Origin of the sequence: Pseudobutyrivibrio sp. JW11 (assembly GCF_900115355.1) — a bacterium.
GTDB lineage: Bacteria > Bacillota > Clostridia > Lachnospirales > Lachnospiraceae > Pseudobutyrivibrio > Pseudobutyrivibrio ruminis.
The window spans coordinates 1-57,671 of the sequence record NZ_FOWB01000001.1 but is presented as its reverse complement, the minus strand read 5'-3'; the positions used below and the strand labels follow the sequence as shown (position 1 = coordinate 57,671).

General features: G+C 40.3%; 50 protein-coding genes and 3 pseudogenes (1 of these 53 running past the window's edge). 6 read left to right on the top strand and 47 right to left on the bottom strand.

All coding sequences use genetic code 11. The features are described 5' to 3' along the window. Together BM102_RS00260 and BM102_RS00255 are read right to left on the bottom strand one after the other, a co-directional pair. Nucleotides 1–209: the start of a methyl-accepting chemotaxis protein gene (locus BM102_RS00260; RefSeq protein ID WP_090477762.1), read on the bottom strand. 1,807 nt of this gene lie to the left of the window's left edge; only the first 209 of its 2,016 coding nucleotides appear in the window; the start codon lies at nt 207–209; its stop codon lies beyond the left edge, outside the window. 116 nt (nt 210–325) lie between these two features. Further along, entirely contained in the window at nt 326–2,092 is a 1,767-nt protein-coding gene (locus BM102_RS00255) for an HAD-IIIC family phosphatase (protein ID WP_090477759.1), read from the bottom strand. A 66-nt stretch (nt 2,093–2,158) separates the two neighbouring features. Here BM102_RS00255 and BM102_RS00250 point away from each other — a divergent pair, with 66 nt between their 5' ends. Beyond that, nucleotides 2,159–4,408: a TraX family protein gene (locus tag BM102_RS00250; RefSeq protein ID WP_090477757.1), complete on the top strand. Its 2,250-nt coding sequence runs from the start codon at nt 2,159–2,161 to the stop codon at nt 4,406–4,408. 122 nt (nt 4,409–4,530) lie between these two features. On the opposite strand, the gene BM102_RS00245 is transcribed toward BM102_RS00250, so the two are convergent. From BM102_RS00245 to BM102_RS00125, 25 genes are all read right to left on the bottom strand, one after another. Further along, entirely contained in the window at nt 4,531–5,085 is a 555-nt protein-coding gene (locus tag BM102_RS00245) for a hypothetical protein (protein ID WP_090477754.1), read from the bottom strand. Continuing rightward, nucleotides 5,082–10,409: a DUF6531 domain-containing protein gene (locus BM102_RS00240; protein ID WP_090477751.1), complete on the bottom strand. Its 5,328-nt coding sequence runs from the start codon at nt 10,407–10,409 to the stop codon at nt 5,082–5,084. The genes BM102_RS00245 and BM102_RS00240 overlap by 4 nt, the downstream gene beginning before the upstream one ends. Nucleotides 10,410–10,583: 174 nt before the next feature. Further along, complete coding sequence (locus BM102_RS00235; RefSeq protein WP_090477748.1) at nt 10,584–10,823, bottom strand: acyl carrier protein; 240 nt, start codon at nt 10,821–10,823, stop codon at nt 10,584–10,586. Between the two features lie 11 nt (nt 10,824–10,834). Then, on the bottom strand, nt 10,835–11,686 hold the full coding sequence (locus tag BM102_RS00230) for an AAC(3) family N-acetyltransferase (protein ID WP_090477745.1): 852 nt from the start codon (nt 11,684–11,686) through the stop codon (nt 10,835–10,837). Nucleotides 11,687–11,695: 9 nt separating this feature from the next. Beyond that, the gene (locus tag BM102_RS00225) at nt 11,696–13,000 is read right to left on the bottom strand and encodes a DUF4910 domain-containing protein (protein WP_090477743.1); all 1,305 of its coding nucleotides are present in this window, start codon (nt 12,998–13,000) and stop codon (nt 11,696–11,698) included. Between the two features lie 3 nt (nt 13,001–13,003). Then, the gene (locus BM102_RS00220) at nt 13,004–14,590 is read right to left on the bottom strand and encodes a glucosyltransferase domain-containing protein (RefSeq protein ID WP_177194859.1); all 1,587 of its coding nucleotides are present in this window, start codon (nt 14,588–14,590) and stop codon (nt 13,004–13,006) included. Nucleotide 14,591: 1 nt separating this feature from the next. After that, on the bottom strand, nt 14,592–15,554 hold the full coding sequence (locus BM102_RS00215) for a glycosyltransferase family 2 protein (protein WP_090477737.1): 963 nt from the start codon (nt 15,552–15,554) through the stop codon (nt 14,592–14,594). 15 nt (nt 15,555–15,569) lie between these two features. Beyond that, a complete protein-coding gene (locus BM102_RS00210; RefSeq protein ID WP_044935342.1) occupies nt 15,570–17,522 on the bottom strand; it encodes a polysaccharide biosynthesis protein in 1,953 nt (650 codons plus the stop codon). 300 nt (nt 17,523–17,822) lie between these two features. After that, nucleotides 17,823–18,575, bottom strand: a complete 753-nt coding sequence (locus BM102_RS00205) for a hypothetical protein (protein WP_090477734.1) — start codon at nt 18,573–18,575, stop codon at nt 17,823–17,825. Nucleotides 18,576–18,682: 107 nt separating this feature from the next. Further along, nucleotides 18,683–19,183: a pyridoxamine 5'-phosphate oxidase family protein gene (locus BM102_RS00200; protein ID WP_090477731.1), complete on the bottom strand. Its 501-nt coding sequence runs from the start codon at nt 19,181–19,183 to the stop codon at nt 18,683–18,685. A gap of 556 nt (nt 19,184–19,739) precedes the next feature. Continuing rightward, a complete protein-coding gene (locus tag BM102_RS00195) occupies nt 19,740–20,555 on the bottom strand; it encodes a DUF2238 domain-containing protein (protein ID WP_090477726.1) in 816 nt (271 codons plus the stop codon). 60 nt (nt 20,556–20,615) lie between these two features. Further along, the gene (locus tag BM102_RS00190) at nt 20,616–21,842 is read right to left on the bottom strand and encodes a hypothetical protein (RefSeq protein ID WP_090477723.1); all 1,227 of its coding nucleotides are present in this window, start codon (nt 21,840–21,842) and stop codon (nt 20,616–20,618) included. A 1,002-nt stretch (nt 21,843–22,844) separates the two neighbouring features. Continuing rightward, complete coding sequence (locus tag BM102_RS00185; RefSeq protein WP_090477720.1) at nt 22,845–24,143, bottom strand: DegT/DnrJ/EryC1/StrS family aminotransferase; 1,299 nt, start codon at nt 24,141–24,143, stop codon at nt 22,845–22,847. A gap of 85 nt (nt 24,144–24,228) precedes the next feature. Beyond that, entirely contained in the window at nt 24,229–25,071 is an 843-nt protein-coding gene (locus tag BM102_RS00180) for a sugar ABC transporter permease (protein WP_033151948.1), read from the bottom strand. Next, a complete protein-coding gene (locus tag BM102_RS00175; protein WP_090477717.1) occupies nt 25,071–26,483 on the bottom strand; it encodes a carbohydrate ABC transporter permease in 1,413 nt (470 codons plus the stop codon). Before BM102_RS00175 ends, BM102_RS00180 begins: the two co-directional genes overlap by 1 nt. Nucleotides 26,484–26,547: 64 nt before the next feature. Then, nucleotides 26,548–27,840: an extracellular solute-binding protein gene (locus BM102_RS00170; RefSeq protein ID WP_044936141.1), complete on the bottom strand. Its 1,293-nt coding sequence runs from the start codon at nt 27,838–27,840 to the stop codon at nt 26,548–26,550. A 150-nt stretch (nt 27,841–27,990) separates the two neighbouring features. Continuing rightward, a complete protein-coding gene (locus BM102_RS00165) occupies nt 27,991–28,980 on the bottom strand; it encodes a LacI family DNA-binding transcriptional regulator (protein WP_090477715.1) in 990 nt (329 codons plus the stop codon). A gap of 103 nt (nt 28,981–29,083) precedes the next feature. Beyond that, the gene (locus BM102_RS00160) at nt 29,084–30,148 is read right to left on the bottom strand and encodes a hypothetical protein (protein ID WP_090477712.1); all 1,065 of its coding nucleotides are present in this window, start codon (nt 30,146–30,148) and stop codon (nt 29,084–29,086) included. A gap of 11 nt (nt 30,149–30,159) precedes the next feature. After that, nucleotides 30,160–31,608 carry an MBOAT family O-acyltransferase gene (locus tag BM102_RS00155; protein ID WP_090477710.1) on the bottom strand — a complete coding sequence of 483 codons (1,449 nt, stop codon included), beginning with the start codon at nt 31,606–31,608 and terminating at the stop codon, nt 30,160–30,162. Between the two features lie 21 nt (nt 31,609–31,629). After that, a complete protein-coding gene (locus BM102_RS00150; RefSeq protein WP_090477707.1) occupies nt 31,630–33,612 on the bottom strand; it encodes a hypothetical protein in 1,983 nt (660 codons plus the stop codon). Nucleotides 33,613–33,620: 8 nt separating this feature from the next. Then, on the bottom strand, nt 33,621–35,507 hold the full coding sequence (locus BM102_RS00145; RefSeq protein ID WP_090477704.1) for an AAA family ATPase: 1,887 nt from the start codon (nt 35,505–35,507) through the stop codon (nt 33,621–33,623). A gap of 125 nt (nt 35,508–35,632) precedes the next feature. After that, nucleotides 35,633–36,643 carry a type II toxin-antitoxin system antitoxin SocA domain-containing protein gene (locus BM102_RS00140; protein WP_090477701.1) on the bottom strand — a complete coding sequence of 337 codons (1,011 nt, stop codon included), beginning with the start codon at nt 36,641–36,643 and terminating at the stop codon, nt 35,633–35,635. Nucleotides 36,644–36,726: 83 nt separating this feature from the next. Then, the gene (locus tag BM102_RS00135; RefSeq protein WP_090477698.1) at nt 36,727–37,119 is read right to left on the bottom strand and encodes a hypothetical protein; all 393 of its coding nucleotides are present in this window, start codon (nt 37,117–37,119) and stop codon (nt 36,727–36,729) included. 81 nt (nt 37,120–37,200) lie between these two features. Then, nucleotides 37,201–38,184, bottom strand: coding sequence for a calcium/sodium antiporter (locus BM102_RS00130; RefSeq protein WP_090477695.1), 984 nt, complete (start codon nt 38,182–38,184; stop codon nt 37,201–37,203). Nucleotides 38,185–38,430: 246 nt separating this feature from the next. Then, entirely contained in the window at nt 38,431–39,594 is a 1,164-nt protein-coding gene (locus BM102_RS00125; protein ID WP_090477692.1) for an IS110 family RNA-guided transposase, read from the bottom strand. Nucleotides 39,595–39,860: 266 nt separating this feature from the next. Here BM102_RS00125 and BM102_RS00120 point away from each other — a divergent pair. Beyond that, a pseudogene (locus BM102_RS00120) lies at nt 39,861–40,334 on the top strand (TspO/MBR family protein); the annotation flags it as partial. On the opposite strand, the gene BM102_RS14645 reads toward BM102_RS00120, so the two are convergent. From BM102_RS14645 to BM102_RS00085, 7 genes are all read right to left on the bottom strand, one after another. Then, entirely contained in the window at nt 40,240–40,626 is a 387-nt protein-coding gene (locus BM102_RS14645) for a MobA/MobL family protein (protein ID WP_143085449.1), read from the bottom strand. The pseudogene BM102_RS00120 and the gene BM102_RS14645 sit on opposite strands and share 95 nt — an antisense overlap. Beyond that, nucleotides 40,586–40,801: a hypothetical protein gene (locus BM102_RS14605; protein WP_090477684.1), complete on the bottom strand. Its 216-nt coding sequence runs from the start codon at nt 40,799–40,801 to the stop codon at nt 40,586–40,588. The genes BM102_RS14645 and BM102_RS14605 overlap by 41 nt, the downstream gene beginning before the upstream one ends. Before the next feature lie 195 nt (nt 40,802–40,996). Beyond that, a complete protein-coding gene (locus tag BM102_RS00105) occupies nt 40,997–41,299 on the bottom strand; it encodes a hypothetical protein (protein WP_090477682.1) in 303 nt (100 codons plus the stop codon). Nucleotides 41,300–41,422: 123 nt separating this feature from the next. Continuing rightward, nucleotides 41,423–42,499 (bottom strand): acyltransferase family protein, encoded by a 1,077-nt coding sequence (locus BM102_RS00100; RefSeq protein WP_177194858.1) that lies wholly within the window; start codon nt 42,497–42,499, stop codon nt 41,423–41,425. Nucleotides 42,500–42,527: 28 nt separating this feature from the next. After that, nucleotides 42,528–42,710 carry a hypothetical protein gene (locus tag BM102_RS00095; RefSeq protein ID WP_090477677.1) on the bottom strand — a complete coding sequence of 61 codons (183 nt, stop codon included), beginning with the start codon at nt 42,708–42,710 and terminating at the stop codon, nt 42,528–42,530. 195 nt (nt 42,711–42,905) lie between these two features. Further along, nucleotides 42,906–43,523 carry a recombinase family protein gene (locus BM102_RS00090; protein WP_090477674.1) on the bottom strand — a complete coding sequence of 206 codons (618 nt, stop codon included), beginning with the start codon at nt 43,521–43,523 and terminating at the stop codon, nt 42,906–42,908. Between the two features lie 20 nt (nt 43,524–43,543). Then, entirely contained in the window at nt 43,544–43,828 is a 285-nt protein-coding gene (locus BM102_RS00085) for a hypothetical protein (protein WP_090477672.1), read from the bottom strand. A 438-nt stretch (nt 43,829–44,266) separates the two neighbouring features. Here BM102_RS00085 and BM102_RS14685 point away from each other — a divergent pair, with 438 nt between their 5' ends. Then, on the top strand, nt 44,267–44,473 hold the full coding sequence (locus tag BM102_RS14685) for a tryptophan-rich sensory protein (RefSeq protein ID WP_090477670.1): 207 nt from the start codon (nt 44,267–44,269) through the stop codon (nt 44,471–44,473). Between the two features lie 37 nt (nt 44,474–44,510). Here BM102_RS14685 and BM102_RS00075 read toward each other — a convergent pair whose 3' ends face one another. The 8 genes and pseudogenes from BM102_RS00075 to BM102_RS14455 form a co-directional block, all read right to left on the bottom strand. Next, nucleotides 44,511–45,518, bottom strand: a complete 1,008-nt coding sequence (locus BM102_RS00075; protein ID WP_090477668.1) for a type II TA system antitoxin MqsA family protein — start codon at nt 45,516–45,518, stop codon at nt 44,511–44,513. 119 nt (nt 45,519–45,637) lie between these two features. Beyond that, entirely contained in the window at nt 45,638–46,423 is a 786-nt protein-coding gene (locus BM102_RS00070) for a sensor histidine kinase (RefSeq protein ID WP_177194856.1), read from the bottom strand. A gap of 234 nt (nt 46,424–46,657) precedes the next feature. Continuing rightward, a complete protein-coding gene (locus tag BM102_RS00065; protein ID WP_090477660.1) occupies nt 46,658–46,963 on the bottom strand; it encodes a hypothetical protein in 306 nt (101 codons plus the stop codon). Between the two features lie 12 nt (nt 46,964–46,975). Next, nucleotides 46,976–47,644: a response regulator transcription factor gene (locus tag BM102_RS00060; protein ID WP_090477658.1), complete on the bottom strand. Its 669-nt coding sequence runs from the start codon at nt 47,642–47,644 to the stop codon at nt 46,976–46,978. Nucleotides 47,645–47,751: 107 nt separating this feature from the next. Beyond that, nucleotides 47,752–48,720 (bottom strand): annotated as a pseudogene (locus BM102_RS00055) (Na/Pi cotransporter family protein); the annotation flags it as partial. Between the two features lie 88 nt (nt 48,721–48,808). Further along, a complete protein-coding gene (locus tag BM102_RS00050) occupies nt 48,809–49,987 on the bottom strand; it encodes a YecA family protein (RefSeq protein WP_090477651.1) in 1,179 nt (392 codons plus the stop codon). Between the two features lie 160 nt (nt 49,988–50,147). Beyond that, nucleotides 50,148–50,411, bottom strand: a complete 264-nt coding sequence (locus BM102_RS00045; protein WP_090477649.1) for a type II toxin-antitoxin system HicB family antitoxin — start codon at nt 50,409–50,411, stop codon at nt 50,148–50,150. A 23-nt stretch (nt 50,412–50,434) separates the two neighbouring features. Continuing rightward, on the bottom strand, nt 50,435–51,202 hold the full coding sequence (locus BM102_RS14455; RefSeq protein WP_242942881.1) for a flavin reductase family protein: 768 nt from the start codon (nt 51,200–51,202) through the stop codon (nt 50,435–50,437). Between the two features lie 200 nt (nt 51,203–51,402). Here BM102_RS14455 and istA point away from each other — a divergent pair, with 200 nt between their 5' ends. Genes istA through BM102_RS00025 form a run of 3 tightly spaced genes read left to right on the top strand, consistent with a single transcriptional unit; the run spans nt 51,403 to nt 54,104 of the window. Continuing rightward, entirely contained in the window at nt 51,403–52,893 is a 1,491-nt protein-coding gene (gene istA / locus BM102_RS00035) for an IS21 family transposase (RefSeq protein ID WP_090477646.1), read from the top strand. Further along, on the top strand, nt 52,890–53,657 hold the full coding sequence (gene istB, locus BM102_RS00030) for an IS21-like element helper ATPase IstB (RefSeq protein WP_090477643.1): 768 nt from the start codon (nt 52,890–52,892) through the stop codon (nt 53,655–53,657). The genes istA and istB overlap by 4 nt, the downstream gene beginning before the upstream one ends. A gap of 12 nt (nt 53,658–53,669) precedes the next feature. Further along, a complete protein-coding gene (locus tag BM102_RS00025; RefSeq protein ID WP_090477640.1) occupies nt 53,670–54,104 on the top strand; it encodes a hypothetical protein in 435 nt (144 codons plus the stop codon). A gap of 123 nt (nt 54,105–54,227) precedes the next feature. Here BM102_RS00025 and BM102_RS00020 read toward each other — a convergent pair. The 5 genes and pseudogenes from BM102_RS00020 to tnpA all read right to left on the bottom strand — a co-directional run. After that, nucleotides 54,228–54,389: pseudogene (locus BM102_RS00020) on the bottom strand (flavin reductase); the annotation flags it as partial. Nucleotides 54,390–54,553: 164 nt separating this feature from the next. Then, nucleotides 54,554–54,682 (bottom strand): hypothetical protein, encoded by a 129-nt coding sequence (locus BM102_RS14575; protein WP_278335536.1) that lies wholly within the window; start codon nt 54,680–54,682, stop codon nt 54,554–54,556. Nucleotides 54,683–55,043: 361 nt separating this feature from the next. Next, nucleotides 55,044–56,681, bottom strand: a complete 1,638-nt coding sequence (gene tnpC, locus BM102_RS00015) for an IS66 family transposase (protein ID WP_090477637.1) — start codon at nt 56,679–56,681, stop codon at nt 55,044–55,046. A 77-nt stretch (nt 56,682–56,758) separates the two neighbouring features. After that, the gene (tnpB, locus tag BM102_RS00010; protein WP_015550389.1) at nt 56,759–57,106 is read right to left on the bottom strand and encodes an IS66 family insertion sequence element accessory protein TnpB; all 348 of its coding nucleotides are present in this window, start codon (nt 57,104–57,106) and stop codon (nt 56,759–56,761) included. Next, nucleotides 57,103–57,486 (bottom strand): IS66 family insertion sequence element accessory protein TnpA, encoded by a 384-nt coding sequence (gene tnpA, locus BM102_RS00005; RefSeq protein ID WP_242942880.1) that lies wholly within the window; start codon nt 57,484–57,486, stop codon nt 57,103–57,105. Before tnpA ends, tnpB begins: the two co-directional genes overlap by 4 nt. Nucleotides 57,487–57,671 lie beyond the last annotated feature (185 nt).

The window sequence follows — 57,671 nt, the reverse complement described above, 5'->3', positions numbered from 1 at the left end:
GTAGATTTTAACTCACTATTAATTTCCACCGCATCTGATTTAACAGATTTCTCAAATGATGTGTAAAGAAGCTCATGAATGAGTTTCGTGTCAAATATACCTACAAGCAATACTAATAACGCTATTCCAACTGCAACAACAGGTAGAAATATCGAAATCAGCTTACTGCTAAGTCTTTTAATTTTTCTGTCTTTTCCTATACCATTCATTTTCAAGTTCTTTCCTCCAGTCAGTAAATCTTGATGCCTCACGAACTCCCCGGTATAAAAAACTAGTTGATTATTATACAGTTTTCACACAGAAAATTAAGTTACCACTTTAGTTTTCAAATTTCAATATGTACTGGCTTTTGTTCATAATCAGCCACGTTGATTGCGTAAGTTCTGTTGCCCTCAGCATCCTCACTTTCAAGAGTGAAGCCGTAATCTCCATAGAAATCCTTCACCATGGAGTTTTTAGCAGTTGGATAATAGTGGGCCACGATTTTATCAACGCCTCTTTCCTTGCAACGGGTGACAAATTCGTTCATCATCAAATCTTCCATGCCACGCTTGAGAACTCTACAGCTCATTAGCCACAATTTGATATCTACAGTGCTGCCATCAATCTCTCCTGCAACAACTGTGACGATGCCGTTGTCGGCGAACTTATCAACAAGCTTGCCTGCCATGCAGATGTGTTTTCCACCTTCCTGCATCTGACGGATGTCGTCCTCGCTGCAGCGAAGTGTAGTGAGGTTGAACTGGTTGGATTTATTTGTAAGCTGTGCCACGCGCTGAATCATGATTGGCTCGAAGCCTGTGATATAGGCTGTCATATCAAGGCTGTCAAGATACTGGCCATAGTCGGCGAAAGCTGCCTGAGCCTTCTTTGCCTCAGCCTTGGCGTGATACATCTGAGTCTTTTTCATATCCTCGCCGGAGAAGTTGGTAACCTCGAAATATCCGCCGTGGTCAAGAACCTTGATGTAGTTTTCTGCACCATCCATAGCAGGAGTCTCTACACCAAGCTGGCTGTGAACGATCTCTCGCTCCGCCGGATTGTCATCCGCAAATACGAAGCTGTCCACTCCAAGTGTGAGCTCATCGGCCATCTGAGAAAGATTCAAATCCTTTGAATCCCAGTTAGCCTTGATTGAAACGAAATCATCTGGGCGAAGAATGCCGTCTGGATGATTGAGGCCGGCGATTGCGTTTGCCTCGTCGTTTTTAGAATCAACAGCAAGGACGACGCCGATGTCCTTGAGATTCTTGCAGTAGCTTTGGAACTCGGCATACACCTGTCCTGCTGGAACCTCTGGGCCGATGGCGATGCCTTCCACTCCGTCGTCTCCCACAATGCCGCCCCAAAGGGTGTTGTCCAAATCAAGGGCAAGAACCTTTTTGTTACGTCCGTAGATGGACTTTATAATAGAAGCAACGGACTGAGCCACGTATGGGATGGCGTCCATATTCATGGCGCACTTATACATGTGCCAATATTTGGCGTCATTCCACTGAGAAAGGCCGTAATCCTGTGCCAGATAATCGATATCGTTGATATAAAAGCCAGTGTGATTATTTGCATAATCATAGAAACGCTGATTCAATCTTGAGATGAAATTGCTGCGACCTCGGTAGTCCCAGATGTCACGGTTGCCCATCAATCTGTAGTTTGGTCGGTCGAAATTGTTCTGGATGATTGGGCAGTGGAACTTCTCCTCAAGGGCTGTCCACATAGCCTCGAAATGATGGTACTGATTTTCAAGCAAATCATCAACTGTGGATTTGTCCATATCCATCTGTGGAAAATCAGTGATATTTCTCCAGCTGGTGTGGATATATATGATGTCCGGATTCATGGCATCTAGCTCAGAGCTGCCAAACATGGCATCCTGCCAGTACTGACCGTACTCAGACTGATAGAAGCTGGCCTTGATTCCATGATTCAACAAAAAAATAGAAAGCATATCTACCACATCGTTTGTAGTGGAACCGCCCAGCACTGCAATCTTCTTTTCGATGAGTCCTGGCTTTTCAGATAGCTCTCTGTAAATCTTGGCGCGCTTTCTGCGCAATGTTTTTGTATCTAAAGGATAATTAAAACAATCCATTTTTACTCCTTTTTATAATCTACTTTTGTTTACTTATTTTAAGGGATTTTATGGTATTATTCTAGTATGAAAAAATACGGACTAGATAGAACACAATTAAAAATTCTGGCAATCATTGCCATGGTGGTTGATCACACCGCTTGGGGATTTGTAGATTTCATGTCTCCTTTAGGACAGTTAATGCACATTTTCGGAAGGCTTACACTTCCTATCATGTGCTTTTTTATCGCCGAGGGATACAGGCACACCAAGAGTCTACAGGAATATATCTATAGGATGTTGGCCTTTTCTGCCATCTCCATAATTCCATTTTATATTTTCTTTCATGAGGAATATGGCTATCGCCAAAATATCATTTTCGATTTGACGCTGGCGCTGCTTTGCCTTTGCATTTCCGAGGGAAAGATTTTCAAAAAATGGATGAAGATATGCTTGATTGCATTGCTTGTGCTGATATCTTTTGTCATAGGCGGATGGGTTGTGATGCCAATCATCTACGTTTTCATCTTTTATTATGGAAAGGATTTCAAGGATAAGGCTATCAAATTTACTGGTGCCACTGTGCTTATGAGTGCAGTTCTTTCAGTGATGATAGTGCTCAATCAACAGTATCATTTCTCCCAGTATGATTGGACCGTTCAGGAAAGACTTTATTTGCTTGGATTCGTATTTGCGTTAATTCCTTTGTATTTTTACAACGGCGAAAGGGGCAAGGATTTGCTTGGCGGTTCCGGTGTAGGTCGATATTTCTTCTACATCTTTTATCCTAGCCACTTTTTGCTGCTTGCTTACATAAGACACATCGTTCACGGATATACCTTGCAAAATGCTTACATCGATATCCATGTGCTAGCACTTTTGATTGCGCTGATTATCCTTTCATACGTGCTCACTTTGCACACCACTCGCGCTCAGATGGCAGTTACATTTTTCATGACTAGCGCGACCATGTATTTGTTCGGATTTGTAATGGAGATTACCACTTACGACATCGAGGGTGTTTACACTGCCACCAAGCTTCAGTACTTTGCTGAATGTTTTGTGTTTATTGCAATCACTCTTTGCATTCAGGAGCTGACTCACACCAGATTGCCATATCCGGTTTATGTTTTTGAGTTTGTTTTCTCCACATTTGTAATGTATTGCATGTTCACATGGCGTGAGAATCACCTGATGTACAAGGATGTGATTATGGACTATGATGGTCCATTCCCACGAATGTACGTGGTGGAATATGGAATTGTCTTCTATGCTTTCGTGTTATACTGCTTGGCCATTTGCTTGATGGCTGTGGTCGTGGGATTTTACTCACTTCGTAATCACGATAATTTACAGAGAAAGCGTCTAAGACTTTTGCTTCTTGGAATGATTACCATGTGGATTCCATACATCAGCAAGATGGTTGGTCTTTTTGACAAGTATGAAATCCCTGCTTTAACCATTCCATTTACAGCATATTTCGTTGTTCGTTCTTTGAAGAAATACAGCTACCTGGATTCTGTTGCCTTGGATTTTTCAAATGCAATTAATCGCGGTAATGAAGGAATCCTGGTGGTAGATAGAAACTTCAGCATCATGTATCACAACGAAGTGGTGCACCAGGTATTTGGCCAATTTATGAGATTTGATTCTGCAAGAAACGTGCCTGGGCTTTATGAAGCTTTGACAAGTGGAGAATCTACAATCACAAGGAACGGTCTCACTTACGAGACTAGGGTTGAGCCTCTTACAGAGCAGGGCCACAACATCGGTTCCATCCTTTGGATTTTTGATTTAACTGAACATTTTGAGTATCTTAGCTCTATAGAAAAATCCGCAAATACGGATTCACTTACAGGACTACTTATTAGAAAAGCTTTCGAGAAGAAAGTGGGCGAGGCCCTTGAAAGAAAGGAAGGCGGTGCCTTCTTTATGGTGGACTTGGACAACTTTAAGCACGTTAACGACAACCATGGTCACGACGCTGGAGATATTATTCTGACTACCCTTTCAAATGTAATCAAGCAAGAGCAGACTCGTGATATGAATCACAACCTGATTGCCGGCCGTGTGGGTGGCGATGAATTCACTCTTTACTATGAAGGCATCACCGATAAGCGAGCCCTCAGCAATTTCGCTCACTTGCTTATCGACAACTTTGACAACAAGCTACTGGCCACTGATTATCCTGGTGTTACATCCATTTCACTGGGAATTTCCATGACAGGTGGCAGCGAGCTTGCACCAGCCAAGGCGTACAATCAGCTTTACAAAGAGGCTGACGAAGCACTGTATATCGCCAAGGGGGCTGGCAAGAAAACATTTGCGTTTAGGTAAGAATTTTTAATCTAATTTCGTCTTTATAAAAAGGACACGATTCTCGCAAATCGTGTCCTCTTTATTGACTGTATTGCACTATTCCTAATAGCCCCTTTTCCCTTAAAAATTGCTACATTCATTTAATATATTCCTAGTCCTTCATACATATTCTCAATCTCTGAGTCATTAAACGTCCCTTCGCTACATTTTATAATTTGAACTACACTATTTTCCTTCGTTTCATAAACAAATATAATGACTTCCTCATTCGATTCTTTGTATCTTAACAAATAAGTACTAAAGTTTGGTTTGTTGAACTCATCAGTATCTATTAATTCACTTTGGTTAACCATATATAAATTCTGTAATTGCTCTTTACTTTTAACATTACCCGTTTCATTAATGAGTTCATCGGAAATCCCCATCTGTTCCACAACGTCCTGATTTATGTTTTTACAAGGTGTTTCCACTCCTAATACTTTTATCTCATCCTTAGCCATATAAACAAATGAATCACCCTTTTCTATTAATTCAAGGTTCTTATTTTTCGCTAATTTCATATACGCTACATCACTTATATATATCGACTCATAATCTTTTGAAGTATTCATGCTTATGCCGTACCTTATAATAAATAGAATTAATACAGCAATTAATATAAGCAATTGTTTTTTGCTAGTTTTCTTTTTTTTCATTCTACACATGAACCTCCTGCACCAATCATTGAAAAAATAATGCTTGTAAAATAATCATTCTCAAAAGGGTATAGCGTATCACTTGTATTAGACATGGAAATATGTCCTTCCGCAGCGGTTCCTTCAATTCCCACTCCTAGAGATAAAAAACCTCCAAATATATTATGCCTATCCAAATCACCAGATATCCACGCTCCGCCTCCAACTAAAACACCTTCTCCCGTACTTCCTCCAATCTCAACTCCATATCCTTCTGTCCTTCTTATATTATCAGCATCATAATCGCCTACATATATAGATAAATTTGCACTTGATCCAACCTCTAAACCCGTCGCATACGTTCCTTGTATTCCAACCGCCTGCTTAGGATTTTTAAACATTTTCACTGGATCAAACACCATTTGAACCCCCACAGATAGATATTCCGCTGTACCAACAGATGCAGAACCTCCCAATACTAATATTGGTCTATTTTTTGTCATTTTATCATCAACCCATGTATTAAATTCTTCTAACTTATTATTAACTGCAGTATCAATATCGCTAATAGTTTCTTTTGTTGCGTTTGAAGTGATATCATTTACTTGCTTTGCAGTTTCATAAAATGTATTTTCTGCCTGTTTTATCCATTCCGGTAAATTACCATCATTATCCACTAATCCCACTGGATTTTCCCAACAGTATCCGTAGTGATTTAGTGTAAATGGAGCAGTAATAAATCCCTTTACATTATCTTCACTCTGGAATCTACCTGTACTTGCATTATAAAATCTCGCCTGCGCGAACTTAAGGCCTGATACTTCATCCTCCTGATAGCCAGTGAATGCAAATGGTTGGATGATATTTCCGTTTGTTGTGTAATCATGCTTTCTTTGCTTGCCTGTTCTTGGGTCGATGTTTCGTCCAAAGTCATCGAATGCATATGATGATACAGCTACTCCATCTGTGCCTGTCATGTACATAGGACTTCCCAGTTCATCCTGGAGATAATAGTAGTTGCTTCCTGACTTTGACATGCTAATTACGTTGTTGTCATAGATGAAGCTTTCTTTTTCTCCATTTACAGTTCTTTCAAGAAGATTGTAGTAGTCTCTTGATAGATCACATAAATATTCTATTTTTTCTTCTGGTCTTGTAGATGCCACCCTAAAACCAAGGCCGTTGTACTGATTCTCTAACTCGCCCTTTGTAGCATCTGCTACTTTTGAAAGCATGTTTGTTGCATCAAAAGTAAAGGTCTTTTGTAAGAGACCATCTACAAACTCTTTTGTCTGGTTACCACGCTTATCGTAATCGTATGTTTTTACGATTGACTGACTGTTATTAAGCTCTTTTGCTTCTACTAGTCTATCAAGTACGTCATACTTATAAGCTGTAGTTGTATCTTTTTCTGTAAGTACAGTTCTATTTCCGAAAGCATCATACTCATAAGCAGATTTAACCTGGCCATTTAAACTTGATTCTGTAAGTCGACCTATCGCATCATACTTGTAATCATACTGACCTGATACTGCATCAAGTCCTCTTCTCTTTCTATTTATGCCACTAATAAGTCCTGTGTTGTCATAGGTATAGAAGTACTTATCAAGAGCCCCTTCCTTATCAGAACTTTCCATGCTTCTTAGGTTACCACCTGGAAGGTATGAGTACTCCTGCATTACTCCATTGGCAAAGCTTTTGTTTACAAGTCTTCCAAACTCATCATAGCTATAAGAAGTCTCTTCTCCATTTCCTACAACAGCTGCAAGCTTTCCTTCTTCATCGTATGAATAGCTTGCCACTCTTCCATCTGGATATGTAAGCTTTGTCTTTTCTCCTATTGAGTTATACTCATAGCCTACTGTTCTGTTTTGATAATCAGTTACTTTAATTAGACGACCTAAGATATCATTCTCAAGTGTTGTTTTTCCAAGCCAGTCATTTATCTCATTAAGCTGGTTTAATTCATTGTAAGAAAAGGCCACACTTCTGCCGTCTGCATAACCTACCTTAGTTACTGCACCAATGTCATTGTATGCGTATGTTGTAGCGTAGTTATCTCTATCGGTCTTGATCTTAAGACGGCCATACTGGTCATACTCGTAGGTTTCTTCCTGACCAAGGGCATCTGTTACCTTTGTTAGCTGACCTGATAAGTTATACGAGTAGAGTGTGACATGACCATCTTTACCTACTACAGGCATTCTCTCGTCTTTGTTTTCGATAGTGCCTTCTGCTCTATGAACTGACTGAAGGTTATCAAGGGCATCATAGGTGTAGGCTGTTTCATTTCCTAGTGCATCTACTACACTTTTTAGTCTTCCTGTTTGTGTGTATGTGTAAAGTGTTGTGCTTCTTCCATCCACTACCTTTGTAGCTCTTCCCATTGCATCATACTCGTATGATACTGTTCTTCCATCTGAGCCTTCTACTTTTGAAACTCTGCTTAAAACATCATAGCTATAGCTAATCTTATAGCCATCTGCAAATACTCTTGCTTCAACACGTCCTACATTGTCATACTTTAAAAGCTGCTCTATTTTTCCACAGAAATAGATTACATTTAGTTTTCCTGCATTGGTGTATTCAAATCTTCTTACTCTTCCTGCAGCATCTGTGATTGTTTCTATTTCTCCAAGCCTGCTATAGGTGTAGCTTGTTTCATTTCCAAGTGGATCTGTCTCTTTTGTTACTCGACCAAGAAGATCATACTCTCTTGTGTATTTGTTTCCGAGAGTGTCTGTCATTTCTATAAGGTTGCCTGTCTCGTCATAAGTGTAAGTTTTCTCATGCCCTAAAGCATCAACCTCCTTTATGACTCTATTTAAAGCATCATAATCAAGGCTACGTACCTTTACGTCGCCTAAGTATTCTTCTATTACATTTCCATTTCTATCATAAGCATAACCTGTTGTTCTTCCCTCTGGGTCTGTTACTTTCATAAGTCTCATTAGAGGGTCATAGTCATACTTTATGACACCACCATTTGGCAGAAGTACTTTCTCCTGCTTTCCCATGGCATTATAAGTTATCTCTGTTACTCGTCCTGCTTCATCAACTACCTTTGAGACACGGCCCATGATGTTTATGTCATAGTTTTTAGTTGTTCCATCAGCCTCTTTTACTGATGTAACCTTTCCCATCTCATCATAGGTGTACTCCCTAGTGTTACCCAAAGCGTCAATGGTTTTTACGATACGGTCTGCATTATCGTATTCGTATTTAGTGATTGCTCCATCCGCTGTTTTAGTTTCGATTACACGGTTTAGATCGTCATAGCTATACTCTGTTACAACACCATCCGGATCCTTTATGGTATTTACGTTACTTCTATCATCGTATGAAAACCACGTTAGAGCTCCGGCAGCATTTCTTGTCTTTTCTAGATTTCCATCTCGATAGTAGAATCTATTTGTCTCATTAAGTGGATTTCTTATTTCAAAAAGCTTTCCATCGAGGTCGTAAGAATACCTATACTCTTCTCCCTTAACGCCCTTTACAGCCATAGGCTTTCCATCTGCTCTATAGGTAATGCTTGTTTTATTTCCTAGGGCATCTACTATCTTTGTAAGATGGCCCTTATTGTCATATGAAAACCTGGTAGTATTTCCTCTTTTATCTGTAAAGCTTGTCTTTTGATTTCTCTTGTTATAAGTGTATCTTTCTTCACCATCATAGTACTTTGTTTTTGTATGACGTCCCATGTCATCATGGGTATACACTACCTGATTACCGTTTTGTTCTGTGGCAATAGTAGTCATCTTTTCATCGTCATACTCATAAGTCATAGTAGTTTCGTCTGGAAAGCTTTGCTTTGTAGTTCTTTCTTTGCTGTCATACTCATTTGTGATTGCTACTATTCCCTTAGGATTTATTACTTCCTTAATCCTGTTTTTACTATCGTATGTAAACTTTCTTGTAGCACCATCTACTTCTGTAATGCTTACAAGTCTTTTATCTTCATAGGCATAGGAAACAGACCTACCTGTCTGGTCGGTCACTTTTTCTATAAGTCCTTTATTTTCATCTTTTAAATATGTGAATGTGAGGCTGTTTTTATTCTTTGCCTCTACTTTTGAAAGAAGCCATTTCCCGCTATCTGACTTCTCATAAGATAGAGATACGTTATCTCCATCATTATCTCCCATGGCAACAAGCTTGCCTAAAACATCAAATCTTTCATAGTCCCCATTATCCTGTGTGATTACATAGCCATCTGTCAGTTTTTCTAGTATTCCTGGTTCGCCATGCTCTTCCATGTATAAGTGCTTCTTTTCATTTATACAAAAGAATGAACCTTTACTTCCATCAGGATAATCTATTCTTATCTTCTTTGTTGTTTCATCTTCGTATATGCGTTTTTCAAAGCTATGAGTCCAGCCTAATCCTAGTGCTCCCTCTTTAGTACTTTGTGCATTATAAAATCTTTTAAAAGTTAATGTATATCTACCACCAAGACTTACATCCTCATGTTCATTGATGTAATTACCATTACACATGTTTACAGGGTCATATCTATACACTGCACATCTTGGTTTCTTTCCCTGCAAATAATCTTCCATGTCATCACAGTACTGGTTATACTCTTCTAGTGCTTCACCTGTAAGCACATCTCTTGGTGTTACCCATGGAAGCTTTCCTCCTGTAGCATCATAAGTGCTGATATCGTAATACTTTCCATTCCCAAACCCAGCCATAAATGTATCTAGGTTTGTTTTGATGGTATCGAAAATGGTTTTATAGTCACTGCCACTTATGTCATTCTTATGAGCTTCATCAAAATCATGAAGTGCCTTCTTTAGCTCTGGAACGATTCCTGATAGACCATCATTACTTGTTATCTTTTCCAGCTCTTTATAGAAGTTTCTATAGTCTGGGACTGTAAATGTTCCTACAGCAGAGCATTTCTCATTTAGCATCTCAGCCATAGCTTCTATGGCCTTGCCATTTGTTTCTAGGCAATCTTCATAGGAGATAAAATCTAGCATTATCTGACGAAGATGGGCTGTACTTATTTTTGCAGTGGAGGATGAATCTACAGTCTCACTAAAATCATCCATAAGGCCGTTCTGCAAATCCATAAGCTTTTGAATATCATTTGTGATATCTACTAGAAGTGGCTTTTGTCTTTCTTCTATGAAATGCTTTGCACTATCAGCCTCTGGGCCTTTATGAGTTTCATCATTTGCAAATGCTTCAAATGATTTGATTAAATCATCTGACATTTCAAGAAACTCATTATAAACCTTTTGGCAGTCATCAAAATAACTTCTTAGTGCTGCAACATCCCACTCTATATCTACTTCGCCTACTTCTATGTTCCCCTTCTCGTCTGCGTATGGCATAATAAATCTCCCTTGTTGTCTTATTTAATACACATATAGTTGATATTATCCTTTATTATTCAATTTTTCAATAATAAAGTCTAATTTTCCCCTTTATTTCTCATCTTTTAGAATAAAAAACCCCTAGTACTATTTTTAGCACTAAGGGGTAAATCATTTACAAAATAATAATTATTATACTCGTGTTGCCACTACATCCACGATGCTGCCTACATTTTTGAGACCAGCAACTTCGTCCATTGTGAACTGGAATTCAAATTCATCCTCAATCATTTCGATGAGGTTCATCTGCATAAGTGAGTCCCAGCCTTCGATGTCGTTTGCTGTAGTAGATTCGCTGATTTCAAGGCTTTCATCGTCGAAAGCATCCTGAAAGATTTCGTTTATTTTAGATAAGATTTCTTCTCTGTTCATGGTAATCTCCTTTATTCTAATCCTTTTACTTCGTAAGGAACGGTCTTTGGCTTTGACCAGTCCAAGGTGTAATTTTCGAATTTTAGTGTGTTGGCACCATCGGCGCGCATATCTGCAGTGATGACTGGATAAGCTGCTCCTAGGTCGCATACGCAAAGGCCAAGGCTGTGGCTTTCGCCTGCTTTTGCAACGCCATTTGATACAAGCCATTCATTGGTGATGCTGATTTCCTGAATGACGTCCAAATCACGGACGTACATTGAGTAGCAACGCTTTTCTGTGACGCCATTTTTATCTGTGTAGTCTCCAAAGAAATACTTTGGATGACGATAAGGAACATCAACGCACTGCTCTACATAGTGACCAAAGGTGATACCTTGGTGGGCTTCAATATCGAAGAACAGCTGCTTGCCGCCGTTATCACGAAGATAAGTGAATGGGCCTGCATCTCCCCAAGCGTCCTGATTGCTCATGGCTGCAAGTCGATGTGCATTCTTGCCCCAAACCATGAAGGAATACATTGGATGCTTGGTACGGATGAAATCGGTTCTGTTTTTAAGAATCCAATTGTTGAGGGCGCCAACCTCGCCTGGTGTGTTTAAATAGTCGAAGCCATTGCCTCTGCAAAAGTCCCAGGAGAAAACTGGAAACAGAAGTGTGCCTTCCTCTCCAACTAAATCCTGTAACGTATTTACGAATTCATTTAAGAAATCGTTTCTCTGCTTAACCTTAACCTGGCACTCGTTTTTGGCAACGAATAAAAGGTTTGTGATATCGCTGGCAACATAAACCATGTCGCCACGGGCAATGCCAAGAGATGCAATTTCAATTTTTATATCATTTAATAATTCTTGTGATGTCATTTTATCCTCTTATTTTACTTCTACCAAGCCATTTTCATGAAGCTTGTGAGCGATGTCGATGAGCTCTTTTACTGGAACTCCTGTGATTTCGGAAATGCCAATCAAATCGTTGCGACCATCGGCGTAAGTCATGAAATACATCATGGCCATGACTGCATCGTAGCTTCCCTTTTTGCTGACTGTTGGGAAAAGACCACGCTTTCCAAGCTGTGGCTCGCAAGGTACTGTCATGACAAAAGTCTTGTTGTTTTCAAGGGCGTCTACCACCTGAGTGACAACATCGTATGCTCCCTGGAATCCCTCTGGGCTTACGAGAGTCATATCATCGGCACTGGTGTGGTATTCTGGGTACTCGCCAAACTTGCTGCGGCAGAAGCAAACCACTGGAAGGTCCACGCCTGCGGAATTGTACTGGCGCTCGTCTGAGCCTCGCTTCAAAAAGCTGTAGTCGCTATATTTTCCTTCTGTGTGAGTTTTTAGAACATTCGTAAGAACTCTGTCAGCAAGGGTATCTGCGTATTTACTATGTACAATTGAATAATCTCTGTCGTCGCCTACGCAAGAAAGATTAAATCCTGCAACGATATGCTGCTTCATGTGCTGCAAATGGTTGTCTGTGGCGATGTATGTGATGGAACCGATTGTCTCTGGAATGATGATGAATCGGTATGTGTAATGACGATTCTGTATCGTTTTTACGTATTTGATAAGCTCACACATCAGCACAGGGCCAGAGACCTCGTTGTTGGCCATAGATGGGTGGCAGTCGTATGTGGAGAAGAAAATCTCCTCATCAGATTCACCTGGAAGAACAAGCTCTGCGTATGTAAGGTTGCCTTCGAAAAGCTCTGAATCGATGTACATGTGATACTTGCCAGGCTTAAGGCTATCCAACTGATTCTGGCTCATGCAAAATCCGTAGCGTTCCTTGTAATAGCTGGTTACGTATGGAACGATGTCCGGCTGATCTGGCAATGTAAAAATGTGCTGCTTTAATTCTTCCAAATCAACCCACTCATCGATAGGGGTAGAATAGCCCATCACGTGGAGGTTGCTAACTGCCATATCTACGATATGATTGCCTGCCTCATCCTCGATGTAGGCTGCGTTTATCTTCCATTCCTTTGGCACATTCCAGTCAAAAACCTGGGTGCCGCTGGCAACATTTTTTATTTCAAAGGTGATGCCATCATCCCCTGCAATCCTATCGGAACACATCTTTAAAGTCTGGCGAACGCCCTCGCCTGTGATGCTTCGGTTGATAGGAAACAGCTCTGTGGCAAAATCATACATGCTCTGTCCGATTGAACTCATGAATTACTCTCCTAGCTTAACAATTACTTTTCCGTCAATCACTGCGATTGAACCGTCGTTTGGATATGTTGGCATAGCCTGAACCTCAGCGCTATCAGCGTATGTACCGTCGTCCTCAATGAGGAGGTCGTTGCCAAATCCAAGGTGCTCCTGCATGAAATATCTTGAGCCGCCATAAGTGATGATGTCGGTGAAGCGAGGATATTTTTCAAGCTGAACTGCCTCCAGCTGGTCTACTGGATCCACCTTGGCATTAGTGCCATCGGAAAGATTTTCCCAGCCAACGAAGACGATTTCCATATCATCGGAAAAGCCCTCTGTAGCTTTGATGTTTGCTACAAGCTCGGTGTAGTAGGCAGTGGCCTGCTCCTCTGCGATTTCTGCCTTCATGTAGGCAGCGTTATCAAGATATATGTAACCCACAGTGAGAACTGCAAGTGAAAGAATCTGAATCCATGTGGCGATTGATGTAAGACTGCGGATGACGCCTGCTTTAAACTCCTGTGCATCCAGCATCTCAATCAAAAATACTGGAAGAATGAATACGAAAATGTTGCCGTAAACCATAAGTGAATCTACGTGATACTCCTCACTAGTAGAAAGAAGGTAAACCACGTTCATTCCAATTGGAAGGAAAACAAGGCCAACCAATGAGACGATTTTTACGGCTACTTTGTTGGAGCTACGAACAAGCATCACTGCAAGTTGGATGATGGTAACGACAACAACAAGTGCTGTGAAAGCTCTGAGATAAAGGAGCGCGTTGATGCCAGCCTGACGGAATCCAAAGAAGGCTGAAAGGCTTTTTATAATCTGGTTTGGAAGAAGGGCAAGGCTGTAGCCATCGTCCATTCCCTTGTAATCAACGGCTTCGATGCCCTTGATGTGCTGAGTGATGAAGCGCATAACACCCCAGATACCAAGGCCTGCTACGAGCTCTGCTAAATATGTGAAACCGCGTTTTGCATACTCACCTATAGAAGTGATTTCATTTTTCAAAACGCCAAGTGTAAGTGACACAAGAAATGCTGCGATTGTAACAGCAAAAAATGCCTGGTAGATACCAAGGCTAAGTGATAAAACAACAGCGGAAAGGATGAAGTTTTTCACTGATAAAGACTTGAGCAAAATCTTTGCTGCAAGGACCGCAAGAAGGAGCGCCAGGAAGTATTCCCATGCTGTAAACATGAATGAGAAGATGCTGGTGACTACCGGATATACGGACATGATTGCGCCGATAAAAGCAGCTGCAACCTTTGACTTAATCTGGAACATATCCACAATAAGCATTGCTGCAAAGCCGATGAAAATCAAAGACAAAATTCCATTGAAAACAGGCACCGAGAAGAGCTTTGTGGTCATCATCTGAATGTCGTAGATGAATCCAAGAACCCATCTGCCGGATTCGTATGTGCCGCCAAGTGAAAACAGGCAGGCTGCATTGTCATGATATGAAATGCGGTTGAACAAAACATATCCATGGGCCACAAGACCAGCCACCAAAACTGAGATTAGGGCTGTGATTTGTGTGCCTGTGAAATGATTTTTGATTTTCGAAAATGCTGTCTCTATCTGAGATGTGAAATTCATATTATTGCAATTCCTCTCCATCTTTTGTGATTATGCTATCAACGATGTAAATTGGGCGATTCTTCACCTCGGCAAAAATGATTGCGAGGTACTCTGAAACAAATCCAAGAATGATGAACAATACACCAAACATAAAGCAAAGTAAAACGATGATTGTTGAGTATCCATCAGGTGCAGTACCAAGGAAGTACTGAACGATGGAATAAATCATGAGAATGAAAGCCGCCACAAGTGACACAAGGCCTGCGTAAATTCCCATCTTAAGTGGCGCATCTGAAAAGTTGCAGATGGCATTAAGAGAAAGGGCGATGAGCGACTTGATGTTGTAGTTGCTTTCGCCGGCGATACGTGATGACGCCTCAAACTCAAGTGTTGTCTTTCTGAAGCCAACATTTTGAACATATCCGCGAAGGAAGCGAACGCGCTCGCGGTAATCTTTCTTTAATACAAGGGCAACTCTGCGGGAGATGCCGAAGAAATCCGATGAGTTATTTTCGAACTTTGTCTTGCCGGAAAGCATATTCATGACTTTGTAGAAGCCCCAAGATGTGACGCGCTTAATAAGACCGGCGTCCTGGCGGGCTGTACGAATCATAGAAATAACATCATATCCCTCATCAAACTTGCGAGCCATATCTGCAAGAGATTCTGGTGGATGCTGCAAATCTGCATCCATGCAAACAACTGCATCGCCGGTAGAATAATCGATGCCGGCAATCATAGCGGCTTCGTGGCCACGGTTGGCTGCAAAATTTACAACCTTCACGTGATCATCCTGGGCAGCAAAATCACGAAGGATATTGATGCTGTCATCGCGACTGCCATCGTTTACAAAAATGAGCTCGTAGTCCCAGCCAGTCTGAGCAAAATCAGTGGCAAGGACCTGATTGGTATGCTCGTAAAACTGATGCAAACCAAGGGCCTCATTATATACTGAAACAACAATTGATAATTTCTTAGCCATTTTGGATTAATCCTTTCAGCCTTTGAATGTAGGCACTGTTTCTCTGATCTTCTGTACAACCTCTGGAGCCTCGTTGCTGTATGCAAGGGTCATGAGGCACTGAAGATTCTTTATGAATTCCTCTGAATCAAACTTGATTGGCTCAGCCACGTGAATCAGATGGTTTTCTGTCTCTTTAAGACCTTCTTCGCTCATAAGCTTTTCTTCGTAAAGCTTCTCGCCTGGGCGAAGACCGATTTCTTCGATTTCAATATCAACATCTGGACGAAGACCTGCAAGCTCGATCATGTTGCGGGCAAGGTCCAAAATCTTTACAGGCTCACCCATATCAAGGACGAAGATTTCGCCCCCTGATGCGTTGGCGCCTGCCTTAAGCACAAGGCTGACAGCCTCTGGGATAGTCATGAAGTAGCGGATGATGTCACGGTGTGTAAGTGTAACAGGGCCGCCCTCTGCTATCTGCTTCTTGAAAAGAGGCACAACGGAACCGTTGGAACCAAGCACATTTCCGAAACGTACTGCAACGTACTCTGTGTGGCCGCTGCCTGCTGGCACCTTTTCAGAATCTGCTGTATCGATATCAACCTGGTGAGTGATAAGTATTGGAAGCATATCCTCGTGGTTGTTGCGAACCATGTTGTCGAAGGTCTGGATGATCATTTCGCATATACGTTTTGTGGCACCCATAACGTTTGTAGGGTTAACAGCCTTGTCTGTGCTGATGAGAACAAAACGGTCACATCCATATTTCATTGCAGCGTAAGCTGTCTTGTATGTACCAACTGCATTGTTTTTGATTGCCTCGCAAGGGCTATCCTCCATAAGAGGCACGTGCTTGTGAGCTGCAGCGTGGTAGCAGATGTTTGGTCTGTAGGTTTCAAAAACTGATTCGATACGACGGGCATCGCGGACCGAACCGATAAGTGTAACTAAATCAAGCTGTGGATATTTGTGCTTGAGCTCAAGCTGGATATCGTAAGCGTTGTTTTCATAAACATCAAAAATGATGAGCTGCTTTGGACCGTACTTTGCAATCTGGCGGCAAAGCTCGGAACCAATGGAACCGCCACCGCCTGTAACAAGAACGACCTTGCCCTGAAGCTGAGCAGCAACATCCTCCTGGTGAAGGCTGATTGGATCACGTCCAAGTACATCCTCGATGGTGATGTTCTGAAGGTTGCCAGCGCTGATGATGCCGGCCTTTTCAGCGTACATATTTGGAAGCTGCTTGATGCGGCAGTTTGTTTCCTTGCAAAGATTGATAAGGTTACGCTTTTCGCTAGGTGCAAGTGTTGCGATGGCGATGTAGATTTCCTTTATCTCGTACTTTTCAACGGCATAAAGAATTTTGTCGCGGCCACCGATAACCTCTACTCCATCGATGTAACGGCCCCATTTGTTAGGATTGTCGTCGATGATGCAAACGACCTTGGCAGAACCATTTGCTCCGCCGTTTACAAAATTGACGTCGCGAAGAATCATACGACCTGCTGAGCCAGCGCCAATAAGAAGTACGTTTGTATCAGCATTGCCTGCCTCGCGGCTGTCGCGAAGAAGCAAAATAAATCGATATGAAAAGCGGATAACCACGCCAAAGAAAAACTGGAATCCGATTCCGAATACGTAGTATGAAATTGGCATTCTGTAGATGAATGCTGTGACGATAACTGCGTTTGCTACGAGTGTTACGGCTGTAGAAAGAACCAATTTCTTGAGCTCGTAGAAGCTAGCGAAACGCCAAATGCTTCGGTACAAGCCAAAGAGCTGGTAAATCACAACTGTAAAGATAGCGTATGGAATGATGATAAGATAATACTTTTCAAGATAATATGGTTCGATATGAGAAAACTGACAATCGAATCTAAGCCATAGCGCAAGAAAATACGAAAGCACAACGGTTATAAAATCGTAGGCAAGTAAGAAATATGCCACCTTGTGCCAATGCTTCATTTTATTCATAATCTCCATTTAAGATTAATCCTCCAGTAAATAAAAAATACGATATCTGGGTAATCGATACTATTCACAGTACCTAAACTACATTCATAATTGAACTCCTTCAGAGTTCTATCAAGTGCTAAAGCACTTGTAATTATTCATGTAGTTTAGGTCACTGATTCCAGTTAATAAATATTTAAGTATTATTCTCTTACAAGCAAGCTTGACAAGAATAAATACTTAAACATTTATTACTGTGAATAGTAACACTGTAAGCCCATGATATCGTATTATAACACATATTAAGTCTAATAATATAGGTAATGACTATTATTTCAAACCAGTTACTTCGTATTCCTGAGTCACAGGATCTGGAATCATTCCATAGTTCTGTGCACAGTATGACTGCAAGTCCTCACCAAAGTTTGGACCATATGTAACTGTAATCTTATCTCCATTTGAAAGACCTGATGAAACGTCTGCGCGGAATGTGATTCCTTCGTAAATATCATCGTCAGATGTGATTTCAAGCTCTACTACACCCTCGCCATCGTTTCCAGAGAATGTAACCTTGAGGTCGTCGAAAGGATTGAATGTAACAACATCTGCAAGACCAACTACTGAAAGCTCCTGCGCATCTGCCTCAAGCTTGATGCCGTAGTGCTCTGCGATGTAGTCCTCATCGATGCTCCATGAAAGAACTACTTCATCTCCATTTGAAAGGTCTGTAGATGTGTTGAGCTCGTATGTGATGCGTGACTGTAAATCAAGATCTGCAAATAAGCCTTCCTTGAAGATATCCTGTGGATCTGTCAAGCCAAGCTTGTCAGCCTCGCGCTGAATCTTTGAGTCAAGCTTTGCATTCTGAGAAAAGTCATACAAGAACTCATCATTATCAAATGTGACTGTAGCTGTTCCCATTGAATCATAGCCTGAGAATTCAACTGTAACATAGTCGTTGATATTCATCTTCTTTGGAGCGTTGAGGAAATAGAATACACCACCTGCAACTGCTGCAATTACAACTAATATCGCAATTATAATAAATTTCTTACTTCCCTTTTTCTGTTCATTTTCTGCCATAATAAACCTCCTTAAATTTGGTTTTAGCACTTCAAGAATGATACTACAAATCCACGGGTGAATGCAAACTTATTATAGAAAGCTTTAGAAAGTTTTAGGATTGGATTTTAGTGCTGGTGCTCGCTGCCAGGCATTGGGCGGCGCTTTGCTGTGAGCTCCTCCACGTCAATTCGCATAACCGTTACAATAGAAACCATTCGCTCATCAAACTGGAAATCATCCTTGCCAGTTTGTGTCTTCATGAGGGCTACCAGGGCATCCATTTTTTCCTGTGGGTCCTCTACTATTTTGACCTTGCCAAAGCCCATGGCGCACTCGTAGACTGTGCCGTACTGGCAAGCCATGCGGCCTTCGAAAGGAGCCACATTGCACTCCATTGTGAAGCAGCAGTTTGGGTTCTTCCTAATTATATCCAGCTTGCGGCCTTCATGAGCACCGTGAAGATATATGATGTAATGGCCATCCACTGGGTCCTTCACCACTCCATAGTTGAGTGGCACCACGTATGGCATGCCGTCATCCACCAGCCCCAGGTGCAGGTACTGGCTTGTGTTTAGGATTTTGTCTATTTCTGCTTGATCTGTGATTTCTCTTTCTCTACGTCTCATTGTGGGTCTCCTTTGTGTGCTTTTCCCGGGATTTGTATGGGAATTGGGTGTTTTTGAATGATTCCCATACAGGTGATTTTTGAATTTGTATGGGAATTGAAGTATTTGGGCAGAATCCCATACAGCTTGTTTTGGGAAGTGTATGGGTTTTGGGCTGTTTAGTGCATTTCCCATACAGTCAAATTTTTTCATTGTATGGGTTTTGTAGTTTTTGAGCTATTTCCCATACACTTAGAAAAATTAGGTGTATGGGTTTTGAGTAAATTGAGCTGATTCCCATACAGTTTGAAAATCTGGGTGTATGGGTTTTCAGTAATTTGAGTTGATTCCCATACACTTTGAAAATCTGGATGTATGGGTTTTGAATATTTTGAGTTGATTCCCATACACTTTCAAAATCTTGGTGTATGGGTTTTGAACAGTTTGAGTTGATTCCCATACACTTTCAAAATCTTGGTGTATGGGTTTTGAGTAATTTGAGTTCATTCCCATACACTTTGAAAATCTAGGTGTATGGGTTTTGAATAGTTTTTGTCAAAACCCATACAATTTATTATCAATCTTCGCCATTTGTGGATTCTGACACCGGCTTAATCATAAGGTTATCTGCTATCGCAGACTTTTTAGAAAACTTAAGTGTTGTGTAGCCAATAATACTAAAGGCTACTGCGCCAACTAGGTTTACTAGTAAGTCCTTCATTGTATCTATGATGCCTATATCGAGATAGCCTCCAGGTACTGTGTAGGACTGGCCATCAGCTGTGTTGATTACTGTGTCTGTGATGTTTTGTATGATAAATGGCATGCCGCTGTCGTTTGGATCTAGTGTGACTGAGCCGATGGTCTGAACTATGAAGTCTTTTTGCATATCAACATAGAAAAGCTGATCCATGGCAAACTCAAAGAATTCCCAGATTACTCCTACCGTCATAGAGAAGCAAAAGGCTACAAGCGTCAAATAGAATGGTGACAGATTGAAATGCTTGCTGCCTCTATTCAGCAAATAAATAAGTGAGAATCCAATAGCAGCACACAGGAATCCATTCATGGTGTGAAGCATAGTGTCCCATCCAGGAATGATTACATAATAGTGATTAACTTCACCAAGGATTTCTGCTGCATAGATAAAGCCAAAGATAATAGCCTGGAAGACTGCGGGGAACTCAATCTTCATCTGTTTCTGCAGCACTGCTGGCATCAAAAACAGAAGTAGTGACAAGATACAGATTGCGGCACTTTCATAGTTCTGCGTTATGATACATCTAATAAGTGTAAGAATAACAAGCCCGCGTAAAATCAAATAAAATATGAAAGTTCGCTTATTCTTTTTATAGCTATCCACTAGGGAATTCTTATAATCAATTATCTTCATTCTGCCACCTTTCTCCTTGTTTATATATTAAAGTAAGGATAGCAAACTGGGTGGGTAATATCAATTGAAGAAATCCGGGCGAAGGTCAAGAATTTCAGACAGAATAGTTATAGTTTTCTCTGTCATTCCATCGATAAAATAAAAATCCTCTTCTGCCAATTGAAACATGATAGGAAGTGGTAAAATTGTCATTTCACATTCTGTATTATTTCGCAACCAACTTTCGCTCATTATTTCAAATAATGAACGCATATAAAAATCACAACCATTTTCTAATGATACTGAAGATTTTAACTCTCTGTTCCTAAAAACATTTAATAATGACTCTATTTCTAGATATGTAAAACCTTTTTTCCTTAAAAGCTCATTATTAATTTTATAATATTTTTCTGTTTTATCTTGTCTAATTAACTCAAGTAATACGTCCCAAAACAATAAAACTTCCCTTATTGTATCATGTATCAATTGATTTTTATTCCATTCATTTTTTCTCTTATACTCCTCAAAAGTAGTTAATTCTATAGCTACATAATCATATCTATGAATTTTAAAATATAGCTCTTTCTTATCATCGACTGTAAGTAATGAATAGAATTTTTCCATTTCAGATTCAACATCTACTTTTTCATATAGTTCCTCCAAATCTCCCTTATAGTTTTCAATATATTTTGTATATATTTCATCTCCAATTTCTAAAATTTCCTTTTGACGCCTAAATTCTTGATAACCATCCATCTCCCCATAAGATACATCTTCCCAAAAATTCTTTATTATTTCAGGTTTTAATACCTTTTCGTGTTGATACTGTGCCTTTGTAGAAAGAAAGTTTATAATTGCTGATTCAGATGAATCAGCTTTAATAAGTATCATGTCATCCGCTTTAGTATCTGGCCAATCGAAATCATAATCCCAATCATGGAGTTCCAAATCTAATTTTTCCGCAACCATATAGATTTTGATTTTATGATAAAGTTTTTCATACTTTTCAAGAAAATGTGATATCCCTTTATATGTTGCTTTTTTCTGAAGACGTGGATATCCTTCTTTCCTATATAATTCCACTGCCCTTGCAAACCTTATGTTGTTAATTGTTTCTGAAATGGTAATTCCTTTTATTGGCTTAAAATACCTTCTGTCGTAATAGTTTATATCTTTTACTTTAAATTCATTTGTGTTTAGTTCTTCAATTATCATATCCTTGATGTAATCGTTATCTTTTTCTTCCTTAACACATGTTTCAATAATATTTACCGCCAAATATATAGAGTCTTTGTAATTTCTCTCCATTTATAGCCTCCTTTCATTCTTGCAACGAATATACTATGTATTAACGCCAAAAACTTGTTTTTTTATTTATATATTTAATACGTTTTAAAGAAATATATTTCCAAAGTCTATTTCTTCATTTCCTTAAGTGATTTAGAAAGACTTCAGAATTGCACTTATTTTTTTATAAGTGTGGATAGAGGAATCTGATTTAACACTTAACTTTGCAAAATCCAGTTAAGTGGATTTTGCAAACACTATTATTTTCACTTATATGATTTGCCAAAAAGTTAAGTGTAAATGAGTGATTCTATTTTCCCACTTACAAATTTGGCCATTTTTGTTAAGTGAATTTTCCAGTCCTAGATTTCCCACTTAAAAATGTTAAGTGTTTTAAAGTTTTCATTTTATTACACTTAACTTTTCTTCAAAAAAGTGCGTTTTTTCTTGAGTTTTCCAAAATACACTTAACAATTTTCCAAAATTGGTAAGTGTATTTTTAAACTAGTATTTTTCCACTTAACTGAGAGTAAAAATAGTCAGGACTCATTGCTATTAAGTTATTTCTACTTAATCCTGACTAGAACAGTTAAGTGAAAATCACAGACTTCTGGCTAGCTACTTAATTTTTTATAAGTAGGAACAGAGGAATCTGATTTAACACTTAACTTTGCAAAATCCAGTTAAGTGGATTTTGCAAACACTATTTTTTCACTTATATGTTTTGCCAAAAAGTTAAGTGAAATTCAGCAGTTTTATTTTCCCACGCAACAATTTGGCTATTTTTGTTAAGTGAATTTTCCAGCCCTAGATTTCCCACTTAATAATGTTAAGTCTTTTAAAAACTTCCTTTTATTACACTTAACTCTCCTCCCCAAAAGTGCGTTTTTTCTTGAGTTTTCCAAAATCCACTTAACTTTCCCGCTCCCAACATAAAAAAGGCCATGCCGGCGGAGCCGGGCATGGTCTTGGTAGCCCAAGAACTGTGATGGTTCAAAGACTATGGTTATTCAAAAACTTATTTTACTCAAAGCAAGCGCGGATGACTTCGATGATTCTATCCTGCTGCTCTGGAGTCATTTTGTTGTCGCTAGGGAGGCAGAGGCCGCGGGCGAAGATGTCGCTGCCCATGTCAAGTGGCTGGCCGTCGGTGCCGAGGGCGCCGCCTGCGATGTAGGCGTTGGTAACGGCGCGGCCGTTGCCTTCGCGTGTGATGAATGGGTTCAAGCGGTAGATTGGCTGCATGTGCATTGGCTTCCAGATTGGGCGGCCTTCTGCGTTGATGCTTGCGATGGCATCAAGGATTTCAGTTGGGCAACTCTTGCCGTGCTCAGGTGTGTAGAGCACATCCTGCTCGCCGCGGACCTGTGGACACATAGCGTCTTTGTCGATGATCATGCATGACAACCAGTAGTTTGGCTCAGAGTTCTCAAAGTCGATAGGGTTCATCTGAACTGGAAGTCCCTTGAAGCCCTCGCGGTATCTTTCGTAGATAGCCTTCTTCTGAGCGATGTGCTCCTCAAGATGAGGGAACTGGCCGCGGACAACACCTGCGATGACGTTGCTCATGCGGTAGTTGTAGCCAAGCTCCTCGTGCTGATACCAAGCAGCAGCTTCGCGGGCCTGAGTAGACCACTTGCGAACCTTTTCAGCAGCCTCCTTGCTGTCAGTAAGGAAGCATCCACCAGCTGAGCCAGTGATGATTTTATTTCCGTTGAATGAGATGGTGTTGAACTGACCGAATGAACCAGTCTGAACACCCTTGTATGTAGCGCCAAGAGATTCGGCAGCATCCTCAACAAGGATAGCGCCGTGCTTTTGGATGATAGCGTTTAATTCATCAAGCTTACCAGGTGTGCCATAAAGGTGGGCACAAACAACAACCTTTACCTCTGGGTAGATTTCGAATGCCTTTTCAAGGGCAACTGGGTCCATGTTCCATGTGTCTGCTTCAGTGTCGATGAATACAGGGATACCGCCTTCGTAAACTACAGGGTTTACAGTTGCATCGAAAGTCATATCTGTACAGAAAACGTGATGGCCTTCGAGAGCGCCGTGGCCTACCTGAGGCATGCCGTAAGCCTGAATACCTGCAAGCTTGCAAGAAAGATGAAGTGATGCTGTGCCGGCTGAAAGAGCAACGGCGTATTTCACTCCTACCTTTTCTGCAGCCAGACGCTCAACCTCTGTGAGGTTTGCACCTACTGTGGACATCCAGTTTGTATCGTAAGCTTCCTGCACGTATTTGATTTCCTCACCGTGCATTGTTGGCGATGAAAGCCAAACCTTATCTTCAAATTTATCAAATGATTTTGTAAGCATTTTTATCTCCTTGTTCAAAAACAAAAAATAGCTGTGGCGAACCACAGCTATCATTATACTACAAAATATTTATTTTTCGAGTGGCTTATCCTTTGACTGCTCCGCCAGTTACACCTTCAACGTAGAATTTCTGCATGATGATGAACAAAATAGAGATTGGTACGGCAATCATAAGTCCACCGCAGCAGAAGTATGTGAAGTACTGGTTAACAAGTGCTCTCTGGAGCAAATTGAAAAGTCCGAGGGCCATTGTCCAGTCTGATGCATCCTTTGACTTAATCATCAAACGAACCATAACGAAATCCATCCATGGATTCAGGAAGGAATTGATTACAGTGTAAACAATCATTGGCTTTGAAAGTGGCACAACAATCTTTGCGAAGATGGTGGCTTCCGATGCGCCCTCAAGCTTTGCTGCTTCGTGAAGTGAAACCGGGATTGTATCAAAGAATCCCTTCAAAATCAGATAGCCAAGTCCTGATGCTCCTGAGTAAAGGATAATCAAACCTACCACGCTATCTGTCAGGCCAAGCATCTTCAGGATGAAGTACATGGCAATCATTGAAAGTACGCCTGGGAACATGCCCAGGATCAATGAAAAGCTCATGAGCTTCTTTCTACCTTTGAACTCGATGAATGAAAACGCATATGCGGTCATGATTACAAAGATAGATGAAACCAGGCAGCTGAATACACCGATAATCATGGAGTTTTTGAACCATGCTGGGAAGTTAGCAGTTGAGTCTGGTTCGAAAAACAGCTGATGATAGTTGGCAAGTGTCCAGTGAGCAGGGAAAAAGTGGTTTGTGTTGATTCCCTTTTGTGTGCTAAAAGTGGTGACGACCAGCCAGAAAACTGGTATCAACCAAATGAAAGCCAAGATAGCTAAAAATACGTGTCTTCCGATAATTTTACCTGTTTTTTTCATTATCTATATACCCCCTCTTTATCTCCACCTATCATTCTTGAGAAAGTAAGAAGTGAAAGGGCTGCACAAACTATGAATGTTATGATACCGATAACTGATGCCATCTTGAAGTTTGAGTACTCGTTTGTCAGTCTGAATAGCCAGGTGATGAGCAGGTCAACTTCGGTGGCATGTGAGTTTGCCATAGACATATTTGTTGTCTTGTAGTTGTATGTGAGCAAATAAATAACGTTGAAGTTGTTGATATTTGCAATTACTGACTGGATCAATGATGGGCCGGTGATGAACATTACGTAAGGCATTGTAATCTTCCAGAAAATCTGGAATTTGTTGGCACCATCGATTTTTGCTGATTCAATCTGGTCAGATGGGATGTTCATAAGGATACCTGTTGCAACAAGCATCTGATATGGAATACCAACCCAGATATTTACCAGGATGATGGTCACGTGAGCCCAGCCTGGTCGTGACAAAAATGGGATGAAGGCATCGCCTGCTCCAAGGAGTCCGATGTTCTTGAAGAAATCGAGAATACCTACGTTAGCACAAAACGTATTTACGATACCATAATCACCAAACATCTTGCTGATAAGAAGCAATGTTACGAACTGTGGAATACCGATTGTGATAACAAAAAGTGTTCTCCACATGCCCTTGAACTTTGTGTCATCGTGGTTGATAAACTGAGCCAAAAGGATTCCACCAAGGAATGTTGTAGCTGTTGCAAGGACGGCCCAGATTAATGTCCAAACCAAAACTCTTACAAACGCGTAGCCAAATGTGATGGTCTGGCTGGTTGTAAAGAGGTTTACAAAGTTCTTAAATCCAACCCATGTGAATAGATATGTTGGTGGCTGATGGTTCTCATCGTAATTCGTAAATGCGATACCTACCATGAACAGAATTGGAATAATGTTGATGAGAATTACTCCAATACTTGGCAATGTGAGAAGAGTGATGTGGAAGCGCTCGTTTTTGAAACTCACGATATCTTCCTTGAATGTGCTGAGATGCTCCCCTTCTTCCTGCATCTTTTGAAGGCGATAAACAGCCTTGATGTTTGCAATATATAGTGCCAGAAATGCGATGATAACAAGGATTCCGATGATTCCGTAAAGGAGAATCAAAAGGGAGTTATCAAAGTCGTTTACTGTTTTTTGCATAGTTAGTGGATCAAAGATTTCCTCTCTTTGGACTGTTCCAAGAGTATTAAGCTTTGACATGTATGGGGCGAAAACGCGAAAAATTGAGGCGATTACTCCTACCTCAAGCAAAGTCATCAGTATTCCGCGGGCTATTTGTTTTCGTCCGAAATATCCAGCACCCATAATCAAAAGGGAGAGTTTAACCCAGATGTCGCCTTTGGCTATGGATGTGAAAAAGTCTTTAAAGTATACGCCAATTTTCTTCATAGAATTATTCCTCTGATTTATAAAAGGGCTTCTCCATTCGGAGAAGCCCGAAAAAGCATTAGTTTTATTCAACAGGCTGTGTAATACCAGCTACAGCATCATCAAGAACTTCCTGGCTTACTTTGCCGTCAAGGATGTTCTTTCCAAGTGACTCTGCTGGTGTCCAGTAGTTGCCGCCAACTCTCTGAAGCTCTGCGAATTCTGACTGAGCTGCAAGAGCATCAAGTGCTACTGAAGAAGCCTGTGCAAGTGCCTCTGTGTTTGAAGGGCCTTCACCTGTAGCTGCGTATACAGCTTCCTGTGTCTCAGCGTTTGTAAGGTACTCAGCAAGAAGCATTGACCAACCTGTGTTCTCTGCGTATGCGTTAACACCTACGAACTTGTATCCTGAGTATGAAGCCATCTGCTTGTCTTCGCCGTTAACCTGGAATGTAGGAAGCTTTGTAGCTGCATAGCCATCGCCATAAGCCTCTGAGAATGCGTTAACATTCCATGTACCAGAAACGTAAGCTACAACCTTGCCATCGTTAAGGTTTGCAAGAAGATCATCGTTGCCATAGCTCTTGAATGCGCTTGAAGATGCGATGCTCTGAAGTGATTCTGCAGCTGCAAGACCTGTCTCAGAGTTCCAATCGCAGTTGTTTGACTGATCTTCATTTTCTGTAAGTGTACATCCAGCGCCCTGGAAGATACCGTAGAGGTACCAGCCGTTTGCAACTTCGAAACCAACTTCCTTGCCAAGCTCCTCAGCCTTAGCTGTAAGTGCTTCCCAAGAAGCTACATCTTCCTCTGAAAGCTGTGATGAATCATAGTATAAGAAATAACCGTTTGAAGCTGTGAATGGGTAGCCATACTGCTTGCCCTCGTACTGTCCAGCTTCAACTGTTGCTGGTGTATCTGTTTCGTTCATGTCATATGTGTACTGAGCTGCTACTTCGTTAAGAGCGCCTGCCTTAACAAGTGCCTCAAGCTGATCGTCTGGGAATACATAAACATCAGCTGCTGCCTCAACATCCTCAAGTACACGATCCTTCATATCAGCTTCTGATACGGCACCGATTGTGATGTTGAAATCTACATCAGGATACTCAGCTTCGAAAGCGTCGCAACGCTCTTTCATAACTGTCTGATATTCCTCTGTCTCTGAACACCAAAGCTCGATGTTTACTGTGCCTTCTGTTGCAGCGATAAGATTTGCGATAGCATCCTCAGATGATGCTTCCTCTGTAGCTTCTGTAGATTCCTCTGTTGTTGAACCTGTCTCAGCTGTAGTCTCTTCTGCTGCGCCCCCGCATCCAACAAAAGCTGATGTAGCCATTGCTGAAACAAGAAGTGCTGATAATAACTTCTTCTTCATTATTACTTCCTCCATTTTCTTCATTTTTATACTCCGGTGATTGCGACTTTGCGCAATCGGTTGTTCTTCATACATAATCCTAATGCTTATGTCGTTTTTCGTCAATTAAGCATTTCTGACAACTATTTTATGACATTTTTGTGAATATTACTAATTTGTACTGTCTCGCATTTGGATATTAAAGTCGGAAAGTGTGAGATTTGTGACATCTTCTCCATCTAAGTTGCGCATAAGCATAGACAAGCCTTCGGCTCCTAGCTTTTTTGCATCGAAGTACAAGCTAGTGATAGATGGTTTTGATGTAGATAATAAATTTGAATCGTAAAAGCTGCACAGCTTGATGTCATCTGGAACAGATAGACCATCGTTGTGCAGACAATTAAGAACTGAATTGCAAAGCATGTCATCCATGCAGACTATGCACTCGGCTCCCTCTGAAATGGCAGTCTTCAAGACTTTGTCCATGCGGTCGCTTTTGTGCATGTTTAGATAAATCTGATTTTCATCAGCCTTCATTCCACGGTTAATAAAGCCCTGGCGGAAACCTGCCAGACGGCTGTGGGTAACGTTGATATTTTCACCACCACCAATAAGGGCCATGCGAGTGATGCCCTTGTCGATAAGTGTCTCTATCATGCGTGTGGCTGCCCCCTCATTATCGTGATCGATAAAAGGAACCCCTGGCTCCATTGGGTCGCCCACTACGATGTATGGAATTGCTGCGTCTTTTAGGAAATTGATAACTTTAGAATCCTGCTCGCAACGACTGACCATTACAGCGTCGATTTTTTTGTTCCGCACTGCGTGCTTCAACGCTGATATGCCGTCATTATCTGCAAGAATGATAAGAACGTCGTATTCGTATTCCATGGCTCTGTCGCAGACACCTGTCATGAGAGTCTGGAAATATGGCATCTCGCCGAGAGCTGAATCGGCAGGGAAAACCAGCCCCACGTTGAATGTGCGGCTAGCTGCCAAAGACCTGGCAACGGCGCTAGGTCTGTAATTTATTTCTTTGATGAAGGCATTAACTTTTGCCCTGGTTTCCTCGGAAATTCTGCCTTTGCCAGAGATAGCTCTGGATACTGTTGTTTTGGAAAGCCCCAATTCTTTTGCGATTTTATCTAATGTATAACCCATAGTTTCCCCCTAATACTGTGGTCTTCTATCAAGCTATCACAATAGAATCGGTTTTGCAAACGGTTGCGCACTTTTTGTTAAATAGTAACAAAATTGCATGCCACTATTCGAACAATGCGTCATAATCATAGTTGCCGTAGAAGTCTTCCATGAAGTCGAAGTAGTCTTGAACGTTGTCCTCAGTGAGCTCGTCCTTGCCAGCTGCAATCATTTCCAAAATCTCTGTGTTGTATTCTGGGACGAAGTGGCTCATGTCCTTGAACATATCCAAGTTTTCTGCCACATCTGTCTCCTGCAGGAATGAGTAGAGGTGGACGTTGTCGTAGCCAATGAGCATGCCGATAGTGTAGCGCTCTGCTGCCATATAGCGCTCAAGGTTGCCCTGCTGATTCAGGTAGTCGAAATAGTACATGCTGAATGGTGGAAAGAAAATGTAGAAATCCACATCAGGGTGCTCTTCTATCTGCCTGATGAAATTTTCATTTATGTTCTCCTCCACGATGGCCATGTCTTCCTCTGTGAACTCCAGAGTCTCTTCGCTTTTTTCTTCGCGGATGTAGCTGTCATCCAAAACATCCTTGCCAAACTCAGAGTACATGCCCCAGTTTGAATAGTCATCAAAGGATGTGCCAGCATAGCCAGCGCGAGTGAGGCGCAGGTCGTCGTAGGCATCCTGGATTGTGTATTTGTTTAAAAGATATTCCACGTCATCGAATGGATCATTGTCGTAGAGGTATGTTGGGTAGAGGCTTTCGTCGTAGCGCATCTGCTCCGCAGTGTTAAGGAGTCCCAGGTAATCCACTGATCTAAAAACCATCTTGATGTCGTTGCCACTTTCAAAAACTGCATCTAAAGTGTCACTGATTTCCTTGTTGGAGCCGCCCAGGTATGTGAGCTTGATAGAGTTGGTTCCAAAAAGGCGGTCGATGTCGCTGGTCTTGTAGTTGGATGCCATGGATGTGCCAACTAGCACCGCATCATACTCGAAGTGTTTTGCTATACCGTTGTTCTGGTAGCGTTCCTTGCTAAGGATGTAGGATATGTGCTGATTCTGTCCATGATAGTGAAAATATGGATCGATGTAGATGACGACAGCACTCACTGCAGCAAGGCCCACTAATATTACAGCCAAATAGGCGATTATCCAATTTTTAAATTTCCCTTCCATTATTACTTCCCCTAAAAATTGAAATATAAAAATGTGCTGATTCCTGAGAATGAAAGAATGCTCCAAATCATCAGGCATGACATCACTAGCATGTTGATGACGTTTGGCTTGAACTCCTTCATCTTTTCAAAGCCGTTCTTTGGAATCAGTGCGATAAATAGTGCAACTGCAAACATGCCTACCACATCGATGTAGGCGAAGTTTTTGATAACTGGTAGCTTGTCCAGAATCAGGTGAAGCTCCCAGAATGTAAACTGAGATGTGAGCTCCGCGCCAATTGGATCAAAGTGTCCGCCGAAGGCACGGCGGATAAGCTCTGTGGCAGTGGCGATAGAATCTGCTCTAAAAAACACCCACATAATATTTACAAAGAAAAATGTGACGGCCCAGCCAATAATCTTTGGAACCTTGTCGAAAAACTTACGTCCCATTCTATGGATAATGGATGCGATGCCGTGGCCCACGCCCCAAAGGATGAAGGTGAAGCCGGCGCCATGCCAAAATCCGCTGACAAGGAATACGATGAAGATATTCACATAGGTGCGACCCTTGCCCTTGCGATTTCCGCCAAGTGGGATGTAGATGTAGCGTGTCAAAAATCTGGTGAGGGTCATGTGCCATCTATCCCAGAAATCGTCGATTGAAACAGCTTTGTATGGGCTGTTGAAATTCAGTGGCAGGTCGATGTTGAACATCTGGCCAATACCGATGGCCATGTCGCAGTAGCCGCTGAAGTCAAAGTAAATCTGAAGTGTATAGGCCAGGATGACAACGATTGCCTCGGTAGAGTTGATGTTTAAAAGCTCGTCGTAGCCGTAGTTTACAGCGCAGCCAAGAGTGTCTGCGATGAGCACCTTTTTCGCCATACCGATGGTGAAAAGATAAATGCCTCGAGCAAAGTTTTCTGCATTGATGTGCTTTTTACTGTCGTCCATAAGCTGTGGGACCAACTCGTCGTGGGTGACGATTGGACCAGCAATGAGCTGTGGGAAAAAGATGACATAGCAGGCGTACTCCAAGAATGAGTAGCAGGCCACATCTCCCTTGTAGCTATCCACAATAAATGAAATCTGCTGGAATGTGAAAAAGCTGATGCCGAGAGGCAACACGATGTAAAGCAAATTGAACTCTGTCTTGAAGAGCATGTTTACTGTGCTGATGAAGAAGTCCATGTATTTGAAATAGAAAAGGACTCCCACATTTCCGCAAACACCAATAACCATAAGGACTTTTTTCTTGTCCTTATGGCTATGCATTAAGCGGTATATTAAATAATTAAAACATACACTGGAAATGATAATTATGAGATACCATGGATTGAAATATCCGTAAAACCAAAGTGACATGCCAAGCAAAAAGACATTTGCCAGCCTGTACTTCTGGAAAAATCCCAGTCCATAGTAACCTGCCAAGCAGAGTGGCAGGAAAAGTAAAACAAAAATATAAGAATTGAATAACATTATAAACCCCTGATACTACCCTTATTTTTTATCTATAGAGATGCGCTGCACCTTCGCCTCCGGCTGATCCGGATTTTCCAGAACGATGCAAAAATCCTCTACAGTATTATTTAATTTTAAATGCCAAACCTGTTTATCCGCATCAGTGCTGACATTTTTGCTGACTATGTCGTCAGCATTTTGCTCCGAAGTAAAGCTTACCTGCATAGTCGAAATATTCTCACCCTCGATAGTGATTGTGTACTCGCCCTTTTCAGCAATGGAGTATGGTCCTTTTATGAGTCCGCCTGGATAGAATGTGAATTCATCCTTTTCATCATCCGCCATAACAAGACCATTGTTGAAGGTATCCTTGGCAGAAAGTCTGCCGTCCACAATGCCATCATTTATTTTCTTTGCTAAGTCAAAATCGTAGCAGTAAACCACCAGATTTGTCAATTCATATGTGAATGAAAATCCATCAAAATCGTAAACTTCCGGAATGATGAAGCTGTCGTATGCCTGTGGAAGATATCCCGTAAGGAGCTCCTGAGCTGCTTCGTTTTCATCGGCAGTGAAAATCAAAGCTGTCTTGCAGTGATCATCCTTGTATCTATCCCGGTCATTGTTCCACATCCAAGCGTCCAGCTTGATGCCATGGGCGTCGATTTCTCCGAACTTGATGTCGCCGTTTGAATAAGCTTCAAACATGTATGATGTCCAGTAGGTGCCGTAGCCCTTGTAGATGTCGTGATTTTCAAGCTCAGCAACCACGCGCTGATGTGATGCAATGATATCCTTGTAGCCAATTGTGAGGCGAAGGATGAATGCGGATTCGATGATTACCGCAATTACGAAGCAGGCTGCGACGATGGCCGTAAGCTTGCTTTTGTTTTCAATCCAGTAAGTCCAAATATATCTGCTGGAAATGATGATGCAGACATAGATGGTGCTGAGGCAGTAGCGCTCCTGGCACTTGCCAAAGAGGATAACTACGGACATCAACGCAACATTGTGTGCCAAGCCAAAGAGGCTGAAGAACTTTACCGCCTTTGATTCGCGAGGCATCTTTATAAGCTGAAGTACCGGTATCACGAAGCAGATAAGTGTGCATGTGACGATGGATACGATGTTTCTAGCATTTGTAAGGCCAAACAGGCTGACATCACCTGTGTAGCCGAAGCAACGATAGATGGTGATAAGTGCTGACTGGATGAGTGTTGGAAGCGAATCGAAGCCTACGAAGTGAAGAGAATCGGTTCGGCCTGCGTTCATCAGATGCCAGCTGCAAATCCATTTGTAAGTGCCATAGCCTGCGATGGATGGTGCAACGATGATTGCAAATGTAATGGTGAGGCGCTTTAAGGCTTCCTTGAATGATAGCTCATGACGCAAAATCCAATCAAAGAAAAGGATACCTGCGCATGCGCAAATCATTGGAAGAACCTGCTCTGCAAAATAGCGTGAGCCGCCAAGTGTCATGATAAAAATCACGATAGCATAGGCAATAGTTTCTTTGATTGCAAGCTTGTCGTTTAATGATTCGTATATACGATACATCAATGTGGCACCAAGTGTGATGCCAAGCATCTCGCTCATGTATGTGCCTTCGGTAAGAATCATGTTACGAGACTCTGTACCGGTCAGGAACAAGATAAACAGTGGCGCTGCAATGAAAAAGAAATTGCTCTTAAACATTTTTTTGCTACAGAAGGCAATGCCTGCAAGAACAAGTAGCATGAAAATAAAAGTGGCAAGCATTCTGGCAAAAATCTGATTATGGAAAAATGGTGTGATAAAAGCTGCCAAGGATGTAACTCGAAATGCGTAGATTTCGGAATTTACAAAGTTCCATGTGCGAGGGAACAGGCTTTTATTTTCCACCATGGACCAGCCATAGCGATTTGCGATGGCGGTGTCGGAATGGACATAGGCCTGCCCATAAGTGAATATAAAAATGGTAACTGCAATCAGCGAAACTGCAGCACACAGAATAAATAAAATGTTTAGTTTTTTGCTTTTCATATATCTCTCTATCCTATTAACACATGCTTTCCTTCGAAAGCGAACCCATAATGATATATCATATCTTCTTGTATGCCTTTATTCAACAGATCTGCATCATAGTTTTTATCTTTTATCTGTTTTAAAGCATTTTTGACGGTATCTTCCAAAGTCTTTTCATCATCTGAATCATGAACTTTAAACTCTAAAATATATGCAGGATTATCCTTTTCGATTGGTTCAAGACATACATCATATCTGCCAAATCCACTCTCCCTGTTTGACACTATATGATATTTATCAGCTAATTCAACCAACAAACCTAGCACGAAGCCATGATAAAACCTTTCTGGCTCAGCATACTCGGAAGGACGATTTCCAACATCGAATGATGAAAAAGTATTTAACGCAACATCGTTCATGAACTTGTTCATGTACTTTACATCATTTTTCAGCAGGGCTTCAATGAAATCATTGTATCTGCTGCTTCCACCTTCAAACCAACGACGCACCATATCTTCATACATACGCATTACTTCGTTATTAGTAACAGCTATTCGACATTTCTTGCGCATACCGATTTCACCAAGCTCTTCAACAATTTTCAAATAGCCTGAAGCTAGAAGCATACCGAATACGCCTGATTCATTTCTATCAATCAAATTGAAAACTATTTCTTCATCTATTAAGGTCTCTATAGATTCTCCTTTTAACAGAGCCTCAAACTGCTTTTTGATATCAGAACTTCCCTCGCGAATAAGCTTATCGATCAGCATGTTGCTACTGGTGTTTGCCCAATAAGCATCAAGCTTCTTTGAATCCAAAAACTGGGTAATTGACCATGGATTATAAATATCATTTTTCGTTCCTATTTTAAATCCATCGTACCACTTCTGAACCTCTTTCTTTTGACTAAGCAAATCATATTCATCAAGGGCTGACATTACTTCTTCGCTGGTGAACCCAAAGGTAGATTCATATTTTGCTGTGGTAAGGGAGGCGACCTTTAAATTGTTCAGGTCAGAAAAGATTGATTCCTTGCTGACTCTGGTTATTCCGGTCATTATGGCACGCTCCAAATAAATATTTGTTTTAAAGGTAGCGTTAAAAATATTTCTGACGAAGGATGTGATTTCATCCCAGAAACCATCTACATAGGCCTCCTGAAGAGGAGTGTCATATTCATCCATCAGTATGATAACTTTTTTGTTGTATTTTCTATATAAAAGCTCGCAAATAAAATTGATAGCATTGCTGGCCACGGCATCCGGCATATCGTAGCCCACCATATTCCAGTAATCCCTATCCTTGTCAGTTACAAAATCGCTTTCGATAAGATACTGATTTTTGCGATACAAGCCAACGATTTCCTGGATAATCTGCTGCTTAGCCATTTCGTATGTATTGCCCTTGACCGATGCAAAGCTTAATAACAGAGTAGGGTATGTACCCTGGATATCACGATATTCAGGCTCATTCCATATAGCAAGATTTTTGAATAAATCCCTGGTATCGTCATAAGCGTTAGAAAAGAAATAGTCGAGCATGCTCATATTCAACGTCTTTCCGAAGCGACGAGGACGTGTAATAAGAGTGACAACATCCCCACTCTCCCACCATTCTTTGATGAACATGGTCTTATCTTTATAAAAATAGTTATTTTCTATTATGGTCTTAAAGTCTTGATTACCAATGGAGATTTCCCTTGGATTATCTCCGGCTGTGTGTTCAGAAATGTGCCCTGGGTACAAAGCTTCTTCCAACGCTGCAATAGTATCCAAACGTGGAGATTCTATTTTCCCACCCAAAACTTTTTGCACTGTACTGAGATTAACCCCAGATTTCGTTGCAATCTGCTCGTAAGTTAACCCCTGTTCAGCCTTTGCATTTTTTAGATTTTCAATACGTTCATTCATATAATCACCACCCAAATTGCAATTTCGTTCTCATAAAATTGCAATTAATTGCAATTTCTTAATTGAAGTATAACAAAAAATTGCAATTTTGTTAACCAAAATTGCAATTTATCCTTAGTCATCTATTACATTACACCCAGAGACTCAATATACTTTTTTACACCCTTGTCGGTGTTTAACTTATATTTACTATCTACTTTTTCAAAATAATCTTTTATAGATTCGTGAGTGATTTGTTCTTCGCATCTTTCATCTAGTGCATATCCCCTGTGCGCATCTATCCATGGTGATTCAGCATGTGTCAGTTCTTTTAGTGTAAATCCATTGAAAATAGCAAAATGTTTCAGAACATAATCAACTAGATTTCTGTGTTTTTCATCAAGAATTTCAGATGTATCACTTTTATCTATAACTATTTGGCCACTTCCAAAAACCTTATATTTCTCATAAATATCTCTATATACTGGGCCCAGCTTCCACGCCTCACATCTATTGTTAAAAAGCTGCTCACCAAGAAGCACTTGGCCAAAGGCCTCAATGTAATATAGGATTTTCTGTAAAGATAGATTTGTTATCTCATAACTAGAATTTAAGATATAAACTGCATATCTTTCGATTGATGAATTATATTCATTAATTGATTTATAGTACTCAAGCTTTTCCTTTATTTTTTCAAGTCCTTTTGGAGTAAGCTTTTCTTTATTCAATTCATAAAAATATAGCATTACTCGATAGTCTCGATTTGCTTTTCTTAATAAATCTGAGTACTCTCGGTTAGGCAATTGGCCATCAAGATATTTTTCTATAGTATGCTCGCCAAATCCAAGTAATTTGGATAAAGGGCGTTTTTCTATGTTATATTTATCAATTATTTCTTTTATTTCTTCAATCTGTATATAGTCATTTTCTTTTCTAAATATATATTCGAATGATGCTTCGTTCTCATCCTCCATACCAGGAACCATTACTTCGCATCCACATTTCTTACAATAAGCCACGCGCTTATTAAATTCATAGTCCTTCCCATTAACTCTTCGAATTTCACGTTCCGTTTTAACATAAAACTCCTGTAAACCTCTACAATTGGCGCACAGGACTTTGTCATAACGTTCTCCCCCACGTGTTTTCGTACTCATATTAAAATCCTCATTATTCAAATTTATCTATTCTAACTCTAATTAATAGTGAAAGATATTCACTAATTGACATCATTTTTATATTAGTATTCTTTTTCATGAAATGAAATAATAAATAACAGGTTATTGCTTTTCTTATCCCATGAAACTTTGATGTATAAATCTACATCTGTTTCTGAAGCATCTTCAACGTATCTAGGTATCAATTTAACTGTCTTTTCAAAAAAATAAACTAGTGAATCATAATCTGGATTATCACTAGGCTCCCATCTTTTATAATCATTAATTGTTAACGACTTAAGAATTTCTCTACGTTTTGCTGAATTGATAACGTAATCTTTAAACAGTTTTTCATTCTTATCTCTTGGAATAACTGTATAATTAATTCCTTCACAGCCCGATGAAATACAATTAACTAATCTATTAACTATATCACTCGGGCTATATCCATTAGGATCTCTCATCATATCTTCCATAACGATATGCCTCCACTTTTATGTAAGACTATAATATCAAAAGAGTACACTTATGTCAATAAGTGTACTCTTTTGACTCTATTAAATTCTCATGGCTGCATAGCCTACAGTCATTACGTACATGAAGATCATTATCAGACCTTCTTTTCTCGTGATTTTCCTTTCCGTGAATGCATAGCCCCAGGAGATGATTGTAATTACCAACAATATCAGAATGTCATATACCGATGCGACGTTGACAGCGACAGGTGCAATAATTGCTGAGACTCCGAGGATGAATAGCAGGTTGAAGATATTGGAGCCGAGGACGTTTCCCAGGGCGATACCTAGCTGTCCTTTGCGGGTGGCGATGATGGAAGTGACCAGCTCAGGGAGAGATGTTCCGATGGCTACGATGGTTAGGCCTACTAAGGTTTCTGACATGCCAGCCTGAAGGGCTAGTGTTTTGGCGCTGTATACTACCAGCTTGCCTCCGGCGATTATCATGATTAAGCCTGCAATAATAAATACTGCACACTGCCTGTTGGAGTATGATCTGACACTGGACATGTCCTCCAATGCATTGTTCTTTTCTTTCATAAATATCCAGACAACATATAAGATGTATGAAAGTAAAAGTCCAGCTCCGCCAAGGCCTGAAATTGTTGCAACATTTTCTGTGACAACAGGGCCAGTTGATTTGAAGTGGCTGATTATGGAAAATCCTCCAATCGCCACAAACACCGCCAGCGTCGACACAGCTGCAACTGTAAAGTCTCTTTTGATGATTCCTTTCTCTACCACCAGTGGGGACATTACAGCGCAGATGCCAAGGATTCCCAGCAAGTTGAACATATTGGAGCCTATGATATTGCTCAGTGCTATCTCACTTGAATGCTCCGCCGCAGCTGTGACACTTACTGCTAACTCAGGAGCGCTGGTTCCGCAGGCCACTATCGTGAGTCCTATAATCAAACCTGATACTTTAAAATTCTTCGCCAGTGCTGCGCTGCCATCTACAAATTTGTTAGCGCCGAACACTAGCAATGCAAAACCTACTAATAAAACTAAAATTGTAATTATCATGGCTGCATTGTAACGAGCGAACCTAAAATTTATGTAAATCTGAAAAACATCTTCAAGCTTTACATATACTATACCTTACAGGTTCATATTAGAACTGTACCTATTAATGCAAAAACTAGGAGACCAGCTATGAATAGTCAAGAAAAAATTTAGCGAATAATTCGTTTGGTTTATGGTTCTAAAAATAGCTGACCTTAACTAGACCTTCTAGCGAAGGCCTTTCAAAAAATCTATGTAAAGCCTATGCTAATCTAGGTTGAATGAAACATTATCGGTTAGCATCTTATAAATGATGCGAACTAGCTTGCCTGCACAATGGCCCAGCGCATTGTAATGCGAACGGCCTTCAGAAAGCTTTTGATGATAGTAAGTATTAAAAGTTTTGTTGTTCTTCACAACATTGTGTGCAGCATTTATTAAGGCAAAACGTAAAGCTCTTGAGCCTCGTTTTGACATACGAGTATGCTTAGCTTCAAAGTTACCAGATTGGTAAACTGATGGATCAAGTCCAGCAAACGCTAAAAGCTTACTCGGATTGGAAAATCGAGTGATATCACCGATTTCACCAAGAATCATACCGCCATTGACGTAACCAATGCCTGGTATGGTCATTATTACAGAATCCAGAGATGTAACAATATCTTTCATTTCGGATTCAATTAATTCTAACTGCCTATCCAATAGCTCAATCTGTTCAATGGACTGAGTGATTTGAATAGATAAAGATTTGTCGCTAGAGCCGACAGACTTCTGTGCTAGAACTCTTAATTCTACAGCAGTTTCCTTTTGAAAATGACCTTTGGATGCGGCTTTCAAAAGGTGCGTGAGATGAGTCAGATGCATAGAAGCAATGGCATCAGGCGTAGGTGCTTCTTTTAGAAGCGCATAGCATCCCTTGTGATGTATTCCAGATTTGAAGAAGTACTGTAGTTCAGGGAAAACTTGATCCACGTAAGAAGTCAGCTGGATTTTTAATCTAGTGCGCTGCTTCACAGTCTTTTGTCTGAACCGTCCAAGGTTTTTTAGCTGCATTAGACCGAGGTCATAAAGCGTCACGAACCTATGGGGATGCATCATTAAAGTTTTACAAATAATGTAGGTATCAACCTTATCAGTCTTGGTTTTGCGAATGTTGTTCTTTCTCATCGTAGAAGTCTGAATAGGATTGATAAGGCAAACATTATAGCCTTTTGGTACTAAAAACATCAAAAGGTTGTTGCCATAGTGAGCCGTTGATTCAAGACCAATGATGAGCTGGTCCATCTCAAATGATTTGAGTTTGGAATCCAGTAGACAGAAGCCATCATTGTCATTTGTAAATTTAAAAGGCTCCAGTAGTACTTCGCCATCAGAAGATATGGCTGAGGCGTAGTGATTGAGTTTGGCAATATCAATGCCGACGTAAATCATAACGTTCTCCTTTCAAGTGAATTTGATACTGTGATATCCACCGACGATTATCCTCGTACACTTGATTGAAATAAGTGCTCTAATATAAATGGCACATCCAGCTTATAAACAATTCAGATAAAGGCAATGGCAATACACTCCTAGCTAGTAGTCATAGCTACAGGTTTTAAATCTAAAGTCCGCAGTATCTGAATGTATTATGCACAGTTATCAAAAAGAAAGGAAAGTAGATTAATTTGCTTCTGAATTAATCATACAAGGTTTTTATGAACGAGGAATTAACTTGCCCACAAAAAATATTAAGATTTGTTCCAATGGTTGCTTTGCCGCTGATTGTGGGAGGAATCAGCGCATTACTTACAGGAAATGCCATGGATTCGTATCAAGTGATGATACAACCGCCACTGGCTCCTCCGGCTTGGCTGTTTCCTATAGCCTGGACAATTCTATATGTACTGATGGGCCTAGGTAGCTATTTTCTGTTACTGGCCCCAGCAGATACTAACGAGAAGAAAGATGCCAAGTGCATCGCCATGATAGTTTACTTTATCCAGCTCTGCTTCAACTTTGTATGGTCGCTGATATTTTTCAACGCAGCGCAGTATACACTAGCCTTCATTTGGCTTATGATTCTATGGGTGATGATTATCGTGATGATATGGAAGACTTCGAAAGTGTGCTGGAAAGCCACATTGATGTTTCTCCCTTATCTACTGTGGTGCACCTTTGCAGCCTATCTGAATTTGATGATTGCAATATTGAACTAGCGAAAAGTGGAACCTCTTCAAGGTTCCCACGCTGATATCTTCTCTCTAAGCACCTTAACTTTGTCGTTGCTGTTATCAAGGTCGGTAGCAAGGCTGTTATAAGTTGCTCCATGTTCATCCAAAAAGCTCTGCAATTCATCAAAGGTTGTGATGCCTTAAATGTTCTGCAAAGTTGTGAGTTGTGTTGCTTTTCAATAGCTTCCACCGAGTTCCAAAGAGTGGCTCTATCTTTGTATTCTTCTGGTGCATTCTCTGGTAGATTTATCTCGCTGTGAACTAAATTCTTTTTTTAGGTCTAGCTTGTATGTGTGCCCATCATACTCGCAGTAAAGTTCTTCACGGCTGATATAACCAGCTGCATCAATAGCAGAGGGACAAGAGTTCTTGGCATTGCCGCCTCTTGTCTCTATGCTAAAACATGTGCTCATCCACTTTGGCATGAGTTACCACTTTCGGTTGGGCACACGTAAAAACCTCTGATTAGGATTGCCACTTTTTTTGTGGTAATACTGTTCTGAGATTGCACTAAAGGGTAGGTGCGTTTTTTGCACCGAAAGGGAAAGGTAGTCCCAACAAGTTGAGTAAATACATTAGTGACTTTCGGTACGTTCTGACTCATTCGACTTCATCTCGCTTTAGACAAGAGTAGACAAGACTTGATTAGTAGCTCTGGCTTTAATGTCGGTAATGACTTTCTGGCACTGCGGAGTTGCAAGAGCAACCTTAAGAATTTCATTCATTTCTGACTCTTCAAAGCAATAGCATTCTGGAAAAAACTTGCGAATAACACCACCCATCATGTACTTATGGGCATTCTCTCTTTTTCGCTTATCCTCATTAGCCTTTTTCTTCTCCTGTGCGTAACGATTCTTAGCTTGTTCAAGAGCCTTCTGGGCACTCTCCATTCCCTTGGTTGTTGTGATTTCGTTGTTAATCATCTTTTCTGTTCTCCTTTCATTTTTGGCATTGAAAAAGGAGGGTGTTCCGTTAGGATCACAACCGCCGTAAATAAAAAAGCACCTTAGACTATTTCTAAAGTGCTATGTAGCTATGTTTTATTTTCATAACAATTTTTTCTTTAAAAATTTCCCTGCTGGCTTTTCAATAACTTCATGTAAAAGTATTGTATATACTGAGCATGAAATAAAAGAAATGACTATTCTCAATATGTTAGTATCAATTCCAACTTTGCTGATAATAAACAGTGTTGTTTTCCATGTGAAGTATTGTCCAAAGAAAAATGCGTATGATATTTCACAGAGATACCCAATAATTCTTGAATTCTGCATCCACTCCGGAAAGCTCATCCCTGCCATCGAGACAATCAAAAGCATAAACATGGGTAACGCAACCCAACTGTATAGCATATAGTCTCCGGGGATACCTATCTTAAGAGCAATCGTCACTCCCGATATCAAAATAGCATATTCTACGATAACTGCAAACCAACTACACAGTAGCTTTGAAATTCTATGTTTCCTTATATCAGCCATCATTGAGCATAGTAAAACTCCAATTGTAAATTCAAGAATTCGAAAAAAAGGATTTGAATATATACCACTTATTTTAAAGTATCCTACTACAATCGGAGAATGAAGAAGTATTAATACTAATACGCATATTAAAAGTATTTTACTCTTATTATTTATCTGTTTGATTATTTCCTGTATAAGTGGATAAACTAAATAACAAAGAATAATACATGATACAAACCACGTTCCACCATTATGTGTTACTGAAAACAAACTATTAAAGGTAGATTGTATGCCGAGTATTTCTGTTGGTGCAATCAACAAATTCTGAATCGGTGTTTCTTGCCCTAGCAAGAAAATATACAACAACGCAATTGCATAATACAACGGCAAAATGCCTATCATTCTTTTAAGGTAAAAGCTTTTAATACCACCTATATCATGTAAATTCCGTTTACTCCATGTTAAATATAGAGAAAATCCTGACAACAGAAAAAATGCTGTCATGTAAATCGCACCCATATTAATAAATGGTGTTAAAACCCCATAGTTACATTGAATATGAATATTAGAATGGAAAAGAAAAATAAATAGTACTGCTAATAGTCTATAAATATCCAAACCAACTATTCTGGATTTTTTCTTATTGCTAAATTCCATTTTCATACAATCAGCCCTCATATCTTATAACGAATCATTCCTGATTTTTTAGCTTTTCGATAATTCTATCTGCAATTTCTTTCCTTCCAGAATCTCCTGGATGTTTTGCCACACCATCATGTTCTACAACATGAGCCTTTCCATCATCGTCATACACTGTAGCTCCAACTCCACAATAGTTGCCCACAACAAGTATTAATACCCTTATTAATCGCAAAACACGCCAACTTTTTCTTCATACTACCTCCAAAAAGTGTACTTTCTTGTGAGGTGAATTTTGCCTATAGTACTTAAGTACTTACTTTTGCTCTATCAGTGGATTTTTAAGGCAAAAATCCTTATAATAGAGTACGTTGATTTTTAGATTGATAAGAAACAAGAAAGTACACCTTCTTGTTTGAAAATGCACTTTCTATAATGTGGCTTTCTTGTATAAATTTGCCCTATATCTAAAGGTTGATGGTGGCATATTTACAAGCCTTGCAGCCTCTTCTGTTGATATTTTCTCAGCTTTCCACTTTTGATAAACTTCATAAAAATTATCTGGTAATGGCTTTGGTGGTCTACCAAGCTTAACCCCTCTAGCCCTTGCAGCTGCAATACCTTCCGCCTGCCTCTGATGAATAGTGCTGTACTCACTCTCTGCAACATAGGATAACAGTGCAAGCACCAAATCGCTTATCAATGTTCCCAAGAGATTCTTTTCTCTCCTTGTATCAAGCACAGGCATATCAATAACTACAACATCAGCTCCCTTATCCTTTGTTATTAACTGCCATTGATCACTTAAATCTCTGTAGCTACGCCCAAGTCTGTCAATGGACTTGATATAGAGAATTGAATTATCATCAAGTTTTTTTAATAGCTTCTTATACTGAGGTCTGTCAAAATTCTTCCCAGATAACTTATCCAGAAATATGTTTTTCTCCGGCACTCCCATCTCCTTCAATGCTATTATCTGCCTGTCCTCGTTTTGCTCACGGGTTGATACTCTAGCGTAACCATAGATTTTTACTTGCTTTTCACTCATAATGCACCTCCGATATTTTTTTATGATTTACGCTTACAGTTTAACTGTGACATTTGTTCCTTTATCTGCTCCCTTCGTACCGCTGATATTCTTCTCGGCTTACGATAACTAACGTACTGTTTTGGCATTGAATATATCTTGTCGATATCTGTTTCGCCTATACACTTATAAACCTCTGGGAACTCGTTAACTAACGTGTCAAGTTTTCTTATAACGGTTTTATCTCTGGTGAATACCACTGCATCAGATTCAGCGACGTTAAAATTGATTATTGTTTCCTGTTCATACTTGGATAATTTGCTCATAACTCTCACCACTTTTCGAATCTGCTTTTAAGAATTCTGTTTTCCAGAAGTATGCATTACATACCACTATCACCACTCCATGAGTAATATCAAACCCCTTATGAAATCCAGTTATTCTCTGCATTCCCTCACTGTCTGCCCTCTTGATCTACGATAATGATTCAGACACGGAATGGAAAGGAATGGATAGGATAAGATGAGATAAGATAGAATAGTTAATAGGGTATATCTTTATTCTCTTTTTCTTTGGTTCTTTCTTTTTCTCTTCTTTCTAGAGGAAGAAGGAAGGGAAGGAAAACCACCCTCGTTAATTAACGTAACAATGAAAAATAAAAAAGCCTCAATGATAATTTCCTCATTAAGACTTTTTGAAATCTCGTTCCCACGATAATTACTGTATGAACTTTTCTTAAATTAGCTATATTCTAACCACTTCTACTGCTATCTGGATTATACCTATCCTTTCTTCGTTATTGTTCCAACGAATTGGGTATAACATGGCTGTTGATTCTATGGGTGATGATTATCGTGATGATATGGAAAACTTCTAAGGCATGCTGGGAAACCACATTGATGTTTCTCCCTTATCTACTGTGGTGCACCTTCGCAGCTTATCTAAATCTGATGATTGCAATATTAAACTAATGTAAAGTGGGAGCCTTTTGGCTCCCGCTACCTTGTTCTAAAACTGAATTAATTCAGCCCAATTATAATCTATTATTTCCCCATCCTTGGTCTTTTTATATGCCTCTTCTGCATGCATATAATCAACTACATCTTTCGTTTTCATCGTATCAAATTTCGTTATAACAGAATCAATAATGCTCTTCTCATCATTTGACAAAGTTTTTAAATCAAGCTTTTCGTTGTACATTATATGGTATCGCACATTATCATAATCCTCTGCAAGCTCTTCTTCGAAAACAACATTATCCAGTTGTAAAATAGCATCGTGACCTATTGGAAGCGCCCCCATATTTGCATGCTGATACACAAGACCTGTCAGAGATTTTTTATTCTTCTGATAAAATAGGATATCAGTATACCAAAGCATTTTCATTAGTTTCACCTTATACAAGTACTTCACATGCTTCGCCAGATAGTTAATTATTAATTCCAATTTATCAATATTTAATACCTGGAACCCATTTGTAATAGATGGTTCCATATAGTTCAAATAAAAGCTTTCAAGTTTGTTGCGAGCAATGTTTTCTCTTCCATGCTTTGATAGTTCTTCATTTATTCTTTCAAGGAAGACAGCTTCTTTATTTTTATTGAAGTTTTCTTTATTTCTAATATAAAAATAATATAGAACTAATGGATTATTTTTAATCAGTCTCAAAATATTGTCATATGGAGCATCCTGAATAGCTTTGCTCTCATAACGAGAAATTGTTGCTTCTCCCCAGCCTAATACTTGTGACAAATCTACTTGTGATAATCCATAGCGCTCTCTTATCTCAACAATCTCATAAGAAGTAAGCAAGCCTTTTTGCTTGCGATAAGCGTTTCTTGCATTCAAAAGATTTTCATTTTCCATGCTACCCGTTGTAAATTCATTATCCCCTTTTGAATCTGGGCAGATGTAATACTTTTCATCATACTCTACTTTTAAGCCTTTTATAATTGTAATTGCTTTTCTTTCTTTAAGCTCTACTTTATGATTCTTTCCACATATTGGACAATTCATAATAGCCCCCTTTACTATCAATTGATAGTAGCACTATTATACTATCAATTGATAGTATGTCAATGAATATTTCATGAAGTATTAATGAAACGTGGGAGCCTTTTGGCTCCCACTTCCTTTTACATCATAACTGTAACTTTTGTTCCCACCCCAAGTTCACTTTCGATTTGGATTTTGGCGTCGTGGATTTCCACGATGTGTTTTACGATGGCAAGGCCAAGGCCTGTGCCGCCGGAGGCTTTGGAGCGGCTTTTGTCTACGCGGTAGAAGCGTTCAAAGACTCGGTCTAGGTCGTCGGCAGGGATGCCGATGCCGTCATCTTCTACGATGAGCTTTTTGTAGCCGTATTCTTCCAATACTGATACTGTCACATGTCCACCATCATTGCCATAGCGGATGGAGTTTTGCACAAGATTATCGATTAGCTCGCGGATAAGATCCGGACGGCAGCGCACTGAGGTGGATGCGCCGGATAATGTGATATCAATATTTCGCTGGCTGGCAGCCATAGATAATGAATCAAGCTCCTCGGCAGCAAGCTCATACAAATCTACCGTTTCGAACTGCTCGTCATTGTCGTCGCTGTCTAGCTCCGAAAGCTTGATGATGTCCTCAATCAGCGCTAGCAATCGATTTGCGTTCTTATCTATTTCGTCAGCAAAGTGCTTTCTCTTTTCTGCAGGTGTATCATCTGAGCCAAGCAACTGCGCATAGCCAGAGATGGCTGTAAGGGGTGTCTTTAGCTCGTGGCTGACATTAGCTGAGAAATCCTGCCGCATCTTTGCCGCCGCTAATACTTCCTCGTGTTGCTTGCGGATTTTGCTGATGAATGGGTAAAGCTCCGGATATGGCGAGTCCACAAAATCATCGTTGAGCTTTCCGGCCACATCCTCAATTGGCTTCATCAGCTGGCGGGTGAGGATTCGCGAAGCCAACACGCAGACAAATGATATGAGCAAAATCAGACCGAGGCAAAGTGGCAATCCACTTGCAAACACCACCCACACTGCGTCCACTTCCTGGGCGATGCGAAGGATGCGGCCATCGTTTAGGCGAAGGGCATAGTAATAGTCCTTTAAGCCCATTGTATCGGACTGCCTTTCTATTTCTCCGGAACCTGTCTCCATAGCACTGACAATCTATGGCCTGTTGGCATGGTTGTCCATCTGCTCCGCATTTACGGTATTGTCGAAAAGCACAGTGCCATCTGCATCTATCAATGTGACACGCAGATTTGCGTCCATCAGCTTGGGATTGGCCTCCAAGGCAGCCACATCTGCGGTGTCAAAAAATCCTGTATCTTTAAAAATCTGTGCGGTGACCTGCATATCCTGGTGAACCTGCCTCTCGAACAAAGCGTAGTAGGCCAGGGTCACGCAGAGGGACGTGCAAAGCACCGTGGCGATAATCAGCGCCAAAAATCTAAGGTAAATTTTCTGTGCCATGATACCTCCACTTTAATCAATCACATATCCAACATTTCTAACTGTGCGAATCAGGCTGCCGCAGCTACCAAGCTTGGTCCTGAGGGTCTTGATGTGCATGTCCAGGGTGCGGGATTCCAGCTCGTAATCTATGCCCCAGATTTTGTCCATTATCTGAGTTCGTTTTAGGACGATACCACGGTTCAGCGCCAAATATTTCAACAGCTCGTACTCTTTGTAGGTGAGCTCTATAGTCTGGCCGGCCACTGTCACCTGATGCCTCTGGTCATTTATGGTAAGGTCTCCGATGGTAATTATTTCCTGAGAAGCCTCCATGGTGCGGCGAAGTAGCGCCTTCACACGAGATGTAAGCTCCATCACCGAAAACGGCTTTTTGATGTAATCATCAGCCCCAGTTTCAAGGCCTCGGACCAGGTCGATTTCACCAGTTTTGGCGGTGACCATAATCACTGGAATGGCGGCAGTAATTTCACTGGAGCGAAGCTGCCTTACTATTTCAAACCCGTTTTCATCAGGAAGCATGATGTCCAGCAGGACAAGGTCGGGCAGATTATGTTCCAAAACATCAAAAAAGTCTGCCCCATTGGCAAAGCTGTCGACCTGATAGCCGGCATTTGCCAGGGCAAACTCTTCTATTTCTCTGATATTCTCGTCATCTTCAACAATGTAAACAAGAGCCATAGTGACCTCCTTCATATGTACATAAACAATCAATCTATGTGATACTATAGTATGATTATCTAAATTTTATGTAAAGAGGAATAACCTGTGCTCACACGATCATCGGGGACCGTATATTCCGCCAGGTTCACTAAGTGTTTCGAAAATGGGTAGATTAGCATGGTGCTTCCCACATTGAAAATCGAATGGATAACTGCAATAGTCACAGGCCCAACAGCCGCCGTTAAGAATTCAAAATTAAAAATCATGTTTAATCCATAAAAAGCTAACGTAAATACGGTAACGCCAACCACATTAAAGTATAGATGAATCATGGATGCGCGTCTGGCGTTTTTGCTGGCTCCCACTGATGATAACAACGCTGTGGAGCATGTGCCGATATTCTGGCCCAGGATGATAGGAAGTGCTGCGCCACAGCTGACTACTCCCGTCAAAGAAAGGGCCTGCAGGATTCCAACTGATGCCGATGAGCTTTGGATGATGGCAGTAAACACCATACCAACCAGGATTCCAAAGAATGGATTTGAAACTGCTACCAGCATATTTTCAAAATATGGGCTGTGTGCCAGTGGCTCCATTGATGCGCTCATTGCATCCATTCCAAATATCAACACGGAAAATCCGATTAATAAATGTGCTATGTTTGTGCGCTTGGCATTTTCCTTTGCCTTCATGTAAAGCACAACGCCAATCATAGCAAGTATAGGTGCAAAAGATGTAGGCTTTAGCATTTTGATGAGCACCGCATCGCTTTCGATTCCCACCATGGATAACATCCAGGATGTGATAGTGGTGCCGATGTTGGCGCCCATGATTACGCCAACCGCCTGACGCAGGCTCATCACACCGGAATTTACCAGGCTTACCACCATTACTGTGGTGGCCGATGATGACTGAATCACCGCGGTGACACCAGCGCCCAGTAGCACCCCGTAGATTGTTTTGTTTGTAAGACGCTCCAGTATCTGGGTCATCTTTCCTGAAGCCAATGCCTGCAGGCCGTCTCCCATGAGCTTCATGCCGTACAGAAACAGGGCCAGCCCGCCTAGCAGCTTCAGAATCATAAAAATGTCCATTTCATGCCTCCTTAATACAAGAAATTTTCCAAATGTTCGCACTTGTATTATGGAGGGGAAATGTAAAGGGTTGGTAAAGTAGGGATTATTATCTCCCACAGCACTTCTTATACTTTTTTCCAGAACCACATGGACATGGATCATTTGGATATACTTTCTTGCCCAATTCCACAGGAATACCCATGGCTGATAATTGAGGTTGAAGCTCCCCAAGTATAGATGCTGCCTTAGAACTACCAGGAACAATTGTTGGAATTCCTGTGAAATTATTAGAATGAAGCTCTACCGGTTTGTGACCACGATTTTCGATGAGGCGAGTGTTGTTGTGGGCATCCATTAGAAGATTCATAAAATCCCGTAACTGGTCTTCCCCATCAAAAACTGCATCATGCTCATTTAAATCTTTTATAATCTCGCTTGGGCTGTCTCCATTGTAGCTATTCATCCATACATTAAGACACCATGTTGTAGCTAACTCATTTTCCATATGTAGTTTCTTCATGAAAAATGTGTGCAGCTTCTTATATGCCAGTGAACTAGATTCATAGCAATCATGTGTTATTTCTTCTATTTGAGTAGCAGATGGAATATAGAAATCCTTGCCAACCTGGCTGCGGAGCAAAGGATAAACTTCTCCATTTTCAAATATATCCAAATTTACTAGTAGCCCATACTCTGTATGGAGATACTTATCTATTCCTGCTTCATTGACCTGCAGTTCATCCTCCGGAAAAACAGTACACCCGCGGATATCCAGCGGAATCTCTAAAATAATCCTTACCATATCAACGATGCTGTCTTTTACTTTGAGATGATATAGTATGTAGATTACCTCCAGCGGTGCCACACCATAGTACTCTCTGAAGAATCGAAGGCACTTTATGAACCAGCCCTTTTTCTTTCGCTCTGAAAGGAAATCTTCATCTTCAACTTTGGCATATACTTCCTTGATTTCATCATAGATTACAAGATTGTCTGTCTCTTCTTCGAACTCTCCAAGGCAATATATTAACAGCTGCATACCGTCAATGATTTTATCTGACCCGATGTCCTGAGGTTCTTTGATTGCCCTCTTCAATAAAGCTAACTCTGAATCAGTAAGACAAACCAAACGTGGTCGCATTATTTCTGGGTTACTCATCCCAACAACCAGGGTATCAATCATTTCCGCTTTCTTGAGCCTAGAACTAACTTTGATTTTGAAATTGTCTGCCAGCACTAACAAGTCATCTTTGGTATATTCGTTTAGACGTGATTCTAGTTTCATTGGTTCTCCCTTTTTGTATTTATGTAAAAGACGCTCCTATACAAAAGGGCCAGCTGCATAAATTACAGCTAGCCCCTTTAAAAAGACAAATTTTAATTTCCTAAATTATAGTTTAAATTCAATATGTTTGCAATAGCGTCCTGAAGAACTCTGGAGTAATTTAGTCGACATCTACCATTGTTTGCAAACCATCGGAATAGTCAAAAATATCATTATTTTTTTTGGCCTTTTTTACAGCCTCTTTATATGTAGAAGCTTCTGGCATATCATTTTCCTGCCCCATGCAAGCTAAACCAATATAATCTCTAGCCATTTCTATAGCATCTGCTAAATCTGCCCCCTCAGTGTAGCCATCTAAATCAGGAATATAAACCAAAAAATCATCGCCAGATTGTTTAATTAATACCGGATATGCAACCTTCATAATAGCACCTTTCCACTCTTCCTCTACATCTCTTCCTCAAAATCCTTCTCATAGAACAGATACTTACGGCACGCCAAAAGAATCGCAATACAAACTATACGTATCAATGTTTCCAATGGTGCTTCGTGACCAACTACCAGTCCCCTGGCAATGGCAAATATCAAGACCTCTATAATGGTATTCATGGAATGCTTTATAAGCATTCTGATAAACTCTATAACAATAACTGCATTAAATGCAGTTATTAAAATATCTTCGATATATTCATCAAATGCCAGCTCAGTCAGGGATGCCACATGTATTCCCAATTGGATGCAGCTGTACGCAACACCAACCAACAGTATGGCTGCCACAATCTTTTCTAGGAAGCTTGGCATTTTTAGGATGAAATCATGTGCTTCAACCCACTCATATCCACAAATTCGGCAACGCCAAATTGTCTCTCCCTTTGGAGTGGTCCCAACTGCCTCTGGCTTTGGCTTAATGTTGCTTTGATAATATTCATATGTTGCAGAGGCTGTATCCGAAAGGACTTCCATGGCTACTAGCTCACAAATAAAAAGTGTATGAGAACCGAGGTCTACAGTCTGCTTTACCTTCAATGAAAAGTAAGCGTTGGTTCCTACTGTAATATATGGGATGCCATTTTCTGAGGTCTGGTAATTCGCGGCTGGATAATCAGCAAACTTATCTACATCCCTTCCGGATTGGAAGCCGAAATGCTTGAATAAATCAAAGGTAGCATCCTGGCTAATGACAGAGATATTGCACTGTCCAGTGGCTTTCACCATATCGTTGTTGATTTACACTTAAAACTGACCCAGGATTTACGCTCAGAATTGAGCCACTGGATATAACAAGTATCTCCTGTTGTCATTTATTATACTCGTTGTTCCTTGAAAATTTAATACTTAGAATTGACCCACCTCTTTAAGAAAAATACAATACTTTCCGTATATCAATTCGTATATACGGAAAGGAGAAAAAAGAGGTGAAAGACTTGGAAGATTGGGCAGCTGTACAGAAAGTGTACAAGCAAACTAAATCGAAACGCGCAACAGCTCAAATCCTTGGTATCTCACGCAACACAGTGAAAAAGCTTCTTGCGATGGATAAGCCACCGACTTATAACCGGAAAATCTATCATTCAAAAATTGATCCCTTCAAGGAGCAAATCATTGAATGGAGATGCGACCCTTATAACTTTAATGGCACAAGAATCTTTAGAGAACTGAAAGCTATAGGATATCAAGGTAGCATAGGACCTGTATATCGTTTCCTAAATAAGATTGATGAGGATGTTGGTTATCATATTAGCAAACGAGCTACTGTAAGGCATGAAAGCCCGTGTGGCGACCAAGCTCAGTTTGATTGGACTGAGTATGAAGTTCTTGTTGGTTCACGTTACAGAAAGGTGTATTGCTTTGCTATGATTTTAGCGGCCTCAAGAAAGAAAGCTGTTTGCTTTTCTTTAAAATCTGATGCTGCAGCTATTTATGAAGCAATCCAAGAACTTTTTGACGATTTAGGTGGTGTTACATTGGAGTTGTTGATAGACAATCCTAAAGCACTCGTTTTAGAGAACAACCCTAGATCAGAAGCTGAAATCAGATACAATCCACATGCATTAATGGTAGCTAAACATTTAAACACTGAACTTAATGCATGTCCATGCTATTGGCCTAGAAAGAAAGGTAAGATTGAACGCCCCTTTAAGTACATTGAAGAACAGTTTATCAAAGGGAACTCTTTTGCAACTATGGAGGAACTAAATCATAGAGGTAAAAAGTTCGTAGATGATTGGTGCAATGAAACGCACACAACTACAGGGCGTATACCAAACCAACATTATCTACTGGAAGAGAAAGCGACATTGCTAGAGCTTCCTAAAACTCATTATCACATGGATGCATTAAAAACTAGAAAGGTCAGCCCTGACAGCTTTGTAAGCATTGAAGGAAACAAATACAGTGTTCCGGTTACATATGTCGATAGAAATGTATTCTACAGGATTATTTATGGATTTCGAATAGAAATCTATGATAAGAATGAGCAACTAATATTGCGGCAGGAGGCATTTGACACCAAAAGGAATGTTCTTACTAATGATGAGCATTATGCGCAGATAGCTCCAAAGGTAAATACTTCTATACCTCAGATTCGAAGAGATTTTACAGAACGCTTTAGAAATGGTTCACGATATCTAGAAGCTGCAGGTCGTAGATTTGACCAACCAACGCATCATGCAAGAAGAATTCTTGAACTTCAAGAACTCTATGATGACAACGTCCTAGATTACTTTATTGGAGTAGCTATTGATGAAGACATGATGGATATCACATCATTTAGAGCACTTCTAAGAGATTACAATAACGGCTATCGTACTCTACTAGATGAATCTAGAAATCAAGCACCTTCTAAAAATGAATTAATTCGTGATTGCAGTTATTACGAAGAATCAGCAAAGGAGGTAGCTAAATGAAGACATCAGATGTAGTAGACAAAAAGGCTTTTATCACTGAAAAGCTGAAGAAGTTTAAGCTGGTTGATATTCGAGAGCAATACGTTGACCTAATTGAAGAAGCTAAAACAGATAAGCTTGGTTATGAGGATTTCCTAATCAAACTTCTTATAGCCGAAGATGAAGGTAAAGAACAACGTAGAACGGAGAAACTTATTGCTAAAGCAAATTTTGACACGATAGCTTCTTTAAGTGAAATAGATTATTCGTTTAATAGGTCTTTGGATAAATCAAAAATTGAAGAGCTTGGCTCACTAAGGTTTATTGATGCTAAAGAAAACGTAATAATCATTGGGCCTCCTGGAGTTGGTAAAAGCATGATTGCCACTGCTATTGGAAGAAATGCTTGTAAAGCCGGATACAAAGTAATGTTTGTGAATGCCAAAGAGCTTGTAGATCAGTTACACATTTCAATGATGAATGGACGCTTACAAGAGACATTAAAAGAACTCAAAAAGATAGATTTATTAATCATCGACGAATTATCTTACATAAAAATGGATAAAGAAAAAGAGAGCCTATTTTTCCAAATCATTCGCCAACGATACGAAAAAGGCTCCCTCATCATTACAACTAATCTTCCAATGGGAAGATGGGATGAATTGTTTACCGGCCAGCTTGCCGCTACTGCAATTCTTGATCGAGTTCTTCACCATTGTCATGTCCTAAGTATAACGGGCGACAGTTATCGTGTCAAAGGGTCAAAAAAGAGTGTTAAAAAATAAAAGGGAAAACAAATGAGTAGAATAACAAAAGATCAACTGCAAGGCTTTGCAAAAGTTTACAACGAGCAGGGCAAAGCAGAGCTATATAATAAACTAAAAAATAATTACGAAGTAAAAAATCCAGCCTGCATATTCAGAAGAATGAAAGCTGAAGAGACGCTTGGATTTGATGAAGCACTTAATAAATTTACATTTCATAAGCCTATCGCGGAGGATGTGTTCTTGAGCTTTGATGAGTTATGTGCACCTCGGCAGGAACTGGTACAAGTTAACCAAACAGCTGTTGAATCGACTAAGACTGTAGCTATGGAAAAGCTAATCCAGGAGCTTATCGGCGACAAGTTATTAGCCATAAGCAGATATGTAAATATGAATGTTTCGGATAGAACCATTATTATTGACAGGACCTCCCTTCAAAACGATGGTTATCAGATAATTGCTCACTAAGAGGTGGGTCAAAACAAAGTATAAAATTTAGGAATAACATAAAAACTGACCCATCCAGCGAAATCATCGCTGGTGGGTCAGAACTAAACGTAAAAGTGGGTCAATTCTACTTGACAATCAACAATCGTGAGTATAGTTTGCCTTGTTGATAGCTACTGAAATACTGTTTGGCTCTGATGCAACTTGAATAGCTGTGTTGACAATACAGCCATTGATCTTGTCGCCTTGTACTGCCGTACACACAAACAGCCCATATGATAATTTGTACATTGCCTTTGTGTTCATTTCCCCCATATGCTACCTCCTTTTAAATTGAAGAATATGTAATTAATATAGTTATCTAGTGTAAAGTTGATGTAACATTTACCGCTCTGGATCTACGTAATGGAATCATTTTAATCCCCTTTTTACAAAAATGAGCCTTTTATAGACATGCTCAGGTCTTTCTCTTAGTGGTAAGCTTGCTTATGCTTGTTTAAAGTTTTTCCTGCATTACTCTTAGCAGGTTTACTAGTGTGCTTGCTAGCTAAAACCCTGCCGGCATGACCAACTTTTCCACCGTGGTGAACTTTTCCCATAGCAGTATCCTCCTTTGCTAGTATTTCCGAAAAATAATTCAGATTTGTAGCATTGGATAAGATTTGATATACTTTTCATGTGTCAAATGAAAGTGGCGTATATGATAAAAATCTTATCCGCCGCTGGATAGTGGAACTAAGTTATTACTTAGTTCCTTTTTATATATAAGGTTTTTCCTTATATTTCCTATTCACAGCTTTTGATTTCAGATAATCTGTAAATGTATCACTTGGTAGTTTCCGATTTTTTGCAAGCATTCGTGCCCAAATATCGTAAGCGCTTAGTATTACCCCGTAGGGTATGAATAAAGGCATCCTTCCGGATGCCAGACATTCAACATATGGAGCATTTTACTCCATTTTATATACCGCATGTTTCTCGAGTAGCTTCGCTCCATGGAGTTAAATGCTCAAGTTCCTCGTCTGACCAATCAGCACTTGGACGATTCTCGAGAAGATACTCGAGATATTTTTCAGGATCGATATCGTTAGCCTTAGCGGTTTCAATCAGTGAGTAGATTACCATGCTGGCATTAGCACCATCCTGGCTATCACTAAATAACCAATTCTTCCTGCCCATTACAACAGGTCGGATTGCATTTTCACTTAGATTATTGCTAAGGCTACAAGCTCCATCCTTAAGATAGTTCTTCAGGTATGGTCGGCATCCGTTGGTATAGTTAATCGCTTTGATTATACTATCGCCAGTCTTAGGTGTAAGTCCATCAAGCCACGCCAAGAAAGCATCTATCACAGGCTCTTGATCCTTGAGACGACGCTTATAAATCTGTTTAATTGAAAGTCCCTTCTCTTTATAGGTTCTTTCATAACTAAACAGCTTATCGCAGTATAGAAGTCCTTGTACCGCTGGATGAGTGTAATCCGTTTCATGACCTTTAGGAATGGCTCTAAGCCAATACCTTCTGATGTGTGCCCAGCAGGCACATCGATTGGCATCAGGTACTTTATTGTAGCCTTTGTAGCCATCAGTCATAAGGAAATATCCTTCGGGAGCATCCTTCAAGAAGTCTGCCGCATTGGCACCTTTTCTTGTTGGTGCATAGTTGAAAAGGATTATTGGAACTCCTCGGTCTTCGCCAGTTCGAAATACCCATACATAGGATTTCGACTGTGGTCTTCGTTCAGGTTCTTTTAAAACCTGGATAGGAGTTTCATCAGCCATGAGGAACATCCTCTCGCATAGCTTTCGATGAAGATAATCGTACATGTGAACCATGTAATCCTGTGAACAGGCAATAATCCAGTTCGCCATGGTAGCTCTGCTAATCTTGGCACCGAGATGCAAGAAATCCTGTTCCTGCCTGTATAGCGGACAAGCCATGACATACTTGTAATACATCACATGTGCTGCAAGGCCTGAAGAAACATAACTACCTTCAATCAATGCAGCTTTACATTTATCATAGGCAAAGTAAGTTTCTGCTTCCTTTTCGGAGTTAGGACAACAGTACGTCCTGGCCACGTACTCAATTCTCTCCAAGCTAGGCTTGTGATAGATTACCTCAGTGCGAACTACCTTTGTTCCAATAGGAACCATTACACTACCGCATTCAGGGCATTTACGTTCTTCCTCTGGAAGTTCCTCAACAGGAATCTGTGTGGTCTTGATGTTCTCAAAGATTTCATCATAGGTAGCCTTTGGCTTACGTTCACGAGTGTGAGCTTTAACCTCGATAATCTCAGGCTCAACTGGAATGGCAGGCTTATCATCTGCATCAGCTGCATCAAAGAGACTGAGCTGACCAGGGATATCGTTTTTACGAATCTCACTGGTAGAACCAAACAGCTTATTCTTAAGATAATCAAGCTGTGCCTGAAGATTTGCTATGACCTGGTCCTTTTCATCAATCCTGGCATTGCGCTCATCGATAGACTTTTGAAGCGACATAATAAGCGATGTCTGAGTGTTGATTGTATTATTCAGTTGTAAAATTGTATCCCTCAGATCCCTGAGTTGGATATCATTTGCACCTGACATTTACCTGTTAAAACTCCTTTTTCTGATACATTTATTATACCAGATTTAGGGGTAAAAACCCAGTAAAATCAAGGCTTTTAGGCACTTTTTATTGCCTTTGGTTGCTCGATATCCAGCCCTGACATTAGCCAGTCAAACTGTCGCCAGGTAATGGTTTTGACCTCGTTTTTATTACGTGGCCATTTGTATTTACCAAGCTTGTAATCGAGCCTTTTATATAAAAGCACAAAACCATCTTTTTCATGATACAGTGCTTTTATCCTGTCATTACGCTTACCGCAGAAGAGGTAAAGCGATGTGGTATTTTCTGCATCGAGTTCGAGCAGATCCTTAATTACGGCACACAGTCCATCTATGGACTTGCGCATATCTGTGTAACCACAGATGATATATATGTTATCTGCCATGGAGATATCACCAATCATACGCAACCTCCCAGGCAGGTCATAACCTGAGATAATAACTTTGGATTAACATCATTGAAAACTTTTATCGATGCCTGTCCTATAGTTATTTCGATGGCACAATTGTTTGATGGAAGCTGCTGAACCACTGGTGGCTTTTCAGCAGGAAGTTCATCGACAATTTCAAGTTTCACGATATCTGGTTTTGAATCAAGATGGTAATCTTCGGCATATGTTCTTTCAGGAACATTAGCTCCATCTCGTTTTAACTGTTTCACCCAACTATAAAAGGTGCTGCTTTGGATATCGTGCTTCTTGCACCACATGTAATCGGATAAACCGCTGTTGCGACATTCCATTACCATGTCAAACTTTTGTTGCTTAGTAAATTTGCTTCGCATAATAACAACCTCCATGTGTAGTGAAACACTCCACTTTGAATATCATATTCGATATGGAGTAAAACGCTCCATATGAACGAACTATAACGAATAGTAATTGGAGTGAAATGCTCCATATGTTTAGTTGTTATTATTATTTCAAAAGTACCGCTGTTAGTCACGACGGTGGATTACTAAGCGCTTAC

Coding starts and splice junctions, on each gene's coding strand:
- BM102_RS00255 (WP_090477759.1), bottom strand. CDS start 2,092: ATGGATTGTTTTAATTATCCTTTAGATACAAAAACATTGCGCAGAAAG.
- BM102_RS00250 (WP_090477757.1), top strand. CDS start 2,159: ATGAAAAAATACGGACTAGATAGAACACAATTAAAAATTCTGGCAATC.
- BM102_RS00245 (WP_090477754.1), bottom strand. CDS start 5,085: ATGAAAAAAAAGAAAACTAGCAAAAAACAATTGCTTATATTAATTGCT.
- BM102_RS00240 (WP_090477751.1), bottom strand. CDS start 10,409: ATGCCATACGCAGACGAGAAGGGGAACATAGAAGTAGGCGAAGTAGAT.
- BM102_RS00235 (WP_090477748.1), bottom strand. CDS start 10,823: ATGAACAGAGAAGAAATCTTATCTAAAATAAACGAAATCTTTCAGGAT.
- BM102_RS00230 (WP_090477745.1), bottom strand. CDS start 11,686: ATGACATCACAAGAATTATTAAATGATATAAAAATTGAAATTGCATCT.
- BM102_RS00225 (WP_090477743.1), bottom strand. CDS start 13,000: ATGAGTTCAATCGGACAGAGCATGTATGATTTTGCCACAGAGCTGTTT.
- BM102_RS00220 (WP_177194859.1), bottom strand. CDS start 14,590: ATGAATTTCACATCTCAGATAGAGACAGCATTTTCGAAAATCAAAAAT.
- BM102_RS00215 (WP_090477737.1), bottom strand. CDS start 15,554: ATGGCTAAGAAATTATCAATTGTTGTTTCAGTATATAATGAGGCCCTT.
- BM102_RS00210 (WP_044935342.1), bottom strand. CDS start 17,522: ATGGAGATTATGAATAAAATGAAGCATTGGCACAAGGTGGCATATTTC.
- BM102_RS00205 (WP_090477734.1), bottom strand. CDS start 18,575: ATGGCAGAAAATGAACAGAAAAAGGGAAGTAAGAAATTTATTATAATT.
- BM102_RS00200 (WP_090477731.1), bottom strand. CDS start 19,183: ATGAGACGTAGAGAAAGAGAAATCACAGATCAAGCAGAAATAGACAAA.
- BM102_RS00195 (WP_090477726.1), bottom strand. CDS start 20,555: ATGAAGATAATTGATTATAAGAATTCCCTAGTGGATAGCTATAAAAAG.
- BM102_RS00190 (WP_090477723.1), bottom strand. CDS start 21,842: ATGGAGAGAAATTACAAAGACTCTATATATTTGGCGGTAAATATTATT.
- BM102_RS00185 (WP_090477720.1), bottom strand. CDS start 24,143: ATGCTTACAAAATCATTTGATAAATTTGAAGATAAGGTTTGGCTTTCA.
- BM102_RS00180 (WP_033151948.1), bottom strand. CDS start 25,071: ATGAAAAAAACAGGTAAAATTATCGGAAGACACGTATTTTTAGCTATC.
- BM102_RS00175 (WP_090477717.1), bottom strand. CDS start 26,483: ATGAAGAAAATTGGCGTATACTTTAAAGACTTTTTCACATCCATAGCC.
- BM102_RS00170 (WP_044936141.1), bottom strand. CDS start 27,840: ATGAAGAAGAAGTTATTATCAGCACTTCTTGTTTCAGCAATGGCTACA.
- BM102_RS00165 (WP_090477715.1), bottom strand. CDS start 28,980: ATGGGTTATACATTAGATAAAATCGCAAAAGAATTGGGGCTTTCCAAA.
- BM102_RS00160 (WP_090477712.1), bottom strand. CDS start 30,148: ATGGAAGGGAAATTTAAAAATTGGATAATCGCCTATTTGGCTGTAATA.
- BM102_RS00155 (WP_090477710.1), bottom strand. CDS start 31,608: ATGTTATTCAATTCTTATATTTTTGTTTTACTTTTCCTGCCACTCTGC.
- BM102_RS00150 (WP_090477707.1), bottom strand. CDS start 33,612: ATGAAAAGCAAAAAACTAAACATTTTATTTATTCTGTGTGCTGCAGTT.
- BM102_RS00145 (WP_090477704.1), bottom strand. CDS start 35,507: ATGAATGAACGTATTGAAAATCTAAAAAATGCAAAGGCTGAACAGGGG.
- BM102_RS00140 (WP_090477701.1), bottom strand. CDS start 36,643: ATGAGTACGAAAACACGTGGGGGAGAACGTTATGACAAAGTCCTGTGC.
- BM102_RS00135 (WP_090477698.1), bottom strand. CDS start 37,119: ATGGAAGATATGATGAGAGATCCTAATGGATATAGCCCGAGTGATATA.
- BM102_RS00130 (WP_090477695.1), bottom strand. CDS start 38,184: ATGATAATTACAATTTTAGTTTTATTAGTAGGTTTTGCATTGCTAGTG.
- BM102_RS00125 (WP_090477692.1), bottom strand. CDS start 39,594: ATGATTTACGTCGGCATTGATATTGCCAAACTCAATCACTACGCCTCA.
- BM102_RS14605 (WP_090477684.1), bottom strand. CDS start 40,801: ATGCCAAAGTGGATGAGCACATGTTTTAGCATAGAGACAAGAGGCGGC.
- BM102_RS00105 (WP_090477682.1), bottom strand. CDS start 41,299: ATGATTAACAACGAAATCACAACAACCAAGGGAATGGAGAGTGCCCAG.
- BM102_RS00100 (WP_177194858.1), bottom strand. CDS start 42,499: ATGAAAATGGAATTTAGCAATAAGAAAAAATCCAGAATAGTTGGTTTG.
- BM102_RS00090 (WP_090477674.1), bottom strand. CDS start 43,523: ATGAGTGAAAAGCAAGTAAAAATCTATGGTTACGCTAGAGTATCAACC.
- BM102_RS00085 (WP_090477672.1), bottom strand. CDS start 43,828: ATGAGCAAATTATCCAAGTATGAACAGGAAACAATAATCAATTTTAAC.
- BM102_RS00075 (WP_090477668.1), bottom strand. CDS start 45,518: ATGAATTGTCCAATATGTGGAAAGAATCATAAAGTAGAGCTTAAAGAA.
- BM102_RS00070 (WP_177194856.1), bottom strand. CDS start 46,423: ATGAAGCCAATTGAGGATGTGGCCGGAAAGCTCAACGATGATTTTGTG.
- BM102_RS00065 (WP_090477660.1), bottom strand. CDS start 46,963: ATGGCACAGAAAATTTACCTTAGATTTTTGGCGCTGATTATCGCCACG.
- BM102_RS00060 (WP_090477658.1), bottom strand. CDS start 47,644: ATGGCTCTTGTTTACATTGTTGAAGATGACGAGAATATCAGAGAAATA.
- BM102_RS00050 (WP_090477651.1), bottom strand. CDS start 49,987: ATGAAACTAGAATCACGTCTAAACGAATATACCAAAGATGACTTGTTA.
- BM102_RS00045 (WP_090477649.1), bottom strand. CDS start 50,411: ATGAAGGTTGCATATCCGGTATTAATTAAACAATCTGGCGATGATTTT.
- BM102_RS14455 (WP_242942881.1), bottom strand. CDS start 51,202: ATGGTGAAAGCCACTGGACAGTGCAATATCTCTGTCATTAGCCAGGAT.
- istB (WP_090477643.1), top strand. CDS start 52,890: ATGAAGACATCAGATGTAGTAGACAAAAAGGCTTTTATCACTGAAAAG.
- BM102_RS00025 (WP_090477640.1), top strand. CDS start 53,670: ATGAGTAGAATAACAAAAGATCAACTGCAAGGCTTTGCAAAAGTTTAC.
- BM102_RS14575 (WP_278335536.1), bottom strand. CDS start 54,682: ATGGGAAAAGTTCACCACGGTGGAAAAGTTGGTCATGCCGGCAGGGTT.
- tnpC (WP_090477637.1), bottom strand. CDS start 56,681: ATGTCAGGTGCAAATGATATCCAACTCAGGGATCTGAGGGATACAATT.
- tnpB (WP_015550389.1), bottom strand. CDS start 57,106: ATGATTGGTGATATCTCCATGGCAGATAACATATATATCATCTGTGGT.
- tnpA (WP_242942880.1), bottom strand. CDS start 57,486: ATGCGAAGCAAATTTACTAAGCAACAAAAGTTTGACATGGTAATGGAA.